Below are 55763 nucleotides of genomic sequence, written 5' to 3'. Positions count from 1 at the left end.
TCGACACCTTCCTGCTGCGCACGCTGTCCGACCGGATCAATGTGGCCGATCGCATGGTCGCGGCGCTGGCGCGCTGAGTGGGCGCGCTTTTTTTTGCGGCGCCAGTCAGTCGTTGAGCACCTGCCTCGTCGGGTCGATCACCGCCAGATGACGAACCCACAAGCCCCCCTTGCAGGGCGCACCAGGTCTGAGGCCTGGCCCTTCGCCAGGCACTGAAAATCCTCAAGACTTCCTGTGTACGGACTCAGCCTCGTAGACGATGTGCAAGACCTGGCCCCGGCTGAGCAGCTTGCGAAGCGCCTTGTCCAGCGACGTCAGGTCCCCTTGATGCAGCCGATGCGGAGGAGTTCACCGTCACGCGGTGCCTGCGCGACGGCGATGTCGATACTGTCCTTGTGGACGTCCAGACCGACAAACAAGATGCTGTTAGATTTGCTCTCCATGGCCCGACTCCTCGCCAACTTGCAACGCCCCGGTAGCCCGTCCGCCGGGTGCCTTGGTGTAGCTCTGCAGGCCCAGTGCCTGCAACCTACGGCATCGCAGGGGTCGGGCCGCCCGGCGTCACGAAGCCATCTTGTTTAAGCCGCACAGCCCCCATGCGCACACTACTCCTGCACTTCGGAGCCATCGTGGCTGTGGCACTGCTCTCGTCAATACCTTCGGCGCTACTGGCGCCAATTCACTTTCCGACGCTCTACCAGAGCCTCTCAGACGCAGTGATCGTATTCCCGATGGTGGTGTTGGTCTCGGCTCTGGTAAGTGCCGTTGGCCTAGTGGTACTCGGAATACCGATACGAGCGCTTCTTCATCGGACTGCAAGGCTCAACTACTGGTCGCTTTCCCTTGCAGGAGCTGCAGTCGGTGGGTTCGCGTTTGCCATTCTCTCCGCAAGTCGGTCCGCGGGTGAGTTCACTACCGCGCTTGTGTTCGGCGCTGGCGTCTCCTTTTGCGTCGCACTCATGTACGCCCATGCCACTGGAGTGCCGAGGTGGCCAACTTCAAAGAACGACAGACGTGAATGATGAAAATGCGGCTTAACCACTCGCTCGATCCGACCCCAGTCAAACATGAACCCGGTTGAATCTCCTGCCGCATTTACGTCATTTGCCGCCGCCCGGGGTGTAAGCATTCCGCTCTGCACTCCTCGTCAAGGCATGGGGTTGATGTTCGATTTTTTCCAATCGGCAAAGCCGATTGGCTGCGGTGGTGCAGACGGCGACATGCTTCTTTTCCAGTGGGGAACATATGACTGGGGGACAGGTCGTCATTTCAGTCTGAACATCACTCGGCAGTTCATCGAGGACGGTATTCAAGATGACGACGCAACCAGCCAGCTGAGCCTGAACTTCCGCTTCGAGCCCACTGCAGAACTAGAAGCGCTTGGCGAAGGAAATCGGTGGTGCGACGGTCCGACGGAGCTCAGCATCCTGAAGGAATTTGCGCTGTCATCAGCGTCGTTCTTGACCGTTGCAGATCGGATCGGTGCCACCGTTGAACTTGCTCACTCGTATGTGTAGACAGCAGCGGCTCAACCTGTCACTGCAGCGGACGGCTTCGCCGCCCGCTGAGCTTTCATGTTAAAGCGCAAACATGGCGACCGACGACACTGACGACGGACCAGGTTGGTGGGTTCCCCATCTGGTCGCGGCCTTTCTCGGCTTTGTGGTCGGTGGATGGCTGTTTGGTCGAGTGGTCCGGCACGGAGACTTGCTGGACTATTGGCTGTTCGCTGCTGTCATATGCGGAGTTGTTTGCGCTGCGGCATCGGTATGGTGCGGGAGTGGTTTTTTGGTCCTTTGTTCGCCGTCTCTTCGGGCACGAATGATGGGGGTCACCGCGCAATGACTGCTGCATCCAAACAGGAAACTCTTGCCTCGCTTGAGACGAAGGTCCACGCCTACTGCGAAGTTTCGCCGGAGGGAAAAACGATGCATGGCCTATCTGAGTACGCTACGCAGCTCCGCCAAGATGCCGATCTAAAGACTCTTCGAGCTGTCGCGCGGGAAGTCGATACATGGCTTCGCGAGACTCACACGGCCGAGCAGCAACTAGCCATTTCAGCGCATCTGCTCGCCCGAGGTGTTCTTGAGACCCATCTGCCTCCGTCTGTGGATCGATTGGTTCAGAACCTCATTCGGCGCGGCAGCATCTCGAGCCAAGCCGAGGCTGTGCTTGTCAAAGAAATCCTCGTCAATTCTTCTCTTGTAGCCAAGTATGCTGGCGAAGTTCAAGCGCTGCAGGCAATGCTGGATCCATGGGATATCAAGGCATGAAGTTCCACTTCGCCACGCAGCGGCCTAACCCCTCCGCTAAAAGCGGGCTCCGCCCACTTGCGTCTGCCCCTTACGTCGAACTGTAGACATCACCAATGCCAGCGCCGCACGGATTTCTCCAAGATCTTTTACCACTTCAGCGCGAGCTTGAAACAAGGGGCTTTCGTTTCGAGCTGGGCTTCTCGCCGAAGTCACCTCTGGATGTTGTGGCGCACTTTGAAAAGCCACAGCTCTTTGTTTGGATCGTCCAGGAAGGCGAGCAGTTTGTGGCTTACGCCGACCGGAAGCGCGAGCCGACCGTGACCATCGGGAGGTTTCAGAACATCATTGACGCGCAGGCCCCGGTAGTTGGCTGGGTAGCGAGTAGCGGTGATGTCTAACACTCCAGCCGAGCGGACCGCCGGCGGCGTCCGCTCAGCGCTCATCGTCATCGCTCTTGTGCTCGTCGGTTTCGGCGCGTATTGGCTATTCCGAGACCGCAGTCCTGCCGAGATAGCGGCAGCCCAAAAGCGACTCAAGGATTTTCGGGAGCGCGGGCGTGAGCCGCGCGTCGCTTCACGAGTCCGTAGGCTCAGGCTGGTGCGCCTCCTCTGCCGCCAGACTGATGCCCAACCTTTTCCCGCTCAGCGCGAACGTTGTGCCTCATGAATGAGTCCGAGTTCATCGAGCGGATCGATTGCCGTTTTCCATACCGTCGTCAAACGGAGTGGCACCGCTTGTCAGCACGCGCAGCGCGGATCTCGGCGAACGCCGCGTTCATGATTGTCCATGAAGCCTGTCGCCCACCTCGATCCGTCGAACTGGAGGCCGATCAAGCCCGCGCAATCGTTCGCCATCTGCGTCGCAGGTTTCGCCATCCACTCTTGCGTGTTCTGGCACCTGCCATTCAAGCTCATATTTCCGGGCGTGAACTGCGGCCGTCAAAAGCGGCCAGCCTCATGCGCAAAGTCGCGACACACGCAGACCAATACAACGCCTTGGCTCTCTGCTACTTTTGTGCGGATGACCGCGCGGGGGTGCTAGATCAAATCTATAACGAGGTGGTTTCAAAGTGGCGCAGGGTCTAGTTGCTCGTCCGCTGAGGCACAACCTGAATCGCCCCGGCTTCTACGGAGGCCCGTTGGTTGAAGTTCGGCGGCGATTTCAGCAATGGGAAGGTCCGCAGAGGAACGCTTACCGTCTATCGCCCTGGCCACGCCCCACCTAGTCCCTCCTCAGCAAGGCAACCGCAAAAGCTCAAAGTTCCCCCGCCCGCTGGCCGCCGTGATCAGCCCCAGCACCCGGGCCGGCTCGTTGCCGCAGTCGATGCCCAGCATGGCCCAGCTGAAGCGCCAGCCCCAGTTGCCGCCCAGCACGCCGGGCACATTCATGCGGTGTTCGCTGCCCAGGCCTAGCACGTCCTGCAGCGGGAATACCGCGATGTTCGCGACCGAGTTGCTGCAGGCGCGGATCATGGCCCAGTGCACATCGTGGTCGCCACAGGGCAGGTAGGAGCCGGCGAAGGCGCGCTCGCGCGGGCCGGCCTGGCCCCACCAGCCGCGCACCGTGTCGTTGTCGTGCGTGCCGGTGTAGGCGACGCTGTCGCGCGGCCACATATGGGGCAGGAACTCGTGGCTGCCGTCGCCGCCGAAGCCGAACTGCAGGATCTTCATGCCGGGGAAGCCGCAGCTCTCGCGCAGTTCGTGCACATCGTCGGTGATGAAGCCCAGGTCCTCGGCGACGATGGGCAGCTTGCCCAGCGATTTCTCGATGGCCTCGAACAAGGCTCGGCCGGGCCCCGTGACCCAGCGGCCCTGCTGCGCATTGGGGCTGGCAGCCGGGATCTCGTAATAGCCGGCGAAGCCGCGAAAATGATCGATGCGGAACACATCGGCCTGGCTCAGCGCGCGCTTGACACGCGCGGTCCACCAGGCGTAGTCCTCGGCCGCCATGCGCTCCCAGCGATACAGCGGATTGCCCCAGCGCTGACCCTCGGCCGACATCGCATCGGGCGGCACGCCGGCCACCACCGTGGTCTGGAACTGCTCGTCCAGATGGTAGAGATCGGGGCGCGACCAGCAGTCGGCGCTGTCGTGCGCGACGAAGATGGGCAGATCGCCCATCAGGTGCACACCGTGCGTATTCGCATAGGCTTTCAGCGCGGCGCTCTGCGTATCGAAGCACCATTGCACGAACTGCCAGAAGGCGAACTCCTCGGCATGGGTCTGGCGCGCCGCCGCCAGCGCGGCCGGCTCGCGCCGGGCCAGCGGTGCCGGCCAGGCCCACCAGGGCTGGCCATTCAGCGGCGAGCGTATCGCCATGAAGAGCGCATAGTCGTCCAGCCAGCTGCGCTCGGCCTCACACCATTGCGCGAAGTCGCGACGGTCGGCGGCGCTGGCGCGGGCGACGAAGCCGGCCGCTGCGGCGCGCAGCTGCTGCTCGCGCCAGGGCAGGACCCGACCGTACTGCAGCTGCAAGGGATCGAAGTCCGGCACATCAGGCTGCGCCAGCCAGCCCTTCTCGATCAGCGGCTCCAGCGCCACCAGCCAGGGGTTGCCGGCAAAGGCCGAGACACCTTGGTAGGGGCTGTCGCCCGGGCCTATCGGCGTGGTCGGCAGCAGCTGCCACAGGCGCTGGCCGGCGCTGGCCAGCCAGTCGACAAAGCGGTAGGCGGCCGGGCCGAAATCGCCGGCGCCGTGCGGGCCGGGCAAGGAGGTCGGGTGCAGCAGCACGCCGGCGATGCGTTGGTTCAGGTCCATTTCTTTTCTCTCACTCTCTCAGACGGCGCGCAGCAGAAGCAGGCTGTGCGCGGGTACGTTCAGGGGCAGGCTCACCGACTGCGAGTTGGGGCTCAGCTCGCCGCTGCTGTCCAGCAGCAGCTGCCAGAGCCCCTGGGCCAGCGTGAAGGGCAGCGGCTGCGGCTCGGGATTGAACACCAGGGCCAGGGCTTGCGCGCGGCCGTCAGGGCAGCGCAGCTGGCAGGCGAAGGCCGCGCTGCCGCCCTCATGCCAGTCATGGACCTGCATCTCGGCGCCACCCGGCGTGTACCAGCTCACGCTCGCGTCTCCCCGGCCACCGGGCGGCGGCACGAACCAGCGGCCATGGTGCAGCAGCGCGTGTTCGCGACGCAGGCGCAAGACCAGGCCCACAAAGGCGGCCAGGTCCGCATCGGCGGCCGCCCAGTCCAGCCAGCCGGTGGCGTTGTCCTGGCAGTAGGCGTTGTTATTGCCGCCCTGGCTGTTGGCGATCTCGTCGCCGGCATTCAGCATCGGCGTGCCCTGGGCCAGCAGCAGGCTGGCCAGCATCGCGCGGCGCACGCGCTCGCGGGTGGCATGTATCGCCGCATCCTCGCACGCCCCCTCGACACCGAAATTGGCGCTGAGTTCGCCGTCGCGGCCGTCGCGGTTGTCTTCGCCATTGGCCTGGTTGTGCTTGGCCGCGTAGCTGACCACGTCATGGAGCGTGTAGCCGTCATGCACCGCGACGAAATTCACCGAGGCGGTGGGCCGGCGCTGGCCATGGTGGAAGAACAGGTCGCTGGAGCCGGTGAAGCGGCGCGCGAACTCGCCGCGGCCCACCCTGCCCCCTTGCAACTCGCTCTGCAGCCAATAGCCGCGCACCGCATCGCGGAACTTGTCATTCCATTCGAGGAAGCGGCCCGGGAAGCGGCCGAGCTGGTAACCGTCGGGTGCGGCATCCCAGGGTTCGGCGATCAGGTGCACCGCGCTCAGCACCGGATCCTGGCGCAGCGCGGTGAAGAAGGCGGCCTGTGGCTCGAAGGCCCCGCGCTCGACGCGGCCCAGCACCGGCGCCAGGTCGAAGCGAAAGCCATCGACGCCCATCTCCTCGACCCAGAAGCGCAGCGAGTCCAGCACGAACTGGGTCACGCGCGGATGCTGCGCATTGAGCGTGTTGCCACAGCCGGTCAGGTTCTCGCTGCGGCTTTGGTCATCGGCCACCAGGCGGTAATAGCTCTTGTTGTCCAGGCCACGGAAGGACAGCGTCGGGCCGAACTCATTGCCCTCGGGCGTGTGGTTGTAGACCACGTCCAGCACCACTTCCAGCCCGGCCTCATGCAGGGCCGCGACCATCGCGCGGAACTCGGCCGCCACCGCGCCGGGATCGTCGCGATGCGCCGCCTGGGCCAGGCGCGGGTCGGGGCAGAAGAAGCCCAGGGTGTTGTAGCCCCAGTAGTTGTGCAGGCCCTTGTCGGCCAGATGCGGTTCGTCGATGGCGTACTGCACCGGCAGCAGGCTCAGCGTGGTGACGCCCAGGGCCTTGAAATGGGCGATGGCGGCCGGATGGGCCAGGCCGGCATACGTGCCTCGCAGCCCGGCCGGGATCTCCGGATGCTGCTTGGAGAAGCCTTTGACATGGACCTCGTACAGCACCGCGTCGGCAAGAGCTATCCTCGGCGCGGACTTGCGAGGCGAGTCCGTGACGGGCGCCGGCACGCGCGCCTTCAGCGCATGCAGCGCGTTGTCCCGCGCATCGAAGGCCCGGGCGCCGTCCGGATGACCCAGCGGATAGCCATGGTGCTCGGCGCGCCAGCCGAACTGGCCGACGATTTCTCGCGCATAGGGATCCAGGAGCAGCTTGTGGGCATTGAAGCGGTGGCCGGCCTCGGGCTCGTAAGGGCCATGCGCGCGCAGGCCATAGACAAGACCTGGCCCCAGGCCCGGCAAAAAGCCGTGGAACACGCCGTCGTGCGGGCCGTGCAGGGCATAGCGGCGCAGCTCGCGCTGGCCGCCGGCATCGAAGAGACACAGTTCGATGCCGCGCGCATGCTCGGAGAACACCGCGATATTGATCCCGCCGTCGCGGGCCAGCGCGCCCAGCGGTTGGTGGCGGCCTTCTTGCAGGGCGGAGGGCAGGTCAGTCATTTCAGTCGGGAACCAGAAAGAGTGTGGCCAGTGGCGGCAGGCTCAGGGAGATGGTGCCATCGGCAGCGGCTGCCAGCGCCAGGCCCAGATTACCGACGTTGCTGCCACCATAGATCTCGGCATCGGTATTGAGCAGCTCGCGCCAGGCCTTGGTCGTCGACGCTGTACCGGCCGGCACCGGCAGGCGGTAGCCCGGGCGCGGCACCGGCGTGAAGTTGCTGACGACGATCACCGCCCTGCCCTGCCCATCCCGGCGCGCCCAGGCCAGCACCGACTGCTCGCGATCCTCGGCCTGCAGCCATTGGAAGCCGCTCGCCTCGCAGTCCAGTCTATGCAGAGCCGGCTCGGCGCGGTACAGGGTATTCAGGTCGCGCACCAGGCGCTGCACGCCGGCATGGCGAGCGTCCTGCAGCAGGGCCCAGGGCAGCTCGGCCTCATGGTTCCATTCGCCCGGCTGGGCGAACTCCTGGCCCATGAAGATCAGCTTCTTGCCCGGGTGGCCCCACATAAAGCCGTAGTAGGCACGCAGATTGGCAAAGCGCTGCCAGTCATCCCCCGGCATCTTGCCCAGCATCGATCCCTTGCCATGCACGACCTCGTCATGCGAGAGCGGCAGCACGAAGTTCTCGCTGAAGCCGTAGACCAGGCCAAACGTCATCTTGTCGTGATGCCAGCGGCGATGGATGGGGTCCTCGCGCATATAGGCCAGCGTGTCGTTCATCCAGCCCATATTCCATTTGTAGTGAAAGCCCAGGCCGCCGACATCCGTGGGCGCGCTGACGCCGGGAAAACTGGTCGACTCCTCGGCCACGCTGATGGCGCCGGGCGCCTCGGTGCTCAAGGTTTCGTTGATGCGCTTGAGCAGCGAGATCGCCTCCAGGTTTTCGCGCCCGCCCTGTACGTTCGGCGTCCATTCGCCGCTGGGCCGCGAGTAGTCGCGGTAGAGCATCGAGGCCACTGCGTCGACGCGCAAGCCGTCGACGCCCCAGCACTCGGCCCAGTACAGCGCGCTGCCAGCCAGGAACTGGCGCACGCCGGGTTTGCCGAAGTCGGGGATCAGCGTGTTCCAGTCGCGATGAAAGCCCTCGCGCGGATCGGCGTACTCATAGAGCGGCGTGCCGTCGAACTGCGCCAGGCCATGGGCATCGGCCGGGAAATGCGCCGGCACCCAGTCCAAGAGCAAGCCCAGGCCGTGGGCATGACAGGCCGCGACAAAGCGCGCAAAGCCCTCGGGCGGACCGAAGCGCGCGCTGGGTGCATACAGGCCCAGGGTCTGGTAGCCCCAGGAGCCGTCAAAAGGAAACTCGGTGATGGGCAGCAGCTCGATGTGCGTGAAGCCCAGATCGGCGGCATAGGCCGGCAGCGTCGCGGCCAGCTCATCCCAGCGGGGAAACTGGCCCGCGCCGCGCCGCCAGGAGGCTGGATGCACCTCGTAGATGGAGATTGCCGCATCGCGCCGGTTGGCGGCCAAACGGGTCGAGGTCGGGGCCAGATTTTGCCGGTCAGGCACCGGCCCGGCCACGATGCTGGCGCTCTCGGGCCGCAGCTGGGCGGCGCGCGCATAGGGATCGGCCTTCAGCGGCAGCAGGCGGCCGTCCGCGCCTTCCAGCTCGTATTTGTAGAAGTCGCCGGGCTTGGCGCCCGGCACAAAGCCGACCCAGACACCGGATTCGGCGTGCAGTTCCAGCGGATGCTGGCGCCCGTCCCAGTGGTTGAAATCGCCGACCACGCTGACACGCCGCGCCTGCGGCGCCCAGACGGCAAAGCGCACGCCGGCCTGGCGCCGGTGCTTCAGCGCGTGGGCGCCCAGCACCCGGTAGGGTCGCGGGTGCTCGCCCCGGGCCAGCAGGGCCAGGTCCGCGGCGGCGAGCAGCGGGGTGGACATCAGCTCAGACTCTTGACGGACCAGACCCGCTCCACATAGTCGGCAATCGTGCGGTCCGACGAGAACCAGCCCATGCCGGCGATGTTCAAGAGCGCCCGCTCGGCCCAGGCCTCGGGCTGCTGGAACAGCGCATCGACCCGGGCCTGGGCGGCCACATAGTCGGCGAAGTCGGCCATCAGCAGATAGCCGTCGCGGCCCAGCAGGTTGTCGACCAGGGCGCGGTAGCGGCTCGCATCGCCGCCGAACTCGCCGCGCGCGATCGCATCGACGACGTTCTTCAGCTGCAGGTTCTGCTCGACATACAGGCGTGGGTCATAGCCCAGCGCCTTGATCTGGGCCACGCCTTCGGTGCGCAGGCCGAAGGTGAACATATTCTCTGTTCCAAAAGCCTCGGCCATCTCGATATTGGCGCCGTCCCAGGTGCCTATGGTCAGCGCGCCATTGAGCGCGAATTTCATATTGCCGGTGCCCGAGGCCTCGGTGCCGGCGGTGGAGATCTGCTCGCTGAGATCGGCCGCCGGGATGATGGTCTCGGCCAGGCTGACGCTGTAATTGGGCAGAAAGACCAGCTTGAGCTTGTCGCCGACGCGCGGGTCGCTGTTGACGACACGGCCGACATCATGGGCCAGCTGGATGATGGACTTGGCCGCGACATAGGCGGAGGCGGCCTTGCCGGCGATCACCACGGTGCGCGGCACCCATGCTGCATCCGGGTTCGCGACGATGGCCTGGTAGCGGCTGATCACATGCAGGATATTGAGCAGCTGGCGCTTGTACTCGTGGATGCGCTTGATCTGCACATCGAAGAGGCTGTCCAGATTGACAGTGATGCCCAGCTCGCGGCGGATCAAGGCCGCCAGCCTGTCCTTGTTGGCCCGTTTGACGGCCATCAGCTCGCGACCCAGGCCCGCATCGGCGGCCAGGGGCTTGAGCTGGGCGAGGTCCGCGAGGTCCTGGCGCCAGGCCGTGCCGATGCGGCCGTCGATCAGGCTTGAGAGCGCCGGGTTGGCCTGCTGCAGCCAGCGGCGCGGCGTCACGCCGTTGGTGACGTTGTGGAAGCGGCCCGGGAAGATCTTCGCGTAGTCGGCAAAGATGGTCTGCACCATCAGCTCGGAATGCAGGGCCGCGACGCCGTTGACCTTGTGCGAGGCCACGATGGCCAGCGCGGCCATGCGCACGCGGCGCTCGCCGCCGGCCCCTTCGTCGATCAGCGAGACGCGGCCCGGCAGGGCCTCGTCGCCCGGGAAGCGCGCCCTGACCTCGGCCAGGAAGCGATGGTTGATCTCGTAGATGATCTCGAGATGGCGCGGCAGCAAGGCCTCGAACATGCGCACACCCCAGGTCTCCAGCGCCTCGGGCATCAAGGTGTGGTTGGTGTAGGAGACCGCCTGGCGCGTGATCGCCCAGGCTTCGTCCCAGCTCAGGCCGTGCTCGTCCAGCAGCAGGCGCATCAGCTCGGCCGGGGCCAGCGCCGGATGGGTGTCGTTCAGATGGACGGCATTGAGCTTGCCCAGACCGCCTAGATCACCGAACTCCCGCAGATGGCGTGCGATCAGGTCCTGCAGCGAGGCACTGACCAGGAAGGCCTCCTGCTTCAGACGCAGGATGCGGCCGGCCTCGGTGCTGTCGTCGGGGTAGAGCACCCAGTTCAGCGCGTCGGCGGCCACGCGGTGCTCGGCCGCGCGGGCATGGTCGCCCTGGCAGAAGGCCGCGAAGTCGATCGGATCGGCGGCCGTCGCATGCCATTGGCGCAAGGTCGAGACGCGCTCGCTGTGGTGGGCCGGCACGATGAAGTCATAGCCTTCGGCGACCAGGCGTTCGGCGGGCAGCCAGCGGCGTGCGCCCCCCTCCTCCACGAGGACCCGGCCGCCGAAGCCCACCGGATAGCGCAACTCGGGACGATGGACTTCCCAGGGGTTGCCGGCGCGCATCCAGTCGTCCGGCGCCTCGACCTGGCGGCCACCCTGGATGGCCTGGGCAAACATGCCGTACTGGTAGCGCAGGCCGTAACCAAAGGACGGCAGGCCCAGCTCGGCGAAGGAATCCAGGAAGCAGGCCGCCAAGCGGCCGAGCCCGCCATTGCCCAGTGCGGCATCGGGCTCGCGCTCCAGCACATCGGGCAAGGCCTGACCCTGGGCCAGGAAGGCCTCGCGCACCGTGTCATCCAGGCCCAGCGCGGCCAGCGCATTGGACAGGGCCCGACCCATCAGGAATTCCATCGACAGATAGTGGACCCGGCGCACCGGCGCGCCGGCGCCGCGCCGGGCATCGGCCGCCTGGGTCGCGGCCCAGCGCTGCGCCAGCAGCTCGCGGCAGGCCTCGGCGGCGGCGCGCAGCAGCGTCTCGGGAGCGGCTCGCTGGCCGGCGCCCTCGATGGATTGGTCGAGCTGGCGCTGGAAGGCGGCAGCGGTCAGGAGGGCGTCTGTCGTCATGGGCGAGGCGGCCGGGCGGTGGCCGAGTTGAGCGCTGGCGGTCATAGGGGTGTTCATCAATGCGGGGCCCGGGGGCCGGGGCAAGAATGCCGCATGAGCAAGAAAAGCAAGGCTCAGCGGCGGCGTTGGCCAAAGTATCGTCTAGCCCTCGCTGTTTGTGTAGTTTGACTACATCGGGAAATCCCGAATTCACGCATAAGCCATTGATTTTACTTGAGTCAATGATTCGAACTGCGGGCAACTTCCGTTGTATGACTACATTTTCACCTGTATATTCTCTACAAATCCAACCCTGAGAGACAAGCCGCGCCCGACCCCCGGGCCCGGCGCGGAGGTGTTCTGTGGCTGATGTATTGCTGTCCGGCGTGGCCAAGGCCTACGGCGAGACCAAGATCCTGCACGGCGTTGACCTGGAGATTCGCGATGGCGAGTTCATGGTCTTCGTCGGCCCCTCGGGCTGCGGCAAGTCCACGCTCTTGCGCACCATCGCCGGCCTGGAGGAGATCACCGGCGGCGAGCTGCGCATCGGCGGGGTGCTGGTCAACGATGTGCCGCCGGCCGAGCGCGGCATCGCGATGGTGTTCCAGAGCTATGCGCTGTACCCGCATATGAATCTGTACGACAACATGGCCTTCGGCCTGAAGCTGGCCAAGGTGCCCAAGCAGGAGATCGACGGCGCGGTGCGCAACGCCGCGAAGATCCTGCACATCGAGCATCTGCTGGACCGCAAGCCCAAAGACCTGAGCGGCGGCCAGCGCCAGCGTGTCGCGATCGGCCGCGCCATCGTGCGCAAGCCCGAGGTCTTTCTGTTCGACGAGCCGCTGTCCAATCTCGATGCCGCGCTGCGTGTGCGCATGCGCTACGAGTTCGCCAAGCTGCACGAGGAGCTGAAGACCACCATGGTCTATGTCACGCATGACCAGGTGGAAGCGATGACGCTGGCGGACCGCATCGTCGTGCTCTCGGCCGGCAGGATCGAGCAGGTCGGCACGCCGCTGGAGCTCTACGAGCATCCGGACAATCTGTTTGTGGCCGGCTTCATCGGCTCGCCGAAGATGAATTTCCTGGCCGCGGAACTGGTCCGGGGAAGCGCTTCCGACGCCGAGGTTCGGCTGGCTGACGGCAGCACGCTGCTGGCCCGCGTCGATGCCTCGCGCGCCAGCCCAGGCGACCAGCTGACGCTGGGTGTCCGACCCGAGCACATCCGCATCGGTGGCGACATCAATCTGCTGCACAGCACCGTCGCCTTCGTCGAGTCGCTGGGCGGCACTACCTTTGCCTACTGCCCCTACCCCGGTCTGGAGGAGCCGCTGACCTGCCAGTTCGAGGGTCGCAACGGCTGCGACCGCCTGCGCAGCGGCGATGCGCTGCAACTGCACCTGCCGCCCGAGGCCCTCTATCTGTTCGACACCCAGGGCCGCGCGCTGCGCCGCCAGGCCGCGCCGGAGCTGTCGGCATGAGAACGACAGCGCTGCTGCTGACGGGCCTGCTGCTGGCGGGCACGGCCCAGGCCCAGGATCACAAGCTGCTGGTCTGGATCAATGGCGACAAGGCTTATAACGGGCTGCAGAAGGTGGGCAACGCCTTCGAGAAGCTGTCGGGGGTCAAGGTGGTGGTCGAACACCCGGTCGACGCTACCGACAAATTCCAGCAGGCGGCCGGCGCCGGCAAGGGGCCGGACATCTTCTGCTGGCCGCATGACCGGGTCGGCGAATGGGCCAAGTCCGGCCTGCTGACGCCGCTGCGCCCGGGCAAGAAGCTCTACGACGAGGTCGAGGAGACGGCCTGGAAGGCCTTTGCCTACAAGGGCCGGCTCTGGGGCTATCCGATCGCAATCGAGACCACCGGGCTGATCTACAACAAGGCCCTGGTGCCCACGCCGCCGACCACCTTCGACGAGCTGATCGCGCTGGACAAGCAACTGAAGGCCCAGGGCAAGCACGCCATCCTGTGGGACTACAACAAGAGCTTCTTCAGCTGGCCGCTGCTGGCCGGCGCCGGCGGCCAGATCTTCGGCCGCGATGCACAGGGCGACTATGATGCGGCCCAGGTGGGCGTCAACAACCCCGGCGCGCTGGCCGGCGCGCGGATGATCGAGCGCCTGCTCAAAGAAGGCCATATGCCCAAGGGCGCGCGCTACGCGGAGATGGAGACCGGCTTCGCCCGCGGCGAGGTCGCGATGATGATCTCCGGCGCCTGGGCCTGGGACAACGCGCGCAAGGCCAAGATCGATTTCGGCGTCGCGCCGATCCCCGGGGTGCTGCCGGGCAAGCCCTCCAAGCCGTTTGTCGGCGTGCTCGGCTGCATGATTGCCGCGCCCAGCAAGCTCAAGGACATCGCCCGCGAGTTCGTCGAGAACCATCTGATGCGGCCCGAGGCGCTGAAGCTGCTGGATGCCGATGTGCCGATCGGCGTGCCGGCCAACAAGGCCTTCTATGCCGAGCTGGCAGCCAACCCCTTGATACGCGCCAGCATGGAGAACGCCCGCCTGGGCGAGCCCATCCCCAACATCCCCGAGGTCGGCCGCTTCTGGACCGCGATGGACGCCGCGCTCGAAGCCATCACCAACGGACTGCAGTCCCCGAAGGACGCGCTCGACGGCGCCTCGGGCCGCATGCTGCTGAACAAGTAAGTCATGAACGCGACCGCCACTCTTCCGTCCGGGGCCTATTCCACCCTGCCTCCGAGCGCACTCGAAAAAGCAGCCCGCCTGCTGCGCTGGCCGCTGACCGGCCTGGCCATGCTGGCCGCGCTCTACACGGTCTTCATGATCCATGCTTCGGGCCAGATGGCCTGGGCCGTGGGCGCGCTGACCCTGTTTTGCGCCGGCTTTTACGTCTATGTCAGCAACGCAGGCTTCGCTTATCGCTATCTCTTCCCCGGCATTGCCGGCATGCTGGTCTTCATCGCCTTCCCGCTGGTCTACACGGCCCAGATCGGCTTCACCAACTACTCCTCGGCCCATCTGCTGAGCGAAGAGCGGGTGCGCGAGTACCTGCTGGACCAGCACGAGCCCGTCCAGGCCCAGGTGCAGCATTTCAGCCTGCATGCGGAAGGCCAGCGCTTCCGGTTGGCCTTGCGAAGCGCCGACGAGGCAGCGCCGCAATGGGTCTCGCCGCCGCTGGCCCTGGGCAAGACCGGCAACGAAGTTGCCATGGAGGCCGGTCAAGACCTGACCCTGGGCCCAGCCCTGCCGCTGCGCGAGTTGATCCGGCACCGCGAGGCCTTGATGCAGCTCAGGCTGACACTGCCCGCCGGCACCGGCCTGGACGCGCTGCACTATCTGGGCCTGCGCGAGTTCGGCCCGATCACGCGGCACTGGCGGGCCAACGCGGACCAGAGCCTGACGCGCACCGCCGATGGCCAGGTCTTCCGCGCCAACCGCGACACCGGCTATTTCGAGAGCGCCAGCGGCGAGCGCCTGCAGCCGGGCTTCAAGGTGCTGGTCGGTTGGCAGAACTACAGCCGCATGGTGGTCGACGCCGAGTTCCGCGGCCCCTTCCTGTCCATCTTCAGCTGGACCGTCGTGTTCTCGCTGGTGACCGTGATCTGCGCCACCGCCATCGGCATGCTGCTGGCCACCGTGCTGAACTGGGAAGACCTGAAGTACCGCGGCACCTACCGCACCCTGCTCTTCCTGCCCTACGCGGTGCCGGGCTTTATCTCCATCCTGGTGTTCAAGGGCTTGTTCAACCAGAACTTCGGCGAGATCAATGCCATCCTCGACGCGCTGCTGGGCGTCAAGCCGGCCTGGTTCGCCGACCCGCTGCTGGCCAAGCTGATGCTGGTGATCGTCAATGTCTGGCTGGGCTATCCCTACATCATGATTCTGTGCTCGGGCCTCTTGAAGGCCATCCCGGCCGATCTCTACGAGGCCTCGGCGATTGCCGGCGCCGGCCCGCTGACCAATTTCTTCAAGATCACCGCGCCGCTGATCATCAAGCCGCTGGCGCCGCTGCTGGTCAGCGCCTTCGCCTTCAACTTCAACAACTTCGTGCTGATCGCGCTGCTGACCGACGGCCGGCCCGACTATCTGTCGACCAAGATCCCGGCCGGCCAGACCGACATCCTGGTCAGCTACACCTACCGCATCGCCTTCAAGGACTCCGGCTCGGACTTCGGCCTGGCTGCCGCGATCTCGACGCTGATCTTCATCCTGGTGGCGGCGATGTCATTGATCAATCTGCGACTGATGAAGAAGGCGAGCTGATATGGCCATCGTTCGAGGCAAACAAGCCCGCTGGCGCGTCTTCGCGGCGCACGCGCTGTTGTGGGTCTTTCTGGCCCTGACCCTGTTTCCGCTGCTGGCCGTGGTCTCGATCTCGCTGCGCCCCGGCAACTTCGCCACCGGCAGCCTGATCCCGAGCGAGATCAGCCTGGAGCACTGGCATCTGGCGCTGGGCATCCCCTACCAGGCCCCCGATGGCAGCGTGGTGCAGCCGCCCTTCCCGGTGCTGACCTGGCTGTGGAACTCGGTCAAGGTCGCGACGCTCTCGGCCTTGCTGATCGTCGCGATCTCGACCACGGCCGCCTATGCCTTCGCGCGCATGAGGTTTCGCTTCCAGTCCAGCATCCTGAACTCGATGCTGCTCTTGCAGATGTTCCCGCCGGTGCTGGCCCTGGTCGCGATCTATGCGATCTTCGAGACCATAGGCGGCTACGTTCCCGGTCTGGGCATCGAGACCCATGCCGGCCTGGTGCTGGCCTATCTGGGCGGCGTCGCCACCCATATCTGGACCATCAAGGGCTATTTCGAGACCATCCCGGTCGAGATCGAGGAATGCGCCAAGGTCGACGGCGCCAGCCACTGGCAGGCCTTCCGCCTGGTGCTGCTGCCGATGGCCGTGCCCATCCTGATGGTGGTCTTCGTGCTGGCGTTCATCGGCACCATCATCGAGTACCCGGTGGCCTCGGTGCTCTTGCGCGAGGAAGGCAATCTGACCCTGGCCGTGGGCTCCAAATACTATCTGCACGACCAGCGCTTTCTATGGGGCGACTTTGCCGCCGCGGCCGTACTGTCCGGCCTGCCTATCACCGCGGTCTTCCTGCTGGCCCAGCGCTGGATCGTCTCCGGGCTGACGGCCGGCGGCGTCAAAGGTTGATGCCCATGCCATGGCGTGAATTCGGCCGCAGCGGCCTGCGGGTCTCGGCCCTGGGCTTTGGCGCGATGCATATCAACGACCATCGCGTCAGCGAGGACGAGGCCGGCCGCCTGCTCAACGAGGTGCTCGACCTGGGCATCAATCTGATCGACACCGCGCGCGGCTACGGCCTGTCCGAGGCCCGCATAGGCCGGCATCTGGCGCATCGGCGCGCGGACTTCGTGCTGTCCACCAAGGTCGGCTACGGCGTCGACGGCGTGCCGGACTGGACCTACGACTGCATCGTCGCCGGCGTCGAGCGCGCGCTGGGCCTGATGCGCTGCGAGGCCATCGACATCGTGCATCTGCATTCCTGCCCGCTGACCGTGCTGCAGCAGGGCGAGGTGATACGCGCGCTCGACGATTGCCGGCGCGCCGGCAAGCTCCGTGTGGCGGCCTATTCGGGCGACAACGCCGAGCTGGATTTCGCGCTGGGCTGCGAAGTTTTCGGCGCCGTGCAGACCTCGATCAGCGTCTGCGACCAGGTCAATCTGGAGCAGCGCCTGCCGCTGGCCCACTCGCGCGGCCTGGGTGTGATCGCCAAGCGCCCGGTGGCCGGCGCGGTCTGGCGCCATGCGCAGCGGCCCGATGATTTTGCCGAGGGCCAGTTGTGGGACCGCTGGCAGGCCATGGGGCTGCCGCAGGCGCTGGGTGAGGGCAGCGACTGGATGAACCTGGCGCTGCGCTTTGCCGCCCACGCGCAGGGCGTCGGCAGCGCCATCGTCGGCACCGGCAAGCTGACCCATTTGAAGCAGAACCTGGCAGCCGTCGCCCAAGGCCCGCTGCCGGCCGAACAGCAGGCCTTGTTGCGCGAGCGCTTTGACCGGCATCAACAGGGCTGGGCCGGCTTGATCTGAGGCGGCCGGGTTTGCACCGCCTCCCAGGCCCCGGGTGCCAGGCCTAGACTGCGGCCATGCTCAATCCCATCGTCTACGCCGTCCCGGTCTTCGTGCTGCTGATGGCGGCTGAGTTCCTGTGGAGCCGCCGCCGCGGCGAGGCCGTCTACCGCGCCGCCGACACGGTCGCCAGCCTCGCGGCCGGCATCAGCAGCCAGCTGGCGGGCGTGTTCACCAAGCTGATGACGGTGGGGCTCTACACCCTGGTCTGGCAGCATGGTGCGCTGCTCGAGTGGCCGCTGGACACCGTCTGGACCTGGCTGCTCGCCCTCTTGCTCTACGACTTCCTCTACTACTGGAACCATAGACTCGGTCATGAGGTCGCGATCCTGTGGGCCGCCCATGTGGTGCACCACAGCAGCGAGGAATACAACCTCAGCACCGCCTTGCGCCAGACCAGCACCGGGTTCTTGTTCAGCTGGATCTTCTATCTGCCGATGGCCCTGCTGGGGGTGCCGCCGCTGATGTTTGTCGTCGTCGGCCTGATCGATCTGCTCTACCAGTTCTGGGTCCATACCCGGCTGGTCGGCAAGCTGGGCTGGTTCGACCGGGTCTTCGTCTCGCCGTCCAACCACCGCGTCCACCACGGCCAGAACGACTACTGCCTGGACCGCAACTACGGCGGCATCCTGATCCTGTGGGACCGGCTGTTCGGCACTTTTGTCGAGGAGCGTGAGGGCGAGCCCATCGTCTACGGCGTGCTGGGGCCGCTGCGCAGCTGGAGCGTCTGGCAGGCCAATACCCGCAACTATGCCGAGCTGTGGCGCGATGCCCGGCTGGCCGACAACTGGCGCGACAAGCTGACCATCTGGTTTCGGCGCCCCGCCTGGCGGCCGGCCGCCGCCGAGCGGCTGGCGCCCAAGCCCAGGCCCGATCTGGCGCGCTTTGTCCGCTATGCACCGCCGCTGCCGCCGGGCCTGCCGCTGTACGGCCTGCTGCAGCTGGCGCTGCTCCTGCTGCTGGGCGTGTACTTCCTGGCGGTGGAGCCGCGCTTGAGCCTGCAGCTGGGCCTGGCCGCCGCGGCAGGTCTGGTGCTGAGCCTGGTGCTGCTGGCCCGGCTGCTGGAAGACCCGGCGGCGGCGGCCGGTGGCGAACGGCTGCGCCTGCTCGCGCTGGCCGGCGTCGCCGGCGCCCAGCTCTGGCAGGGTCAGGTCTTGCTGGCGCCGGGCAGCGCGCTGTGGGCGCTGAGCCTGCTGGCCGCGCTGGCCGGCCTGGCTCTGCTGCCCCGGCTGCTGCGCGCGACAGCAACACAAAAGCCTTCGGCTGGCGATTCAGGCAGCAAGGAGCTCGGGCAGCCGCTCTGACAAGCCCGGCATCAGCCGCCGGCCGTCGGCCAGGCGCTGGTCGTGGCGATAGTCCTGATGTACCTCGATGCGCCAATCGGCGCGCCCGAAGTGCGCCCGCAGGGCCGCAGCGACGCGATCAAAACCATGGGCCTCGTCGGCATTGCTGTCCAGATGCACGACGCCCGGCTCGGGCCGCAGCAGCAGGCCCATCAGCGCGGCGGCCGTGTCGTCCATGAAGGAACAGGCCGGCCGCCAGGCGGCGCTGGCCGCGACCCTGCCTTCGCGGCGCTGCCAGTCGTCAAGCGCCATCAGCATATTGTTGCCGGGGCGCTCGGCATCGATCTGCCAGCCGATGCGTGCCACCGTGGCATCGGCGCAGGCGGCGCGCACCGCGTCCTCGCAGGCCATCTTGTAGCGGCCGTAGTCGTCCTGCGCGGTGCGCGCATCCTGCGGCCCATGCGGACCGTCGGGCTCGTGATGGAACACCATCGCGGTGCTGGTGAAGAGCATGGGCAGGCCTCGTGCGGCCGCATGGGCGGCCAGCCGGCCGGCCCAGTCGGCGCTGCCCATCGCCAGATGGGCGATCGCGTCGAGGCGCTGCGCCGCCAGCCAGGCCGAGGCCGCCGCCGCATCCTCGGGATCGACCTGTTCGCGGTCCCAGCCCAGCAGCTCGTGGCCGGCCTCGCGCAGCTGCCGGGCCAGCACCGGCGCCAGCGTGCCCCTCAATCCGGTGATCAGACAGCGCATGTCGAACTCCAGTAAAAAAGCCCCGGAGAGCGTCCGGGGCCGGAAGGCTTTGACAGCCGATCAGAACTTGTAGTTCGCACCGACCAGATAGGTACGGCCCCACTTCATGTACTCCAACGGACGGTCCTTGCTGGCCGCATAGGTGCGGTAGGCATCGTCGCCCAGGTTGTTGACCTGGAACAGCAGGCCCAGGCCCTTGAACGCGCCCTGGTTGAAGTTGTAGCCCAGCTGCAGGTCGACGATGCTCTCGCCCACCACATAGCGCAGCGTGCGGCTGCCGTTGAAGTTGCCGATCTCGCCGATGAAGTCGGAACGCTTGCGCTGGCTGATGCGGGCCTCGAAACCGTCGCGCTCGTAGTAGGCGGTCAGGTTGTAGACGCGCTTGGACAGGCCCGGCAGGCTGATCGGATCATTGCCCACGCTCTTGACGACATCGGGGTCAATGTCCTTGATACGGATATTGCTGCTGGTGAAGCTGGCGCTGGCGACCAGACCGAAGCCATTGAGCATCGGGCTGACCAGGTTCAGCGGCAGCGAGGCCGACAGCTCCACGCCCTTGAGCTTGCCGCCGCTGCCGTTGAACGGCGCGGTGTAGGTGCCCGTATCCAGAGCCGGCGGGCAGGCCTGGTTGCCGGCGCCGCAGTTGGTCGGCGGCAGGTAGCCGGCGACGAACTTCGAGAAGTCGTAGTTGTCGCGCCCCTGGGTGTAGATATAGCTGCGCAGATCCTTGTAGAAACCGGCGGCCGCGACATAGGCCTTGGAGCCGAAGTATTTCTCGTAGGACACGTCCAGCGCATTGGCACGCCAGGGGTCCAGCTGCGAGTTGCCGCCGCTGGCCCCGGGCTTGCCATTGGCCTTGTCGATGCCGAAGTCCAGCGCCGAGCGCAGCTGGTCGACACGCGGCCGTGCCATCTGGCGGGCCAGCGCGAAACGCAGCGTCTGGTCATTGCCCAGCGAGAAAGCCAGGTTCAGGCTGGGCAGGAAGTCGGTCACGGTCTTGCCCTCGGTGACCGGCTTGACCTGGCTGCCGACCGGTGCGGTGCCGTCGAAGTAATTGGCCGTCGACTGCTGCTCGACGCGCACCATCTGCAGACCGAAGTTGCCGCGCACCGGCAGGCCGAACATCGTGCTGTCGACATTGGCACGGGCAAAGGCGGTCGTGGTCTTCTCCTCCACATCCCAGGCCTTGGCGATCAGATAGCCTTCGGTGTCGGTCGGGTTGAAGGTCATGTAGCGACCGACCGCGCCGGGCACATTCCAGGCCGGGATCATGCCCAGACCGGCAAAGCCGAGATCGACCGGGCGGTATTGCAGATCGGCCGCCACCGTGGTGTCGCCCTGCGCGCCCACATTGATATTGCCCTCGGGCTGGCGCTTCTTCTTGGAGCGGTCGGCGTAGTTCAGGCCCACGTCGATGTCAGCCACCAAGCCCGACAGCATCGTCGGCGCCGGGAAGTTGCCGGTCAGCTTGAAGCCGCTGAGTTCATCCTCGACGCGGGGCACCTTGCCGTAGCCGGAGCCGTAGATCGTGCCGCGCAGGAAGAGCTTGGCCGGGTCCGAGTAGTCCAGCTGCGGCACCATGGTCGAGAAGTTCGAGCTCGCGAAGTTCAGCTTGATCGTGTCGAAGGGCACGCCGCCGACCGGGCTCAGCTGGGCATTGTTCTCCAGGCTCAGCTCGTTGCGCTTGGCCTTCGAGTAGTTGAGGTCGGCCACCACGCTGACGCCGTTGTCGAACTGGAACTTATTGTTCCAGCCCAGCGCCGAGATCTTGTCATCACGCTTGTTGTACATGCCCCGCACCAGCGGGTAGACATTGGTGATGGTGCCGCCGGTATGCGTGCCGTTGCCGTTGACCGTCGCATCGGTCCAGGTGCAGGCCGGGTTGCAGGGGAAGTTGCCGTTGTACTGCAGGTTCAGCTCGAACTGGTTGGCCGTGTCGACCTGCTTGGCCTCGGCAGCGAAGGCGTCGACGACGCTGGTCCAGTGCTTGGACGGGCGGAACTCCACGGTGGCCATCACGCCGTCGCGCGTGGTCTTGCCGGTGCGGCGCAGCGCCTTGATGCCGTCCATCACATAGCTGCCGGCGGCCACACCGGGGCGGCCCTCGACCTTCCAGGGCTCGTACAGGCCGACCTGCTCTTCCTGCACCGGGGTTTCCTGGTGCGCGTAGCCGATGGCCAGGCCTATGGTCTTGTCGGCGAACTGGTCGATATAGCTGGCGCTGAAGCGGTTGCCGGTGGCCTTGGCATTGGCCGCAGCCCCCAGGGAGCTGCGCTGGCCGCGCGCGTTCAGCGCGACCACACGGCTGCCGAAGTTCAACGGCCGCACCGTCTGCATGTCCAGCGTGCCCGACAGGCCCTGGCCGACCAGACCGGCATCGGGCGTCTTGTAGACCGTCACGCCGCTGAGCAGCTCGGAGGGGTACTGGTCGAACTCGACGCTGCGGTTGTCGCCGGTGCTGACCAGCTCGCGGCCATTGAGCAATGTGGTGGCGAAGTCGGGCGACAGGCCGCGCACGCTGATCACCTGGGCACGACCGGCCACGCGCTGGGCTGAGAGGCCCGGCAGGCGGGCGATCGACTCGGCGATGCTGCTGTCGGGCAGCTTGCCGATGTCCTCGGCCGAGACCGATTCGACGATGGAGTCCGAGTTCTTCTTGACCGAGATCGCGGCCTCGATGCCGCGGCGGATGCCGGTCACCGTGACGGTGTCCAAGGTGGTCTGGGCGGCCTGCTGGGCCTGCGCCACCGTGGCCACCATCAGCAGCACGGTGCAGGCACCGGCCACCGGACTGAGTCTCCACAAAGCGCCGGGCGTGGCGCCGGCCTGGTTCACAGCATTCGTCATCTTTGTCTCCTAAACGATGTCATCGACGCAACACAAACGGTGGGCCGGTCCACCCAGGCCTGCCCGGATTCCTGCGCTTTTTTTCTTGTTCCGGAATCTCGCTACAGCCTTGTTTGTACCAAAACTAGATTTTTCACAACACAGCCGAAAACCCTTAATGAAATCAGAATTTTGGCTTTTTCCCTATGAAACAAGCCACCACCAAGACCTCACGGCGGTGTTGTTCCGGGCGCTAAACGCCATTCATGTAGCTCAACTACATTGTAAAAACACAACACCGAAGCCAGACAACAACAACCCGTCAGGCCTGCTCGATCGCCAGCGCCGCCCCACCCAGCGCGGCCAACGTGTCGGTGATCAAGGCGGTCGGAATGCCTTCCAGATAGGAACGGAAGCGCCCCTTGGACTCGAAGCGCTCCCGAAAGCGCGAAGCAAAGAAGCGCTCGCCCAGGCGCGGCACGATGCCGCCGCCGATATAGACACCACCACGCGCCCCCAGGGTCAGCGCCACATTGCCGGCAAAGCTGCCCAGCAGGGCACAGAAGGCATCGAGCGTGCAGGCACTGAGCGCATCGGCGCCGCCCACCCCCGCCTCGACAATCGCCTCGGTGCTTATAGGCACCGACACCGGCTGGCCCAGCACCGCCGCCACCGCCCCATGCAGCACCGGCAAACCGATGCCGGACAGCAAGCGCTCGGCGGACACGTGGGCATGGTCGCGCCGCACCCGCGCCAGCAACTCGCTCTCGAACTCATCGGCCGGTGCCAGCGTCGCGTGCCCCCCCTCGCCCGGCAGCGCCAGCCAGCCCTGCGCGGTCTGCACCACCCCGGCCACACCCAGGCCGGTGCCGGGGCCGATGACGGCCAAGGTGCCGCTGGGCCGCGGCAACACCCCGCCATGCGCGCGCAGCTGCGCCGCGTCCAGGCGCGGCAGCGACAGCGCCAGCGCCTCGAAGTCATTGAGCATCAGCAAGACATCCAGCCCCAGATCCGCCTGCACCGCCGCGCGCGAAAAGCTCCAGTGGCTGTTGGTCAGCTCCACCCGGTCACCGGCCACCGCGGTGGCGACCGCGAACGCGGCCCGCCGCGGCGCCCGGTAGGCCGCACCCAGATCGCGCTGCAGCCCGACCAGATAAGCCCGCGCCGCCTCCGCCGGCCCGGCATGGGCCGGCACCGGCAGCGTGCGCACCTGCGTCACCGCCGAGCCGCCAGCCGCCACCCAACCAAAACGCGCATTGGTGCCGCCGATGTCGGCCACCAAATAGGGCGCCGCCGCCGTCATGAGCACACCCCCGGCACAGCAGGACACAGGGACGGGCGCGACAGGACAGACCACAAGAGGGGCCGCAAGGAATCAGGAAGTTGGCAATGCACGATGGTCTCAGGCTTGCTGGCCACCCTCCACCCGCTTCAAACCAGGAGGAAGGCCGCCGATGCTGTTGGCTCTACTGGAGTGCAAGGTAACAAAACTACATTCACACCACAAGAGCAAGAACCCATAAATCCATACTTCCCTATGAAAATCGAGCAAATCAGCATTCAGACCCACCGATTCATCGTTAAAAGACACTCGAAAATATGTAGCTTAGCTACAAACACACAAGCAGGACCGGTCGTGTCAGCGCCGCAGCGCCGACCCCGCTGTGCGCGCTTTGCCGGGGGTGAGATGGGGGCGGACGGCCCCATAATCGCGCGCACCCGCCCCGTGCATCCGGACACGCCGGCGACCGCCATTCAGCCGTCCTGCCCATCACCTTCTCCCCGCCTATCGCCATGGTTCCCTTCGACAGTCCCCGGCTGATCGCCGACATCGGTGGCACCTATGCCCGCTTCGCGCTGGAAACCGCCCAGGGCCAGTTCGAGCACATCGCCTCGCTGCGCTGCGCCGACCACGCCGACTTCCATGCCGCCGTCAGCGCCTATCTGGTGACCCTGCCGGCGCTGAAGATCGAGCATGCGGGCGTCGCGATCGCCAACCCGGTCGAGGGCGACCTGGTCAGGATGACCAACTACCACTGGCAGTTCTCGATCGAGGAGATGCGCCAGCGCCTGGGGCTGGACACCCTGGTGGTCGTCAACGACTTCACCGCGCTGGCCATGGCCCTGCCGCGCCTGTCCGGCCGCGACCTGCGCCAGATCGGCGGCGGCGAGGCCAATAAGCAGAGCGTCGTCGGCCTGCTCGGCTCGGGCTCGGGCCTGGGGGTCTCGGGCCTGATCCCGGCCGGCGAGGGCTGGGTGGCGCTGGGCACCGAGGGCGGCCACACCAGTTTCTCGCCGCGCAACGAGCGCGAGATCGCGCTCTTGCGCTTCGCCTGGCGAGAGTTCGAGCATGTGTCCTTCGAGCGCCTGCTGTCGGGCCCGGGCCTGGCGCTGATGTACCGCGCGATGGCCGACTATGCCGGCCGCCCGGCCGAGGACCTGCAGGCGCCCGAGATCACGCAGCGGGCGCTGGACGCCAGCGACCCGGTCTGCGTCGAGACGCTGGCGCTGTTCTGCGCGCTGCTGGGCACGGCCGCGGCCAATCTGGCGGTGACGCTGGGCGCCCTGGGCGGCATCTATATCGGCGGCGGCATCGTGCCCCGGCTGGGCGAGTATTTCGACCGCTCGGCCTTCCGCCAGCGCTTCGAGGACAAGGGCCGCTTCTCGGCCTATGTGGCGGCGATCCCGACCTATGTGATCACCGCCGAGCACGCCACCTTCATCGGTGCCTCGGCGATCCTGGACGCCCAGCTGCGCACGCTGAAGACCGCACCGGGCGCGGCCATCCTGAACCAGATCCGGCGCGCGCGCGAGCAGCTCTCGCCGGCCGAGCTGCGCGTGGCCGAGCATGTGCTGGCCCATCCGCGCGATGCGCTGAACGCGCCGATCGCCGAGATCGCCCGTGCCGCCAATGTCAGCCAGCCCACCGTGATCCGCTTCTGCCGCTCGCTGGGCTGCGAGGGCCTGTCCGACTTCAAGCTGCGCCTGGCCTCCGGCCTGACCGGCACCGTGCCGGTGACCCATACCCAGGTCACCCATGACGACTCGATGGTGGAGCTGGGTGCCAAGGTGCTGGGCAATACCGCCTCGGCCATCCTGCAGGTGCGCAGCGCGCTGAACCGCGAGATGATCGACCGCGCGATCGAGCTGCTGCTGCACGCCGACCGCATCGAGTTCTATGCCGTCGGCCACTACGGTGTCGTGGCCCAGGACGCGCAGTTCAAATTCCTGCGCTTCGGCGTGCCGAGCAGCGCCTACACCGACCCGCGCCTGCAGTCGCTGGCCGCCAATGTGCTGGGGCCCCGCGATGTGGCCGTCATCATCAGCGCCAGCGGCAAGCTGCCGGAGCTGGCGGCGGTGGCCGACAAGGCGCGCGAACGCGGCGCCGCTGTGGTCGCGATCACGGCCAGCCAGTCACCACTGGCCCGCAAGGCCGATGCGACGCTGATCGTCGACCATGTCGAGGATGTCTCCACCCATCTGCCCATGGTCAGCCGCATCCTGCATCTGCTGGTCATCGACATCCTGGCCGTCGGCGTCGCGATGCGCCGCAACCCCGAAGGCCTGGGCCAGCTGCCGGGCAAGGCCCGCGAGGAGCTGGACGAGGATGTGCTCAGCAGCACCCCACCCAAGCGCGGCGCCAGCGTGGCCGCGCCGGGTGTCAGCCTGGCGACGCCGCTGGCCCGGCTGACCTCACACAGCCGCTGAGCGGCCGATTCACCCCGGCCTCAGTCGGGCCGCTCGCCGGCAGCCAAGCGGCGCTCGATGTCTTCGATGACCGGCGGCAGCTGGGCCACGCTGTCGATCACATAGTGGGCGCCGCCGGCGCGCAGCTCGGCCGTGGCCCGCTCGCGCAGGCGCTGCTGCTCCTCGGCCGGCAGGGCCAGCCACTGCGCCTCGCTGAGGCCCAGGGTGTTGCCGCTGACGGCCAGGCCCACCACCCAGGCGCCGATCGCGCGGCCCTCCTGCAGGCCCGGCACCGTGTCATCCACCTTCACGACCGCAGCCGGCGGCCAGACCTGCAGGTCCGACAGCGTCCGCACCATCATCAGCGGGCCAGGTCTTGCGCTGTCCATATCGCCGGCGCAGACCAGGTTGTCGGGCACATAGCCCTGGGCCGCGGCCAGCGGCAGCACCACCTCCATGATGGGGCGGTTGTAGCCGGTGGTCGAGCCTATCTTCAGGCCGCGCTCGCGCAGGTCCTGCACCACCTCCAGCGCGCCGGGAATCAGCGCCGCATGGTTGAGCACGCTCTGCGCATTCATCGGCGTGAATTCCTCGTAGAGCGCGTCGCAGTCGGCGTCGGAGAACGATCGGCCATGCTGGCGCAGCCATTCGGCCGCGATGCGCGGCGCCGTGCCCAGCGCATGGATATGGTCCCATTTGGCCAGGCCCATGGGCACCCGGGCCTCGTCAATGCTGATCGCGACGCCGTGGCGGGCGAACAGCTCGACGAAAGCGCCCATCGGCGCGAGGCTGCCATGGTCGATGATGGTGCCGGCCCAGTCGAACACGAGCGCTTGAAGTTGAGTCATCGCAAATCCTTGTATGTTTCTTTGCTCACCAGGCGGCGAACACCTCTTCGGCCAGGCCGAAGGCGGTGCTGGCCCCGGTGCCGCTGGTGACGGTGACCGCGCGGGTGGCGGCGTCGGGTGCCAGCACCAGGCAGGGCTCGCGGCTCGACGAGGGATAGGTGCCGACCCAGCGTTCGGTCACCGTGGCCTCGCTCAGGCGCAGCGCCGCGCGCAGATGGCGCAGGATCAGCGCGTCGACCTCCTCCAGCGCAAAGGGCGGCAGCACCGGCCCGTAGTGGTGCGAGTCGCCCACCACCAGCGAGCCATCGGCGCTTTGCACGACGATCAGATGGATGCCGTGCGCAAGGCTGGCGCCCTCCTCCGCCTGCAGCCGCTCGCGCAGCGCCTGGGCCTCGGGCAGGGCCGCATAGCCCTCGTAGCGCACCAGGCTCAGATCGCCCATCACCGAGCCTTCCAGCCGGAAGCCGGCCTGCGGCCGCACGCGCAGCATCTGCAGCTGGCACAGGCGCAGCTCATGGGGCTGCCACAGCGGTGCGAACAGGCCGTTGAGCTCGGCGCCGCCACAGACGATGACGCGCTCGGCGCGGTAGACGCCGCGCGAGGTCTGCACCTCGGGCGTGGCCACCGACAGCACCGCCTCACCGAAGCGGAACTGCACGCCATGAGTCTCGGCCAGCCAGGCCGCCAGCCGCGGGATCGCGCTGCGCGACTCGACCCGCAGCTCATGCGGGCTGTAGAGCACCGCCTGCAGGTCCTCGGTCCGCAGGCCGGCAAAGCGCGCGGCCGCGGCGGACGGACTCAGCAGCTCGCAGCCCTGGGCCATCTCGGTGGCCATGAAGGCCTCCAGCACCGAGCGCGCCTCGGGCCGCTGCGCCGCCAGCCACAGGCCGCGGTGCACGACATCGATGCCGGCCTGCGGCGCCAGCTCGGCCCAGACCTCGCGCGAGCGCCGCGCCCGCGTCCAGCTGGCACCGGCCTGCTGGCCGGTCACGGTGACGAAACCGAAGTTGCGGATCGACGCGCCTATGCAGGCCGCATCGCGCTCCAGCACCATCACCTTGAGCCCGCGCCGGGCCGCCTCATACGCATGGGCCAGGCCGACGATGCCCGCACCCACCACCAACACATCCACAGTCATTGCTTCTCAGTCTTTCATGCAGCGCGCCAGCGCTGCGTCTTTTGAATCAGCAGCCGCTCCAGGCCCGCCAGCAGGAGGCGGCCGCTCGCGGCGCTGAGGAAGATCAGGCAGGCCATTGCGGCCGCCGGGGCGATATCGCCGGCATCGTCCATCGCCAGCACGGCCACCGAGGCCAGCGTGGTGGCGGGCGAATAGAGGAAGACGACGGCCGAGACCGTGGTCAGCGCGTTCACGAAGAAGTAGCCGGCCACCTGGATCAGGGTCGGCAGCAGCACCGGCAGGTGCACGCGCCACAAGGTCTTCCAGAAGGGCACGCCCAGCGACTCGGCCACCAGCTCGTACTCGCGGTCGAGCTGGCGCAAGGCGGTCAGCTGCGTGATGTGGGCGACCGAGAAGAAATGCGCCACCGTGCACAGCACCAGGATGGCCATGCCGCCGTAGATGAAGTGCAAAGGGTTCCAGGCGGCGTTGAAGAACAGGATATAGCCCAGGCCCAGCGCCAGACCCGGCACCGCCATCGGCAGGCTGGCGACCGCATTGAGCAGGCCGCGTGCGGCGGCAAAGCGGCGCGGCTTCTCGACCAGATAGGCGGACAGAAAGCTCAGGCCCGCGCCCAGCACCGCGGTCGCGCAGGCCAGCTTGATCGAGTTGCCGTAGCTGGCCCAGCCGCCGCCGTCCATCAGGTCGAAGTTGTAATTGGCCAGGGTGGGCTGCAGCTTGTAGGGCCAATAGGTCGCCAGCGAGGCGAACAGCGCCACGCCCATCACCAGCACGAGCGCGCCGGCGATCAGGCCGCAATACAGCAGCAGCGCGCGGTCCAGCGGCTTGCAGGGGCTAGGCCGGTAAGGCACCGCGCGCACGCTCAAGGCGGCCGACTGGCGCGCGCGCAGGCGCTGCTCGACCCAGAAGGCCAGCCCGGCCGGCAAGAGCAGCAGCAAAGCCACGACCGCCCCCATCTGCAGCTGCTGCTGGCCGATCACCTGCTTGTAGATGTCGGTGGCCAGCACCTGGGTGTTGCCGCCGATGACCTTGGGCACGCCGAAATCGGTGATCACCAGCACGAACACCACCACATAGGAGATCAGCAGGCCGTAGCGGCTGGCCGGCAGGGTCACGGTGCGGAAGATGCGCCAGCGGCTCGCGCCCAGGCTGGCGGCGGCCTCGTACAGCCGCGCGTCGCCACTGGCCAGCGCGGTGCACAGGATCAGCAGCGCATGCGGGAAGGTCCACAGCACCGAGCCGGCGATGATGCCGAAAGGCCCATAGGCCGGGCCCAGGCCCAGCACGGCGAGCCAGTCCTTCAGCAGGCCCTGGTTGCCGAACAGATAGATCAGGCTGATGGCCATCAAGAGCGAAGGCGCCAGCAACGGCACCAGCGCGATCGCGCGCAGCAGGCCCCGGCCCGGCATGCAGCTGTGCATCAGTGCGAAGGCATAGCCGTAGGCCAGGGTCACGCAGATCGCGGCGCTGGCGGCCGACAGCCACAGGCTGTTGCCCAGCGAGGCCAGCACATTCGGGCCGCGCGCATAGGCGATGAAATTGGCCAGGCCGACGAAAGCCCCGTCGGCGCCATAGAAACTCAGCAGCAGCAGGGCCGCCACCGGCAGCGCCACCGCCACGGCCAGCACGATCAGCGCCAGGCCCAGCAGGCCGCCGAGCGCGCGGGCCTCGCCCTGCTGCGCGACCGCCTTCGGCAGCAGCAGGGGCTCTGACAATACAACGCTCATTGGGAATCCTCCGTGCTGCGCACTACGGAATTCGCCTTGGGAACGGCCCGGCGGCTCATGCCGCCACCCGCATCGACAGCGGCGTGTCCAGCGCACTGACCGCCTCGGGCGGCAGCTCCACCCACAGCGGGCCCTCGTTCAACCAGGCCGGCAGCTGGGCATCGCCCTCGGTGGCCAGCTGCAGCTCCAGCTGCGCATCCAGCGCCTCGCAGCGCAGGCGCAGCAGGCTGCAATGGCCCAGGAACATGGCCTCGACCAGGCTGACCGGCAGGCGGTTGGTCCCGGCCTGGCCATGCAGTCGCAGGCACTCGGGCCGCAGGCCCAAGAGCACCGGGCTGCCGGTCTTGTAGCGGGCGAAGCTGGTGCTGGCGCAGGCCAGCTCGGCCGTGCCGACACGGGCCCGGCCGGCACCGGTCACCAGGCCCGGCAGCAGATTCATCTTGCCGACAAAGCCGGCCACGAAGGGCGTGGCCGGCGCCGCATAGAGCTGCTGCGGGCTGCCCTGCTGCTCGATCTGGCCCTGGTGCATCACGACGACGCGGTCGGCCATCGACAGCGCCTCGTCCTGGTCATGCGTGACCATGATGGTGGTGATGCCCAGGCGCTGCTGCAGGCGCCGGATCTCGGCGCGCAGGCCCTGGCGCACCTGGGCATCCAGGGCCGACAGCGGCTCGTCCAGCAGCAGCAGCGGCGGCCGCGGCGCCAGCGCGCGCGCCAGCGCGACCCGCTGCTGCTGGCCGCCGCTGAGCTGGGCCGGGAATTTGTTCGCCTTGTCGGCCAGGCCCACCAGCTCCAGCAGCTCGGCAACGCGGGCCGCGCGCTCGCCGCGCGTGGCCTGCTGCAGGCCATAGGCGACGTTGTCGGCCAAGCTCAGATTGGGAAACAAGGCGTAGGACTGGAACACCACGCCGAAGCGCCGCTGCGCGGCCGGCCAAGCCGTGATGTCCTGGCCGTTCAGCACAATGCTGCCGCTGTCCGCCGCCTCGATGCCGCAGATCAGGCGCAGCAAGGTGGTCTTGCCGCAGCCCGAGGGGCCGAGCAGGCTGATGAACTCGCCGGCGGCGACATCCAGGGCTATGCCGCGCAGCACCGGCTGCGTGCCATAGCGTTTGTTCAGGTGGCGCAGCGACAGCATGGCGGTTCCTACTTACTTCTTCTCGGCCTTGGCCTCGTAGCGGCGCGCCCACTCCGTCAGGATGCGCTCGCGGTTGGCGGCGGCCCAGCCGAAATCGTTCTTGGCCAGCAGCTGCTCCAGATTGGCCGGCACATGCTCCATCTTCTGCTGCGCCTCGGGCAGGGCCAGGATCGCGAAGTTCGCGCCATAGAGCTCGTTGGCCTTGCGGGTCACGGCCCAGTCGGCCAGGGCCTTGGCGGCCTCGGGCTTCTTGCTGGTCTTCAGGATGGCGGTGGCCTCCAGATCCCAGCCCAGGCCCTCCTTCGGGAACACGATGTCGATCGGCGCGCCGTCCTTCTTGGTCTTGTTGGCGCGGTACTCGAAGGACAGGCCCACCGGGAACTCGCCGGCGCCGGCCTGGCGGCAGGGCTTGGAGCCGCTGTGGGTGTAGACGCCGATGTTCTGGTGCAGCGCGTCCATGAAGGCCCAGCCCTTGTCCTCGCCCATCATCTGCAGCCAGGCAGACACCATCAGATAGCCGGTGCCGCTGGAGGCGGGGTGCGGCATCGTCACCGTGCCCTTGTAGGCCGGCTGGGTCAGGTCGGCCCAGGAAGCCGGCTTGGGCAGCTTGCGCTTGTCGGCCTCGACGGTGTTGAAGCAGACGGCCGAGGACCACAGGTCCATGCCCACCCAGGTCGGCTGGGCGCGCGGGTCGCGCATATTGGCGCGCACCTTCTCCAGGCCCTTGGGCGCATAGCCTTGCAGCATGCCTTCCTTGTCCAGCAGCATCAGCGAGGTGGCGGCCAGGCCCCAGATCACATCGGCCTGCGGATTGGCCTTCTCGGCCAGCAGGCGGGCGGTGACGATGCCGGTGCTGTCGCGCACGAACTTCAGCTCGATCGCCGGGTGGTCCTGCTCGAAGGCCTGCTTGTAGGCCTTGATCTGGTCGGCCTCCAGCGCCGAGTACACCAGCAGCTCGGTCTTGCCCTGGGCCTGGGCCACGCCGGCGGCCAGCAGGGTCGACAAGGCGGCCAGGCTCAGCAGGCCGGCACGACGGGTGAGGGAGTTTTTCATAGCGTTCCTGGGGTGCGAGGAAGGAGTGGGGGAAGCAATGGAGCGCACTCTAGATTTCAAATATGTAAAGAACATGTCATACGAGCCAAGCGCGGCAAAGCCCGCATTGGCGGATTTGCGTCGCGGCTCTGACGCGGGTTCGACATCAATTCGTCATCAAGGGCGACTACCCTCGCCCGTCCATGCTCACCGCCCAACTGAAGGCCTTTTTCACCGTCGCCCGGCTCGGCAGCGTCACGCTGGCCAGCCGACAGCTGGGCATCAGCCAACCCACGGTCACGACCCAGATCCGCGCGCTCGAGGAGCACTACGGGTTGGAGCTGTTCCGCCGCAACTCCGGCCGCCTGACCATCAGCGATGCCGGCGTCGAGCTGCTGCCCATGGTCGAAGGCCTGCTGCAGCAGGAGAGCCAGATCGAGTTCGCGCTGCGCAACCAGGCCGAGTTGCGCCAGGGCAGCCTGCGCATCGGCGCCACCGCGCCCTACTACATGCTGGACCTGGTGCAGCGCTTCCAGAGCCGCTACCCGGGCATCGAGCTGAGCCTGCACATCGGCAACTCGCGCCAGATGGTGGATGCGCTGCGCGAGTACCGCGTCGATCTGGCGGCCTCCTCCCATCCGGTGCGCGACGCCCGCCTGCTGTGCTGGAAGCTCGGCGAAGATCCGCTGGTGCTGGTGCTGCGCAGCGACCATGCGCTGGCGCGCCAGACCGAGGTCAGCGCGCAAGACCTGGCCCCCTGCCGGCTGCTGCTGCGCGAGGGCGGCTCGATGACACGCCAGCTCGGCGAGGAGATGCTGCAGCTGGCCGGCGTGCGGCCGGCCCAGGTGATGGAGATCGGCAGCCGCGAGGCGCTGCGCGAGGCCATCGTGCGCGGCATGGGTGTCAGCCTGGTGGCCCGCCACGAGGTGCCCCACCATCCCGAGCTGCGCGTGCTGCCGCTGCGCGGCGAAGCGCCCATGGTGGCCGAGTACCTCTATGTGCTGAAGGAACGCCGCCAGATGCGGCTGATCGAGGCCTTTTTGTCGACCGCCGATCTGCCGCCGCGGCTGTGAGGCCGCGCACCACAGCGGGGCGAGCCGCGCCGCCCCCAGGGTAATGGAGCATGCCGCAGGCCCGCAGCGCTCACTAGCATGGTGCATCGCCACCCCGGAGCACCTGATGACTGTTGTACATGCCGATCTGCGGGCCCTGCCCGGTGTGCTGGATCGCAAGGCGCTGATGCAGGCGCTGGAGTCCTCGGCCCAGGCCTCGCGGGCCTCGGGCCATTCGCTGGCCGTGCTGACCCTGGATATCGATCACTTCAAGAGCTACCAGGATGAGCAGGGCCAGGCCAGCGCCGAACAGGTGCTGACCCAGCTGGCCATGCTCTTGCAGCAGCTGCAGCCCGCCGGCGCCGGCCTGGCCTATCTGGGCGCCGACGAGTTCGTGCTGATACTGCCCGACACCGACATCGCCGCCGCCGCCGCGCTGGCCGAGAAGCTGCGCGAGCGCATCGCCAGCGCGCTGGGCCAGCTGGGCGGCCAGCCGCCGCTGAGCGCCACCATCGGCGTGGCCGCCAGCCCGCCCAAGCAGGACTGGAACGCCAGCACCCTGCTGGCGCTGGCCGATTCGCGCATGACCTTCGCGAAGCGGCGCCTGCTGCCGCATCACAACCTAGTCTGGGCCGGCACCATTCCCTCGGACTGGTGCCTGCGCCTGGAAGTGGAACCGGGGGTCTGGCCCAGCCTTTGAAGCGTGCGAGCTGTGGACAGTGGCACTCGCCGGCTTGCCTAGAATCAAGCCGCGATGCGTCCCCTGCCCCTGATCATCATCCTGCTGGTTCTGAACCATGTCGCCTTCAACGGCAGCCGCATCGCGGTGGCGCTGTTCGCGATCAAGCAGGGCGCGTCGACGCTGACGGTCGGCACGCTGATGGCCATGTATGCGCTGCTGCCGGCGCTGACCTCGGTGGCGGCCGGGCGCTGGATCGACCGTTCGGGCATCACCCGGCCGATGCTGATCGGCACCATAGGCGTGGGCCTGGGCACCTTGCTGCCCTTTCTCGTGCCCCAGCTCGCCACGCTCTATCTGACCAGCGTGCTGGTGGGCCTGTCCTTCATGCTGCTCAATGTCTCGGTCTACCACGCGGTGGGCGAGATGAGCGCGCCCGAGGAACGCACGGTCAACTTCAGCTATGTGGCGCTGGGCTTCTCGACCTCGACCTTTGTCGCACCGATGCTGACCGGCATCTCGATCGACGCGCTGGGCTATCGCGCCTGCTTCCTGATCCTGGCGCTGTTCACGGTGCTGCCGCTGCTGGCCCTGTGGGGCCGGCTGCTGCCCGAGATCACGCTGCGCGAGAAGCATGACCTGAGCCCGCCCGGGCCGGTGTTCGATCTGCTGCGCGAGCCGGAGCTGCGCCGCCTCTTCATCGCGATGGCCATCCTGACCGTGGGCTGGGACATCTACAACTTCGCGATCCCCGTCTACGGCGCGCAGATCGGCCTGACGCCCTCGCAGATCGGCATCGTGATGGGCGCCTTCGCGGCCGCCACCTTCGCGGTGCGCCTGGCCATGCCCTTCATCGTCAACCGCGTCCAGCCCTGGCCGCTGCTGGTGGCCTCGCTGCTGGTGGCCGGCCTGGCCTATCTGGCCGTGCCCTTCACCGACAGCGTCGGCGTGCTGATGGCCATCACCTTTCTGCTGGGTCTGGGCCTGGGCGCGCCGCAACCGATGGTGCTGACCCTGCTGCACCAATCGGCGCCCGAGGGCCGGGCCGCCGAGGCCCTGGGCCTGCGCACCACGCTGATCAACACCAGCCAGACCGTGATGCCCCTGGTGTTCGGCGCGATGGGCGCGGCGCTGGGCATTGCGCCGCTGTTCTGGGGCATGGCGGCGGCGATGCTGGGCGGCAGCCTGTTCTCGCGCCGCAAGCACTGAGTCCCGCCCTCTTCCCCCGCAGGTGGGGCAGACGCCTGCCTGGCGCTGGTGGATACTCTCGGCGCGGGCACGGTGCCCGTTCGTTATGGGGAGCACGACCATGGGCCTGATGGATTTCATCAAGAAGCAGTTCATCGACATCCTGCAATGGACCGAGGATGACGAAACCACGCTGGCCTGGCGCTTTCCGATGGCCGAGATGGAAATCCAGTACGGCGCCTCGCTGACGGTGCGCGAGTCGCAGATGGCCGTCTTCGTCAACGAGGGCAAGGTGGCCGATGTGTTCGGCCCCGGCATGTACAAGCTCAGCACCCAGACCCTGCCGGTGCTGACCTATCTGAAGAACTGGGACAAGCTGTTCGAGTCGCCGTTCAAGAGCGATGTCTATTTCTTCAGCACCCGCCAGCGCATCGACCGGCGCTGGGGCACGACCCAGCCGGTCACGATACGCGACAAGGACTTCGGCGCGGTGCGGCTGCGCGCCTTCGGCAACTATGCCTACCGCATCGCCGATCCCAAGCTGTTCCACACCGAGATCTCGGGCACGCGCGAGCGCTACACGGTCGAGGACCTGGACGGCCAGCTGCGCGGCCTGATGCTGCAGCACATCAGCGATGCGGTGGCGCAAAGCGGCATCCCCTTCCTGGACCTGGCGGCCAACCAGATCGAGTTCGCCAAGGCCTTGATGGAGGCCACCGCGCCCTCGTTCAGCGCGCTGGGCCTGAAGCTGGAGAGCGTGACCCTGCAGAACGTCTCCCTGCCCGAGGAGCTGCAGAAGATCCTGGACCAGAAGATAGGCATGGGCATGATAGGCCAGAACATGGGCCAATTCATGCAGTACCAGGCCGCGCAATCGCTGCCCAAGATGGCCGAGGGCGCCGCCTCGGGTGGCGGCGGCGGTGTGGCCGGCGACGCGATGGGTCTGGGGGCAGGTCTTGCGATGGGCCAGGTGCTGGCCCAGCAGCTGAGCCAGGGCCTGGCCGGTGCCGGTGCGCCGGCAGCAGCAGCAGCAGCAGCAGCAAGCGCCCCCGTGCAGAGCGCCGACGAGATCATGGCCCTGCTGGAAAAGCTCGGCGATCTGAAGGCCAAGGGCATCTTGACCGACGAAGAGTTCGCCGCGAAGAAGGCCGAGCTGCTGAAGAAGCTCGGCTGAATTGGCCTCTTCAGGCACACCCCAACGCCGCTGGCAGGCGGCCTGCCCCAATTGCGGCGCGCCGGTCGAGTTCGCCAGCGCCGCCTCGGCCAGCGCGGTCTGCGGCTTTTGCCGCAGCACCCTGCTCCGCGAGGGCGAGAGCCTGCGCAAGATCGGCGCGAGCGCCGAGCTGTTCGACGACCATTCGCCGCTGCAGCTGGGGGCGGCCGGCCGTTATGCCGGCGCCGCCTTCAGCCTCGTCGGCCGGCTTCAGCTGAGCTATGCCGAGGGCAGCTGGAACGAGTGGCATGCGCTGTTCGACAACCAGCGCAGCGCTTGGCTGTCCGAAGACAACGGCAGCTATGTACTGGGCTTCGAGGCACCGCCGCCCGAGGGCCTGCCGCAGGCCCATGAGCTGGTGCTGGGCGCGCAAGTGCTGCTGGCTGGCCAGGCCTGGACCGTCGGTGCGCTGACCCTGGCGCGCCAGGCCGCTGCCCAGGGCGAGCTGCCGCATGCGCCACTGGCCGATGCGCAGCGCCAGTTCCTGGTGGCCGAGCTGCGTAACAGCGCCGATGAGGTGGCCAGCCTGGAGTTCAGCGGGCCGCCCGATGCGCCACCGAGCTGGTCGCTGGGCCGGCCGGTGCGGCTGGCCGAATTGGCGATGAGCGGGCTGCGCGAGGACGCGCAGGGCGAGGCCATCAGCAGCAAGACCCTCATCGGCAAGACCTGCGAATGCCCCAGCTGCGGCGCCGCGCTGGCGCCCAAGCTCGACAGCAGCCAGAGCATCGTCTGCTCGCAATGCCACGCGGTGGTCGACATCTCCAAGGGCCTGGGGCAAGACCTGGCCCACTATGCCCAGCAGGCCAACACACTGGAGCCGCTGATCCCGCTGGGCCGCAGCGGCACGCTGGCGCTTGCCGCCGGCGGCCCGGCGCTGCCCTGGCAGGTGGTCGGCTATCTGGAGCGCTGCGACCTGCCCGCGGCGGACAGCGAGGACGAGCAGAGCTTCTGGCGCGAATACCTGCTCTACAACCGCAGCGAGGGCTTTGCCTTTCTGGTCGACACCAACGAGGGCTGGAGCCTGGTGCGGCCGCTGACCGGCGCGCCCAAGGGCAGCGGCAGCAACACGGTCGAGTGGCAGGGCCGGCGCTTCAAGGCCTTGTACGAGGGCGAGTCCTATGCGGCCCAGATCAGCTATGTGCTGGGCGAGTTCTACTGGCAGCTGCGGCGCGGCGAGCGCGCCCAGGTCACCGATTACGAGTGGAGGGGCGAAGGCCGGGTCGAGCTGCTGTCGCGCGAGCAGACCGGCAGCAAGGGAAGCACCCAGGAGATCAGCTGGAGCCATGGCCGCAAGCTCGATGCCGCCGAGGTCGCCCGTGCCTTCAAGCTGGCGATCAGCACCGCCGCGTTGACCCGCGACGCGGCGCCCACCAGCGGCCACGGCCTGGTGTTCAAGATCCTGCTGACCCTGTTCATCCTCTTCATCCTGGTGATGCTGATGCGCGGCTGCAGCCAGGACGATTGCCAGAGCTACAAGCAGAGCTTTGGCGAGGCCAGCAACGAATACCGCGAATGCCAGCGCCGTGCCAGCAGCGGCAGCGGCGTGCGCCTGGGCACCGGCGGCGGATCCTACGGCGGCTACAGCGGCGGGGGCGGCCACAAATAGGCCGGCAAGACCTTCCCCCGCCCACCACTTACCAGTCAATGAAACGACAAGGAGAACGGCAATGACGGAACTCGAATGGCTCAAACCGGCGGTGCTGCTGGGCTCGGTGCTCTACGCGGTGATCGGCGTGCTGGTGTTCTGGGTCAGCTTTGTCATCGTCGACAAGCTGACCCCCTACAAGCTCTGGGAAGAAATCGTCGAACACAAGAACCTCGCCCTCGCCATCGTGATCGGCGCCAAGTGCATCGCGATCGGGATGATTGTGGCGGCGGCGATCAAGGGGTGAGGATGGCAGGAAGATGGATCGCTCGGCTCGCTCGTTTGCGGCGAAAACGACCGGTCTTGAGGTCGCACGTTGATCCTTCTGCTTTGCCAAGCCACGCCGATTGGCCCGACTTGATTGATTAGCCCGGGGACAAGTACGACGGAAAACTGGTCTGGTTTGGTGGCAAGCAGGTCACCTCCAACATCAGCGAGTCCTAGCAAACCAATGCACCAGCGGTGTTACCCAGAAATGGCACCAAACGCTCACTTGAATAACGGAGTCACAAATCGGCAACGTAAGGCCTTGAGCTCTAAGTTGCCCCGTCACATTCAAGACCTGCCCTCTGGACCTGCCTGGACCAACGACAGAAGTACCGCATGTCATCGTTTCTCAAGCCTTCCTGCCCTCATTGCAATCAAGTTGTGGCAATTTTTAGCAAGGGCTGGCAGGACCAGCGTGCATCTACGAAGAAGACCTGCCCTTCATGCCATGCCGCTGTGAAATTGACTTTCGCCGGCAAGGCTTTTGGCGCTTGGTTTCTTCCAATTTTGGTGCTGACATTCGTGGCGTTCTACCTAGGGGCGGATCAAGTCGGAGCCTGCTTGTTTGCGTCGGCATTCATTGCTCCCTTGCTGGCGAGTCTTCAGCTTGAGAAAGATGCGGCCTGACAAGGCAGTATCACTTGGCCAAAGTAGTGCGCAGCGCGCCAGTGAGTCAGGTGCCCTCCATTGCAAATCGCAGCCAATCTCGACAGCCCATGCAAATCGCTGCCGCCCTTGTGATCTACGCCCTGGCCCTGGCAGCGCTGGCGCTGATCAACCGGCGTGAGTTCAGACGCCGCTCGGCCAAGGGCCAGCGCTATGCGGCCCTGCCCATCGGCTACAAGCTCGCCTGCTGGCTGGGTGTTGTTCCGCTGCTGGTCGCGGCCGTGCTGCTGCACCCGGCCCTGCTGATTCCGGCCTGGCTTGGCTTTGCCTTGCTGGAGATGGCCTGCGTGCGCTGGTACAAAAAGGCCGGCCTGCTCTAGCACCAGCCCCTCACAGCCAGCTGCTGATCTGCGCCAGCGGCTTCTTGATGCCGCCATGTACCGGCACCTCGCAGCCCGGCTTCGGATGGCCGACCACCAGCAGGATGACAGGCTTCTCGGACTCGGGCCGGTCGCAGAGCTTGCTCAAGAAACCCATCGGGCTGGGCGTGTGGGTCAGCGTGACCAGGCCGGCCTCGTGCAGGGCGGCGATCAGGAAGCCGGTGGCGATGCCCACCGACTCGGGCACGTAGTAGTGGCTGAAGCGCTCGCCCTGTGCGTCGATGCCGTACTTCTGCACAAAGATTGCGATCAGCAGCGGGGCCTCGTCCAGAAAGGGCTTGTTGGCATCGGTGCCCAGCGGCGCCAGCGCGCGCAGCCACTCCTCGGGCGCACGGCCGTTGTAGAACGTGCGCTCCTCTTCTTCGGCGGCTTCGCGGATCTGCGATTTGCGCTGGGGATCGGTGATGACGACGAAATGCCAGGGCTGCTGGTTCGCGCCGGAGGGCGCCGTGCCGGCGGCCAGCAGGCACTGCTCAATCACGGCCCGGTCGACCGGCCGTCTATCGAAGTCGCGCACGGTGCGGCGGCGCAGCAGGTTCTCGTAGCTGGCGCGAGCGCGCTCCAGCATGGTGTGGGCGGGCAGTTCGCGGTAGCCCGTCAAGGGCTCCATGACCGGGGCAGGCATTGTGTGCATGGCGGTGCGGCTGGAAGGAATATGCGGTGGGGCGAGCATAGCGAGAGCGGCTCGTTCGTCAATCGGGGCATATTGCCGACCAGCGGCGTGGCAAGATGCCCCACCGTCTGAAGCCCAGGAGCATCAAACCATGGAACTCGGTGCCTTCTCCATCAGTCTCGCGGTCAAGAACATCGAGGCCTCGCGCGCCTTCTACGAGAAGCTGGGCTTCAAGACCTGGGGCGGCGACGCGGCCCAGAACTGGCTGATCCTGAAGAACGGCGAGCATGTGATCGGCCTGTTCCAGGGCATGTTCGAGCGCAATATGCTGACCTTCAACCCCGGCTGGACCCAGCACGCCGACCCGCTACCGAGCTTCAGCGATGTGCGCGAGCTGCAGCGCCAGCTGAAGGCCCAGGGCCTGGTGCTGCAGAGCGAGGCCGACGAGGCCGGCAGCGGCCCGGCCAGCTTTGTCGTGATCGACCCGGACGGCAATCCGGTGCTGGTGGATCAGCATGTCTGAGGCCGGCCTTGTTCGCACTGCGCATCACCGGGCGGGGGCGGCGGCCCTAGCAACGCGCTGCTGACGTATAAGCCGCGTGTTTCCCATGCAGCTGCGACCCGCAATGAGCCCTCTCCCCCCCGATATCCGTCTGAGCTGCCATTGCGGCAGCATCGAGCTGACACTGAGCGGCAGCCCAGCGGCACGCGCCTACTGTCATTGCGGCGCCTGCCGCGACTTCTATGGCCTGCCGGTGCTGGCCGCCACGGCTTGGCCACCCGAGGCCGTCAGCGTCACGCGGGGCGCGCCGGCCCTGGGTGAGTACAAGCACCCGGAGCGGCAGATGCGGCGCTTCTTCTGCCAGGCCTGTGGCGAGACCCTGTTCGGCAGCAACCGGCTGGACATGCGCGTGATCCGCAACAGCCTGCTCGCCCGCGCCCATGGCGGCGAGCTGCCAGCGGCGCTGCGGCCGCAGTTCCATCTGTTCTATGCCTCTCGCGAACTCGATGTCGACGACGCGCTCCCCAAGTATCTGGAAGGCTGGGACGGCCCGCTGTTCACCGGCGGCAGCGCAGCGCAAGCGGCCTGACGCGCGGATCGATGCTGCCCCGCCGGCCCCTCCTGGCCTTATTCTGCCTCGCGCTGAGCGGCCTGCCTGCCCATGCCGCCCACGCCGCCGAGAGCCGCTGCTATGGCACGGTCGCGAAGGGCCGCCTCGAAGGCGGCGTCAAGCTGCCCACCGGCGGTGCCAATTTCTCGGCCTATAGCGAACTGGCGGCCGCAGCGGGCCGGACCTATGTGCATGCGAAGGTGGCCGACGTGATCGTCGCCTCCTATGCGGCGCTGCAGGCCCGCACACCCGGCGTCCATTACGTCTACGGGGAGACCGGCTGGGCCGCCGGCGGCTCGTTCAAGCCGCACCGCACCCACCAGAACGGCCTGTCGGTCGACTTCTTCGTGCCGGTGCGCGATGCCCAGGGCCGCTCGGTGCCCCTGCCCACCGCCGCGCTGACACGCTTCGGCTACGACCTGGAGTTCGACGCCGAGGCCCGGCATGGCGAGCACCGCATCGATTTCCCGGCCCTGGCCGAGCATCTGTACACGCTGCACCGTGCCGCCCGGGCGCAGGGCGTGGGCATCGCCCGGGTGATCCTCGACACCACCTACCTGCCGGCCCTGTTCGCGACGCCGCGCGGTCCCTATCTGCGCCAGCATCTGCCCTTCATGAAGAGCAAGCCCTGGGTGCGCCATGACGAGCACTATCACGTCGATTTCGCGCTCGCCTGCCGGCCGGGCTGAATCGCTGGACACGCCACGCGGATCAAGGTCACAAGCTGTAAATCGGCGCAGAATCGGGGCTGCGCCACGCCTACACTGCGCGCTCACCTGAGGTCCAACACCATGAAGACATCGATGCGCCGCCTGATCGCTTCCACGCTGATCGTTTCCTGCTCGCTGATGAGCCTGTCCGCGCAGGCCGTCATCGTGCCGACCGAGGCCTTGCTGCCAGCCGAAGCGGCCGCCGGCACCGCGCTGTCGGCCGAAGCCGCGCGCGCCCGCGTCGGCGACTTCCTGGCCCGCGACGATGTGCGCCAGGCGCTGATGGGCCAGGGCGTCGATGCCGAGGCCGCCCAGGCCCGCGTCGCCGCGCTGTCGGACACCGAGGTTGCCGAACTGGCCGGCCGCATCGACAGCGCCCCGGCCGGCGGCGAGGTGCTGGGCCTGCTGTTCACCGTCTTCGTGATCCTGCTGGTGACCGACATCCTGGGCCTGACCAAGGTCTTCCCCTTCACCCGTTCGGTCCGATGATCCGGGGCCTCGGCCCACGCCCATCCAGCCCCGCTCTCGCGGGGTTTTGTTTTCTTGCAGCCCTGTTGCTGCTGCTGGGCGGCTGCGCGACGCCGCCCCAGGCTCAGCGCCTGAGCCAGCAGTGGCCCGCCAGTCTGCCGCCCCAGGCCCTGCTGAGCGAGCAGCCCTTCTTCGCGCAGGAGGACTATGAATGCGGCCCGGCCGCGCTGGCCATGCTGCTGCAGGCCGCCGGCGTGCCGGCCACGCCCGAGCAGCTGCTGCCCCAGGTCTATCTGCCCGGCCGCCAGGGTTCGCTGCAGCAGGAACTGCTGGCCGCCAGCCGGCGCCACGGCCTGCTCAGCGTCCGGCTGGCGCCGAGCCTGGAAACCCTGCTGCAGGAGGTGGCCGCCGGCCATCCGGTGCTGGTGTTCCAGAACCTCTCGCTGCCCGTCTATCCGGTCTGGCATTACGCGGTGCTGATCGGCTTCGACCGCGAACGCGGCCTGCTGACCCTGCACTCGGGCCGCACGGCCAGGCTGCAGATGTCGATCGCGACCTTCGAGCGCACCTGGGCCCGCGGCGGCCATTGGGCCATGCTGGCCCTGCCACCGGCCCGGCTGCCGGCCACCGCCCAGGCCGAGACCACGGCCGGCGCGATCGCGGCGCTGGAGCGCGTCGATCCCCGTGCCGCCGCCCAGGCCTACGCCGGTGCACTGCAGCGCTGGCCCACGCAGCCGGCCCTGCTGCTGGGCGCCGGCAACAGCGCCTATGCCGGCGGCGATCTGGCGGGTGCGGCCTCGGCCTATAACCACGCAGTGCAGGTCCGGCCCGAGCTGGCCGATGCCTGGAACAATCTGGCCCAGGTGCTGCTGGAGCAGGGGCAGCATGAGCAGGCCCGCCAGGCGGTGGCACGGGCGGTGCAGCTGGGTGGCGCGCGCCTGCCGCTGTATCTGGAGCTGCAGCGCAAGCTAGGCCCGGCCGAGCCCGGAACCCGCATAGACTGAGCGCCGCTGCAATCGGCAGCCCTTCTCCGCTGCGCCCTCCATGCCTCTTACCGAACCGGCGCAAGCCGGCAACGCCGCCACGACCCGCATCTCGGTCGCCGAGCTGCTGCTGCTGGCCAGTGTCTTCGTCGTCGCCGCCTGCGGCCTGGTCTATGAGCTGGCGGCCGGCGCGCTGGCCAGCTATCTGCTGGGCGACTCGGTGCTGCAGTTCTCCACCATCATCGGCACCTATCTGTTCGCGATGGGCGTGGGCTCCTGGCTGAGCCGCTATGTCGAGCGCCAGCTGGTCGCGCAGTTCCTGAAGATCGAGCTGCTGGTGGGCGTGATCGGCGGGCTGATGCCGGCCGGGCTCTTCATCGTCCACAGCCTGCTGCCGCCGGCCGAGCTGGCCGCCTTCCGCACCCTGCTCTATGCGCTGGTGCTGCTGGTCGGAGCCCTGGTGGGGCTGGAGATCCCGCTGGTGATGCGCATCCTGAAGGACCAGTTCAGCCAGCGCTATGCGCTGCGCGACCTGGTCTCCCAGGTGCTGACCTTCGACTATCTGGGCGCGCTGCTGGTGGCCCTGGCCTTCCCGCTGGTGCTGGTGCCCCAGCTCGGGCTGATACGCACCGGCATCGCCTTCGGCCTGCTCAATGTGGCCGTGGCCGTGTGGGCGCTGTGGCTGTTTCGCGCCCAGCTGCGTGCGTTCAAGGCCCATGCGCTGGCCTGCGCGCTGGCGGTGCTGCTGCTGGTGGCCGCCCTGCTGGGCGCCGAGGGCCTGACCACCTGGGCCGAGGAGCGCTTCTACGGCGAGCACATCGTGCTGAAGGAGAGCAGCGACTACCAGCGCATCGTCGTGACCCAGGGCAATGCCGGCACCCGGCTGTTCCTGAACGGCAATCTGCAGTTCCACTCGCGCGACGAGTACCGCTACCACGAGGCCCTGGTGCATCCGGCGATGGCCGGCCACGGCGCGCCGAAGCGCGTGCTGGTGCTGGGCGGCGGCGACGGCATGGCGGTGCGCGAGGTGCTGCGCTACCCCTCGGTCGAGGCGGTCACCCTGGTCGAGCTCGACCCGCATATGACGCGGCTGTTCTCGACCCTGCCGCTGCTGCGCCGGCTCAATGGCGATGCGCTACAAAGCCCCAAGCTGAGCATCGTCAACACCGATGCCTTCGGCTGGCTGGAGCAGTCGCGCGAGCGCTTCGACGTCATCATCATCGACTTCCCCGACCCCAGCAATTTCGCGCTGGGCAAGCTCTACACCAGCAGCTTCTACCAGCTGGTGGACCAGCATCTGGCGGCCTCGGGCTATGCGGTGGTGCAGACCAGCTCGCCGCTGGTCGCGCGGCGCAGCTTCTGGACCGTAGCCAGCACCATAGAGTCGGCAGGCCTGGCCATCACGCCCTATCACGCCCATGTGCCCAGCTTCGGCGAATGGGGTTTCATCCTGGCCGGGCGACGGCCCTGGACCCCGCCGCGCGCGCTGCCCGAGGGCCTGCGCTTTCTCAGCGTCGAGGGGCTGCCCGCGCTGACCCAGTTCCCGCCCGATATGGCGCGGGTGCCGACCGAGGTCAACCGCCTGTCCAACCAGATCCTGGTGCATGAGTTCGAGCAGGAATGGGGACGGGTCCATTGACGATGCAGCGTCGTGAACTGATGCTGGCCGCCGGGCTCGCGGGCACGGCCTTGCTGGCCGGCTGTCGGGCCGATCCGGCACCGCTGCAAGGCGGCTGGGTCGGCGCGACGCCGGCACGGGGCCACCGGCTGCGCGAAGCCTTGCCCAGCCCTGGCCAGGGTGCACTGCGCAAGACCTCGGTGCTGGTGGTCGGCGCCGGGGTGTCGGGTCTTGCCTGCGCCCGCGCCCTGGTCAACAGCGGTATCGACGATGTGGCCCTGCTGGAGCTGGAGGACGGCGCCGGCGGCAACAGCCGCGGCCACCGCATGGCCGGCATGGCCTGCCCGCTGGGCGCCCATTACCTGCCGCTGCCAGGCCCCGAGGCCCCCGAGGTGGCCGAGCTGCTGCACGAGCTGGGCCTGGCCCGGCACACGCTGGGCCGCACCGTCTACGACGAACGCCATCTCTGCCACAGCCCGCAGGAGCGCCTGTTCTTCGAGGGCCAGTGGCACGAGGGCCTGCTGCCCCCGGCCGGCGATGCGGCCACCTTGGACCAGTACCGGCGCTTTGGCCGCCTGGTCGACAAGGCGCGGCGCGAGCTGGGCTTTGCGATGCCCAGCAGCCGCGCGCGCTGGACGGCCGGCCATGTGGCGCTGGACGGCCAGACCTTCGCGGCCTGGCTCGATGCCCAGGGTCTGAACGCCGCGCGCCTGCGATGGTATCTGGACTATTGCTGCCGCGACGACTATGGCGCACCCAGCGCCGAGGTCTCGGCCTGGGCCGGCCTGCACTACTTCGCCAGCCGCCATGGTTTTCATGCCCCCGGCGACGAAACCGGCGAGCGCGAGGCGGTGCTGACCTGGCCCGAGGGCAACGCCTGGCTGACCGAGCGCATGGCCAGCACGCTGGGGTCGCAGCGTCTGATGGCCGGCCGCACGGTGCTGCGTATCCGCCCGGAGCGGCACGGCATCGAGCTGCTGGCCTGGAACGAGGCCGCCGATGCACCGGAGCGCTGGCAGGCCGGCCATGTGGTGCTGGCCGTCCCGCTCTTCATCGCCCACCGCCTGCTGAGCAGCGCCCCGCCCGCGCTGCAGGCCGCCGCCGCCCGCCAGCAACACGCCCCCTGGCTGGTGGCCAATCTGCAGCTCAAAGGCCCGCTGCTGGACCGCCTCGGTGTGGGCCCGGCCTGGGACAGCGTGGTCTATGGCAGCCAGGCGCTGGGCTATGTCGATGCGATGCACCAGCAGACCCGCCCTCACCCCGGCCCCACCGTCTTGAGCGCCTACTGGGCCCTGCCGCGCGCTCAGCGCGGCGCGCTCTTGCAGGACGACTGGCAGGGCTGGGCCCGGCGCGTGATCGCCGAGCTGCAGACCACCCATCCCGACCTGGGCGAGCAGCTGCTGCGCGTCGACCTGGCGCGCTGGGGCCATGCGATGAGCATCCCGCTGCCCGGTGTGCGCGGCGACCCGGCGCTGGCGGCACTGCGCAAGCCGCAGACCGGCCGGCTGCATTTCGCGCACAGCGATCTGGCGGGCTATTCGGTGTTCGAGGAGGCGTACACGCAGGGCGTGGTCGCGGCACAGCGGCTGGCGCGCACCCTATAGCTCGGCACCGCGCTGCAAGGACTGGCGCAGCACCTCGCGCGGCGCAAAGGCACCGACCAGTTCCGCCATCAGTGTCTCGGCCTTGGCGCTGTTGTCGCGCCCCAGATTGCAGACATAGACATCCAGCGTGACCCCACTCAGCTCGGGCCAGGTGTGGATGGCCAGATGCGACTCGGCCAGCAACACGACGCCGGTGATGCCGCTCTGCGCCTGCCCCGGCACGGGCGTGAAGCGATGGAACAGCTCGGCCACCGCGCCCAGGCCGGCGGCGGCCACGGCCGCGATGCACAGCGCGCGCAAGGCCTCGCAGTCCTGCATCAGCGGCTGGCCGGCGGCGCAGCCGCGCAGGTCGGCGGTGAGATGCAGACCGTTCAAGCGAACTCAGCCACCGGTGACCGGCGGGAAGAAGGCCACCTCGGCGCCGTCGGGGATCAGCGCATCTTCCTGGGCCAGCTGCTGGTTCAGCGCGCAGCGCAGCGACCTGCCGCGCGCCAGCGCCGCGGCGTGCGGCTCGCCGCACGCCAGCAGCTGGTCGCGCAAACGACCCAGGGTCAGGTCTTGCGTCCAGGCCACGGTTTCGACCGGGCCCAGAGCCTCGCGCAGCGAGGCGAAGTAGCGCACCGTGATGCTCATGACAACAATTCCGAGAACGGGATGAAGGCCGCCATATCGCCGGCCGTGATCGCCTGGCCGGACGGGTTGTCCAGCAGGCCGTCGCCCCAGACGACCGAGGTCAGCACGCCCGAGCTCTGGTTGGGGAACAACTCCAACCCGCCGGCCGCATTCAGGCGCACGCGCAAAAACTCCTGGCGCCGGTCGGGCCGGGGCCAGTCGAAATCGGCGCGCAGCTGGTAGCGCTGCGGCGCCAGCACGGTGGCGCCCTGCAGGCGCAGGATCACCGGCCGCACCAGCAGCAAGAAGGTCACGAAGCTGGACACCGGATTGCCGGGCAGGCCGAGAAACCAGGCGTCCTGGACACGGCCAAAGGCCAGCGGCTTGCCGGGCTTGATCGCGATCTGCCACAGGTCCAGCGAGCCCTCGGCCTGCACGGCCGGGCGCAGATGGTCTTCCTCGCCGACCGAGACGCCGCCCGAGGTGATGATCAGATCGGACCGGCCCGCGGCCTCGCGCAGCGCGGCGCGCGTCGCATCCAAGTTGTCGGGCACGATGCCGAGATCGATGACCTCGCAGCCCAGGCCTTGCAGCAGGCCGCGCAGGGTGAAACGGTTGCTGTTGTAGATCGCGCCGGGTTTCAGCGGCTCACCGGGCATCACCAACTCGTCGCCGGTCGAGAACAGCGCGACGCGCGGTCGGCGCGCCACCGTCAGCGCGGCCGCGCCGACCGAGGCCGCCAGGCCCAGCGCCGCTGCGTCGAGCCGGTGGCCGGCGGCCAGCACCGTGCTGCCCTGCTGCACATCCTCGCCACGGCGGCGTATCCATTGACCGGCACGGACTTCAGCGTTGACACGCACCGCACCCAGACCTTCACCGGCCACAGCCTCGCACTGCTCCTGCATCACCACCGCATCGGCGCCCAGCGGGATCTGCGCACCGGTGAAGATGCGCGCGGCCGTACCGGGCTGATGGACCGCGCCCACCACGCCGGCCGGCACCCGCTGCGCAACCGGCAGCACCGTGCCAGGTCTTGCCACATCGGCGGCGTGCAGCGCATAGCCGTCCATGCTGGTGTTGTCGGCCGGCGGCACGTCCAGGGCCGAGACCACATCGGCGGCCAGCACGCGGCCCAGGGCCTCGGCGGTCGGCAGCGTGTCGACCGCCGCCAGCGGCTCGACCGCGCTCAGCAGGCGCTGCAGCGCCTCGGCCAGGCTTTGCAGCGCAGGACGCATGGCCTCAGACATGGGCTTGGATGAAGGCTTTGACGGCCTCTGTATTGACCGGCATCACCGTGACGCGCTTGGGCAAGGCCTCGATATTCTCGAGACCGGCGGGGCGCGGCGGCTCGAGGTCCAGCGCCTCGCGGATGGTGGCAGCGAACTTGGCCGGCAGCGCGGTTTCCAGCACCAGCATCGTGATGCCGGGCTGGCGCTGTTCGAGCGCCACCTTCAGGCCGTCGGCCGTGTGGGTGTCGATCAGCTGGCCGTAGCGCTGGTGGCACAGGCGAATCGTCGACAGACGGTCGGCGTGTCGGCTGGAGCCGGAGACGAAACCGAAGTCGGCGATATGCGCCTTCTCCTGGGCGTCGAGTTCAAAACCACCGGCGCCGAACAGCGCCTTGACCCGGGCGCCATCGCGGCCCAGCAGGTCGAACACGAAACGCTCGAAATTGCTGGCCTTGGAGATGTCCATCGAGGGGCTGGAGGTCTCGTGCGTCTGGTCCGTGCCACGGGGGCGATAACTCCCGGTGCGGAAGAACTCGTCCAGCACATCGTTCTCGTTGGTCGCCACCACCAGCTGCGCGATCGGCAGGCCCATCATGCGCGCCACATGGCCGGCACAGACATTGCCGAAATTCCCCGAGGGCACGGTGAAGCTGACTTTCTGCTCGTTGCTCGTCGTGGCCTGGAGATAGCCGGCGAAGTAGTAGACGACCTGGGCCAGCAGGCGCGCCCAGTTGATCGAATTGACCGTGCCGATCTTGTACTTGCGCTTGAAGTCCAGATCGTTGGAGACCGCCTTGACGATGTCCTGGCAGTCGTCGAACACGCCTTCGACGGCGATGTTGTGGATGTTGGCGTCCTGCAGGCTGAACATCTGGGCCTGCTGGAAGGGGCTCATGCGGCCATGGGGCGAGAGCATGAAGACATTGACGCCGGCCTTGCCGCGCATCGCGTACTCGGCCGCGCTGCCGGTATCGCCGGAGGTGGCGCCCAGGATGTTCAGTGTCTCGCCGCGACGGCCCAACTCGTACTCGAAGAGCTGGCCCAGCAGCTGCATCGCCATGTCCTTGAAGGCCAGGGTCGGCCCGTTGGACAAGGCCTGCAGCGCCAGACCCGGCTCCAAGGTCTTCAGCGGCGTGATCTGCGGTGTGCCGAACACGGCCTCGGTATAGGTGCGGCGCGTGATCGCGCGCAGGTCCTCGGCCGGGATGTCGTCGATGTACAGCGACAGGATCTCGAAGGCCAGGTCGGCATAGGCCAGACCGCGCCACTTCGTCAGCGTCGCACCATCCACCTTGGGATACTGCAGGGGCAGATAGAGCCCGCCATCGGGCGCCAGGCCTTCGAGCAGGATCTCGCAGAAAGCGCGTTCGGTCTTGTCGCCACGGGTGCTGATGTACTTCATCAGGCCAGTTCCTCTTTGCGGATGCGCACGATGGGCGCCAGCACGGTGCTCAGCGCCTGCATCTGCGCCAGCGCCTTGTTCATGCGACCCTCGACGGTGTCGTGGGTCAGGATGATCAGATCGGTCTGCTTCTCGCCCTCGGCCGATTCACGCTGCAGCACCGCATCGATCGAGATGTCGTTCTCGGCCAGGATGGTGGTGATGCTGGACAGCACGCCGGCCTGGTCGGCCACACACAGGCGCAGATAGAAGGCGGTCTGCACCTCGTCCATGACCAGGATCGGCGTGTCGTTCATCGCATCGGGGCGGAAGGCCAGATGCGGCACGCGGTGCTCGGGGTCGGCGGTGTGCAGCCGGGTGATATCCACCAGATCGGCGATCACGGCCGAGGCAGTCGGCTCGGAGCCGGCGCCCTTGCCGTAGTACAGCGTGGTACCGACGGCATCGCCCTGCACCACCACCGCATTCATCGCGCCCTCGACATTGGCGATCAGGCGATTCGTCGGGATCAGCGTCGGATGCACACGCAGCTCGATGCCGTTGTCACGACGGCGGGTGATGCCCAAGAGCTTGATGCGATAGCCCAGCTGTTCGGCGTACTTGATGTCGGCGGCCTGCAGCTTGGTGATGCCCTCGACATGGGCCTTGTCGAACTGCACCGGGATGCCGAAGGCGATGGCCGACATGATGGTGGCCTTGTGCGCGGCGTCCACGCCCTCGATGTCGAAGGTCGGGTCGGCCTCGGCATAGCCCAGGCGCTGCGCCTCCTTCAACACCACGCCGAAGTCCAGGCCCTTGGAGCGCATCTCCGACAGAATGAAATTGGTCGTGCCGTTGATGATGCCGGCGATCCACTCGATGCGGTTCGCGGTCAGGCCTTCGCGCAGCGCCTTGATGATGGGGATGCCGCCGGCCACGGCCGCCTCGAAGGCGACGATCACGCCCTTGGCGTGCGCAGCGGCAAAAATCTCGGTGCCATGCACGGCCAGCAAGGCCTTGTTGGCGGTGACCACATGCTTGCCGGCAGCGATCGCCTCCAGCACCAGGGCCTTGGCCACGCCGTAGCCGCCGATCAGCTCGATGACGATATCGATCTCGGGGTTGGCGATGACCTTGCGCGCATCGTCGACCACCTCGACGCCGTCGCCGACGATGCTCTTGGCGCGTGTCACATCCAGGTCGGCCACCATGGCAATCTCGATGCCACGGCCGGCGCGGCCGCGAATCTCTTCCTGGTTGCGGCGCAACACATTGAAGGTGCCGCTGCCCACGGTGCCAATGCCCAAGAGGCCGACTTTGATCGCTTTCATCTGGTATCTCAATTCTGGATTAGGTTCGTTCAACGCCCGGCACGCTTGCGGTAATGCGCCAGGAAACGCTCGATGCGGCCCACCGCTTCCTTCAGATCGTCGGAATTGGGCAGGAACACGAGGCGGAAGTGATCGGGGGCTGTCCAGTTGAAGCCCGTCCCTTGCACGATCAGCACCTTTTCCTCGGCCAGCAGCTCGTAGGCGAACTGCTGGTCGTCCTCGATCGGATAGATCTTGGGGTCCAGGCGGGGGAACATATACAGCGCCGCTTTCGGCTTGACCACGCTGACGCCAGGAATCTGGCTCAGCAGCTCGTAGGCGAGATCGCGCTGGCGGCACAGCCGGCCGCTCGGCGCCACCAGGTCCTTGATGCTCTGGTAGCCGCCCAGAGCCGTCTGGATCGCCAGCTGGCCTGGGGTGTTGGCGCACAAGCGCATCGAGGCCAGCATGTTCAGGCCGGTGATGTAGTCCTTGGCATGGCGCTTCTCGCCCGACACCACCATCCAGCCGGCGCGGTAGCCGCAGGCCCGGTAGTTCTTCGACAGGCCGTTGAAGGTCAGGCACAGCACATCGTCGGCCAGCGAGGCGATGCTGGTGTGGACGGCGCCGTCATACAGCGTCTTGTCGTAGATCTCGTCGGCCATGATGATCAGCTGGTGCTGACGGGCCACTTCGACAATCTCCCGCAGCAGACTCTCCGGGTAGAGCGCGCCGGTCGGGTTGTTCGGGTTGATGACGACGATGGCCTTGGTGTTGGGCGTGATCTTGGCCTTGATGTCGGCGATGTCGGGGAACCAGTCGCTACTCTCGTCGCAGATGTAGTGCACCGGATTGCCGCCCGACAGCGCCACTGCGGCGGTATAGAGCGGGTAGTCGGGCGCCGGCAGCAGCACCTCGTCGCCGTTGTCCAGCAAGGCGTTCAGCGCCATCACGATCAGTTCGGAGGCGCCGTTGCCCAGATAGACATCGTCGACCGTGACACCGTGGATCTGCTTTTCCTGGCAGTAGTGCACCACCGACTTGCGCGGCGCGAACAAGCCCTTGGAATCGGTGTAGCCGGCCGCCGCGGGCAGGTTGCGTATCATGTCCTGGACGATTTCGTCCGGCGGTTCCAGGCCGAAGGCGGCGATATTGCCGATGTTCAGCTTGATGATCTTCTGGCCCTCTTCCTCCATCTGGCGCGCCTTGTCGAGCACGGGTCCGCGGATGTCGTAGCAGACATTGGCCAGCTTGCTGGACTTGGCGATGGGCTTCAAGACGGGACTCCTGGGGGCGTGGGGCTGCAAACGTAGAATTTAAACACAGGGTTTGCACCCGCCCCGGCCGACAGCGCCCGCACAACAGCATGAAGTTCCAACTTGACGAGCCGCAAGGCGGCAACAGCATCTCCCGCCACGACGGCCAGAACGTCTGGGTCAACGGCCAGCAGCACGGCGAGAGCCTGCTGGTGCCCTGGCGCGGCGAGGTGAAGGCCTGGGGTTTGGCACGCTTCGAGGATCTGAGCGAAGCGCATTTCGAGCAGATCCTGGCGCTCAAGCCCGAGCTGGTGATCTTCGGCAGCGGTGCCAGGATCCGTTTCGCCCGCCCGGCGCTCTACCGCAGCCTGATCGCCGCGCGCATCGGCGTCGAAACCATGGATCTGGCCGCGGCGTGCCGCACTTACAACGTGCTGGCCAGTGAAAGTCGCACGGTCCTGGCCGCCTTGTTGATAGAACGCCCCTGAGAGGCGGCCAAACCCGCTATGCTGGCAATCCCCCTCAGTGGCGACAAGAGGGCTTGCGGTTCAACGTATAATTGGCGGCTATGCCCACCCGGGCACACATCTTTACAGAACGCCACATGACGCCAGCGCTCAACAAACCTCTCCCGGACATTGAAGCTCTTGCCACCGGCGGCGTGAAGTTCACACCGCAAGCCTTTCTCGGTCAAGCCGTGGTGCTGTACTTCTACCCGAAGGACAACACGCCGGGCTGCACCACCGAAGCGATGCAGTTCCGTGACCGCCACAAGGACTTCGTCAAGGCCGGCGCCGTGGTGCTGGGCGTGTCGCGCGACAATATGGTGTCGCACGACAAGTTCAAGCAGAACCTGGAACTGCCCTTCGAGCTGATCGCCGACACCGAAGAGAAGCTCTGCCATATGTTCGGCGTGGTCAAGAACAAGATCATGTACGGCAAGAAGGTCAAGGGCATCGAGCGCTCCACCTTCCTGATCGACGCCGCCGGCGTGCTGCGTGCCGAGTGGCGCGGCATCAAGGTCGCCGGCCATGTCGACGAGGTACTGAAGGCCGTCAAGTCCTTCAAGAAAGAAGCCGCCTGAGCCTTTCGCCGAGCTCTGCAGTATCCACGCGAAGCCGGCCCGGAGAGTCTTTCGGGCCGGCTTTGTTGCATCTTTGCCGCGCTGCAGCACCTGCCTCGGCCGTCATGAGGCTTTGTGCATAATGGCTTCCATGCCCGGTAGCCACGCAGCCAGATCCCCCCAAAGCCGCACAGCAGCCTGTGCGGCTTTTTGCTTTTTCGGCCCGGACATCTATCTTTTGCCTTTGACCTCCAGACCGTAAACGCGGCCTGCTCCACACCTCATGCCACTGCCCAAGCCTCCGACCAAACGCGCCAGCCTCCTTGAGCCCTCCGCCTTTGCCTCCACGCTGGCGGTCAGCAAAACACCCCAAGCGATTCCAAGCCGCGCCGCGGCGATAGAGGTAGCGGCCGCGCCCAGCGTCGTGGCATCCCCGACCAAGGCGCCGAGCAGGGCGCCGACCAAGTCTGCGGCCAGGAAGCAGGCGCCGGCCGCTGCGCCGAGCCCGCAGCCCAGCCTGGCCCTGGTCACGCCCAGCCCGGCACCGGCCCCTCAAAAAGCCGCCAAGCCCAAGGCCGCCGCCAAGCCGCGTATCGCCGGCCCGGCCAAGCTCTTCGTGCTGGACACCAATGTGCTGATGCACGACCCGATGTGCCTGTTCCGCTTCGAGGAGCACGACATCTATCTGCCGATGATCACGCTCGAAGAGCTGGACGGTCACAAGAAGGGCATGACCGAGGTGGCCCGCAATGTGCGCCAGGTCAGCCGCGACCTCGATGCGCTGGCCGCCAGCCTGCAGAGCAGCACGCTGGAAGAAATGGCCCTGGGCCTGCCGCTGGACCACACCGGCCATCGCGAGGCCGGCGGCAAGCTGTTCTTCCAGACCGGGCTGATCGACACGCCGCTGCCGCAAGGCCTGCCGCAGGGCAAGGCGGACAATCAGATCCTCGGCGTGGTGCAGGCGCTGCAGCGCCAGCAGCCCGGCCGCGAGGTGGTGCTGGTGTCCAAGGACATCAATATGCGCATCAAGGCCCGCGCGCTGGGCCTGCCCGCCGAGGACTATCGCAACGACAAGACGCTGGAAGACTCGGACCTGCTCTACACCGGCGTGCAGGCGCTGCCGGCTGACTTCTGGGACCGCCACGGCAAGACCATGGAGAGCTGGCAGCAAGGCGGCATCACCTACTACCGCATCAGCGGTCCGCTGGTGCCCTCGCTGCTGATCAACGAGTTCATCTACCTGGAAGCCCCCGGCGCCGCGCCGCTCTATGCCAAGGTCACCGAGATCACCGGCAAGAGCGCCGTGCTGCGCACCCTGAAGGACTACGGCCATCAGAAGAATTCGGTCTGGGGCGTGACCGCGCGCAACCGCGAACAGAACTTCGCGCTGAATCTCTTGATGGACCCGGACTGCGACTTCATCACGCTGACCGGCACCGCCGGCACCGGCAAGACCCTGATGACACTGGCCGCCGGACTGCAGCAGGTGCTGGACGAGCGCCGCTACTCCGAGATCATCGTGACCCGCGTGACCGTGCCGGTCGGCGAGGACATCGGCTTCCTGCCCGGCAACGAGGAAGAGAAGATGGGCCCGTGGATGGGTGCGCTGGATGACAATCTGGAGGTGCTGGCGCGCGGCGACAGCAGCTCCGGCGAGTGGGGCCGTGCCGCCACCAATGATCTGGTGCGCAGCAAGATCAAGATCAAGAGCCTGAACTTCATGCGCGGCCGCACCTTCCTGAACAAGTTCGTCATCATTGACGAGGCGCAAAACCTGACCCCCAAGCAGATGAAGACCCTGATCACCCGTGCCGGCCCCGGCACCAAGATCGTCTGCCTGGGCAATCTGGCCCAGATCGACACGCCTTATCTGACCGAGGGCAGCTCGGGCCTGACCTTTGCCGTCGACCGCTTCAAGGGCTGGGGCCACAGCGGCCACATCACGCTGGCGCGCGGCGAACGCTCGCGTCTGGCCGATTTCGCTTCCGAGGTCCTGTGACGCTTTATGTTTCGGATCTGGACGGCACGCTGCTGAACCCGCAGGCCGAGCTGTCCGCGTTCACCCGCGCCGGCCTGGTCCGGTTGCTGGACGAGGGCCTGTCCTTCACGGTGGCCAGCGCCCGCCATGTCTCGTCGATCGCCCGCATCCTCGGTGACCTGCCGCTGCGCCTGCCGGTGATCTCGGCCAACGGCGCCTATATCAGCGAGATGAGCAGCGGCCAGCACGAGCTGGTCCATGCGATGGACCCGGCCCTGGCCCAGGCCATCTTCGCGCTGATGCGCAGGCGCGGCTTCATGCCTTTTGCGGCCACCTACGGGCCGCGCGGCGACCGCCTGTTCTGGCAGTCGGTGCACAACGAAGCCCAGCTGGACTTCGTCGAGCAGCGCCAGCACAACGGCGACCCGCGGCTGCGCCACACCGACAATATCGGTGCCGAGCTGGTCGACCCGGTGGTGACGATGATTCTGATCGAGCGCGAGGCGCCGATGCGGGCGCTGATGACCGAGATCCAGGCCCTGGCCGGTGACGCGATCGACATCCATCTGGCCGACGATCTCTACCGGCCCGGCTGGCCCTGGCTGACCCTGCATGACCGGCGCGCCACCAAGGACCAGGCGATCAAGACCCTGGCCCAGCGCTACAGCCTGCACGAGCGCGAGATCGTCGTGTTCGGCGACCAGGTCAACGACATCACCATGCTGCGCGCCGCACATCGTGGCATCGCGGTCGAGAACGCGATCGCCGAGGTCAAGCAGGAGGCCCATGCGGTGATAGGCCCCCATCACGAGGACAGCGTG

General features: G+C 67.2%; 51 protein-coding genes (2 of these 51 only partly in view). 30 read left to right on the top strand and 21 right to left on the bottom strand.

Translation table 11 applies throughout. From position 1 onward, the window contains the following. Positions 1 to 77, top strand: partial view of a SulP family inorganic anion transporter gene (locus tag ABGI63_RS19365; protein ID WP_349744052.1) — the 3' end only. It extends 2149 nt beyond the left edge of the window; only the last 77 of its 2226 coding nucleotides appear in the window; the start codon falls outside the window, past its left edge; it ends in the stop codon at positions 75 to 77. A gap of 237 nt (positions 78 to 314) precedes the next feature. Here the strand turns inward: ABGI63_RS19365 and ABGI63_RS19360 are convergent, their stop codons facing one another. Next, positions 315 to 443, bottom strand: coding sequence for a hypothetical protein (locus ABGI63_RS19360; protein WP_349744051.1), 129 nt, complete (start codon positions 441 to 443; stop codon positions 315 to 317). 624 nt (positions 444 to 1067) lie between these two features. On the opposite strand from ABGI63_RS19360, the gene ABGI63_RS19355 reads away from it, so the two are divergent. Together ABGI63_RS19355 and ABGI63_RS19350 are read left to right on the top strand one after the other, a co-directional pair. Continuing rightward, positions 1068 to 1517 (top strand): hypothetical protein, encoded by a 450-nt coding sequence (locus ABGI63_RS19355; protein ID WP_349744050.1) that lies wholly within the window; start codon positions 1068 to 1070, stop codon positions 1515 to 1517. Between the two features lie 324 nt (positions 1518 to 1841). Next, entirely contained in the window at positions 1842 to 2273 is a 432-nt protein-coding gene (locus tag ABGI63_RS19350) for a hypothetical protein (RefSeq protein ID WP_349744049.1), read from the top strand. Positions 2274 to 2464: 191 nt separating this feature from the next. On the opposite strand, the gene ABGI63_RS19345 is transcribed toward ABGI63_RS19350, so the two are convergent. Beyond that, positions 2465 to 2698 (bottom strand): hypothetical protein, encoded by a 234-nt coding sequence (locus ABGI63_RS19345; RefSeq protein WP_349744047.1) that lies wholly within the window; start codon positions 2696 to 2698, stop codon positions 2465 to 2467. Positions 2699 to 2917: 219 nt separating this feature from the next. On the opposite strand from ABGI63_RS19345, the gene ABGI63_RS19340 reads away from it, so the two are divergent. Beyond that, positions 2918 to 3340: a hypothetical protein gene (locus ABGI63_RS19340; protein ID WP_349744046.1), complete on the top strand. Its 423-nt coding sequence runs from the start codon at positions 2918 to 2920 to the stop codon at positions 3338 to 3340. Positions 3341 to 3487: 147 nt separating this feature from the next. Here ABGI63_RS19340 and malQ read toward each other — a convergent pair whose 3' ends face one another. The 4 genes from malQ to ABGI63_RS19320 are packed head-to-tail and all read right to left on the bottom strand — an operon-like array spanning position 3488 to position 11452. Beyond that, entirely contained in the window at positions 3488 to 5011 is a 1524-nt protein-coding gene (gene malQ / locus ABGI63_RS19335; RefSeq protein ID WP_349744044.1) for a 4-alpha-glucanotransferase, read from the bottom strand. Between the two features lie 18 nt (positions 5012 to 5029). Next, positions 5030 to 7135: a glycogen debranching protein GlgX gene (glgX, locus tag ABGI63_RS19330; protein ID WP_349744043.1), complete on the bottom strand. Its 2106-nt coding sequence runs from the start codon at positions 7133 to 7135 to the stop codon at positions 5030 to 5032. 1 nt (position 7136) lies between these two features. Beyond that, positions 7137 to 9020: a 1,4-alpha-glucan branching protein GlgB gene (glgB, locus tag ABGI63_RS19325; RefSeq protein ID WP_349744041.1), complete on the bottom strand. Its 1884-nt coding sequence runs from the start codon at positions 9018 to 9020 to the stop codon at positions 7137 to 7139. Then, complete coding sequence (locus ABGI63_RS19320) at positions 9020 to 11452, bottom strand: glycogen/starch/alpha-glucan phosphorylase (protein ID WP_349744039.1); 2433 nt, start codon at positions 11450 to 11452, stop codon at positions 9020 to 9022. The genes glgB and ABGI63_RS19320 overlap by 1 nt, the downstream gene beginning before the upstream one ends. Positions 11453 to 11793: 341 nt before the next feature. On the opposite strand from ABGI63_RS19320, the gene ABGI63_RS19315 reads away from it, so the two are divergent. The 6 genes from ABGI63_RS19315 to ABGI63_RS19290 are packed head-to-tail and all read left to right on the top strand — an operon-like array spanning position 11794 to position 18793. Continuing rightward, a complete protein-coding gene (locus ABGI63_RS19315) occupies positions 11794 to 12912 on the top strand; it encodes an ABC transporter ATP-binding protein (protein WP_349744038.1) in 1119 nt (372 codons plus the stop codon). Continuing rightward, entirely contained in the window at positions 12909 to 14084 is a 1176-nt protein-coding gene (gene malE, locus ABGI63_RS19310; RefSeq protein ID WP_349744037.1) for a maltose/maltodextrin ABC transporter substrate-binding protein MalE, read from the top strand. The genes ABGI63_RS19315 and malE overlap by 4 nt, the downstream gene beginning before the upstream one ends. A gap of 3 nt (positions 14085 to 14087) precedes the next feature. Continuing rightward, complete coding sequence (gene malF / locus ABGI63_RS19305; protein ID WP_349744035.1) at positions 14088 to 15662, top strand: maltose ABC transporter permease MalF; 1575 nt, start codon at positions 14088 to 14090, stop codon at positions 15660 to 15662. 1 nt (position 15663) lies between these two features. Continuing rightward, positions 15664 to 16554, top strand: a complete 891-nt coding sequence (gene malG, locus ABGI63_RS19300; RefSeq protein WP_349744033.1) for a maltose ABC transporter permease MalG — start codon at positions 15664 to 15666, stop codon at positions 16552 to 16554. Positions 16555 to 16559: 5 nt separating this feature from the next. After that, the gene (locus ABGI63_RS19295) at positions 16560 to 17450 is read left to right on the top strand and encodes an aldo/keto reductase (protein WP_349744031.1); all 891 of its coding nucleotides are present in this window, start codon (positions 16560 to 16562) and stop codon (positions 17448 to 17450) included. Between the two features lie 56 nt (positions 17451 to 17506). Further along, positions 17507 to 18793 carry a sterol desaturase family protein gene (locus ABGI63_RS19290; RefSeq protein WP_349744029.1) on the top strand — a complete coding sequence of 429 codons (1287 nt, stop codon included), beginning with the start codon at positions 17507 to 17509 and terminating at the stop codon, positions 18791 to 18793. On the opposite strand, the gene ABGI63_RS19285 is transcribed toward ABGI63_RS19290, so the two are convergent. From ABGI63_RS19285 to glk, 3 genes are all read right to left on the bottom strand, one after another. Further along, positions 18761 to 19522, bottom strand: coding sequence for a sugar nucleotide-binding protein (locus ABGI63_RS19285; protein WP_349744027.1), 762 nt, complete (start codon positions 19520 to 19522; stop codon positions 18761 to 18763). The two genes, ABGI63_RS19290 and ABGI63_RS19285, sit on opposite strands and share 33 nt — an antisense overlap. 60 nt (positions 19523 to 19582) lie before the next feature. Beyond that, positions 19583 to 22369 carry a TonB-dependent receptor gene (locus tag ABGI63_RS19280; protein ID WP_349744025.1) on the bottom strand — a complete coding sequence of 929 codons (2787 nt, stop codon included), beginning with the start codon at positions 22367 to 22369 and terminating at the stop codon, positions 19583 to 19585. Between the two features lie 301 nt (positions 22370 to 22670). Then, positions 22671 to 23651 (bottom strand): glucokinase, encoded by a 981-nt coding sequence (glk, locus tag ABGI63_RS19275; protein WP_349744023.1) that lies wholly within the window; start codon positions 23649 to 23651, stop codon positions 22671 to 22673. A gap of 491 nt (positions 23652 to 24142) precedes the next feature. Here glk and ABGI63_RS19270 point away from each other — a divergent pair, with 491 nt between their 5' ends. Beyond that, positions 24143 to 26056: a glucokinase gene (locus ABGI63_RS19270; RefSeq protein ID WP_349744021.1), complete on the top strand. Its 1914-nt coding sequence runs from the start codon at positions 24143 to 24145 to the stop codon at positions 26054 to 26056. A 20-nt stretch (positions 26057 to 26076) separates the two neighbouring features. Here the strand turns inward: ABGI63_RS19270 and phnX are convergent, their stop codons facing one another. The 5 genes from phnX to ABGI63_RS19245 are packed head-to-tail and all read right to left on the bottom strand — an operon-like array spanning position 26077 to position 31936. Further along, positions 26077 to 26883, bottom strand: a complete 807-nt coding sequence (phnX, locus tag ABGI63_RS19265; protein ID WP_349744020.1) for a phosphonoacetaldehyde hydrolase — start codon at positions 26881 to 26883, stop codon at positions 26077 to 26079. Positions 26884 to 26908: 25 nt separating this feature from the next. After that, on the bottom strand, positions 26909 to 28021 hold the full coding sequence (locus ABGI63_RS19260) for a TIGR03364 family FAD-dependent oxidoreductase (protein ID WP_349744018.1): 1113 nt from the start codon (positions 28019 to 28021) through the stop codon (positions 26909 to 26911). Between the two features lie 14 nt (positions 28022 to 28035). Beyond that, the gene (locus ABGI63_RS19255; protein WP_349744017.1) at positions 28036 to 29748 is read right to left on the bottom strand and encodes a putative 2-aminoethylphosphonate ABC transporter permease subunit; all 1713 of its coding nucleotides are present in this window, start codon (positions 29746 to 29748) and stop codon (positions 28036 to 28038) included. 55 nt (positions 29749 to 29803) lie between these two features. Further along, positions 29804 to 30883, bottom strand: a complete 1080-nt coding sequence (locus tag ABGI63_RS19250) for an ABC transporter ATP-binding protein (protein WP_349744016.1) — start codon at positions 30881 to 30883, stop codon at positions 29804 to 29806. A gap of 12 nt (positions 30884 to 30895) precedes the next feature. Next, positions 30896 to 31936: a putative 2-aminoethylphosphonate ABC transporter substrate-binding protein gene (locus ABGI63_RS19245; RefSeq protein ID WP_349744015.1), complete on the bottom strand. Its 1041-nt coding sequence runs from the start codon at positions 31934 to 31936 to the stop codon at positions 30896 to 30898. Positions 31937 to 32118: 182 nt separating this feature from the next. On the opposite strand from ABGI63_RS19245, the gene ABGI63_RS19240 reads away from it, so the two are divergent. The 8 genes from ABGI63_RS19240 (at position 32119) to ABGI63_RS19205 (ending at position 38945) form a co-directional block, all read left to right on the top strand. Continuing rightward, positions 32119 to 32988: a LysR substrate-binding domain-containing protein gene (locus ABGI63_RS19240; protein ID WP_349744014.1), complete on the top strand. Its 870-nt coding sequence runs from the start codon at positions 32119 to 32121 to the stop codon at positions 32986 to 32988. Positions 32989 to 33094: 106 nt separating this feature from the next. Next, entirely contained in the window at positions 33095 to 33667 is a 573-nt protein-coding gene (locus tag ABGI63_RS19235; protein WP_349744013.1) for a GGDEF domain-containing protein, read from the top strand. Between the two features lie 54 nt (positions 33668 to 33721). Beyond that, entirely contained in the window at positions 33722 to 34855 is a 1134-nt protein-coding gene (locus ABGI63_RS19230; protein WP_349744011.1) for an MFS transporter, read from the top strand. Between the two features lie 100 nt (positions 34856 to 34955). After that, complete coding sequence (locus ABGI63_RS19225) at positions 34956 to 36008, top strand: SPFH domain-containing protein (protein WP_349744010.1); 1053 nt, start codon at positions 34956 to 34958, stop codon at positions 36006 to 36008. A 1-nt stretch (position 36009) separates the two neighbouring features. After that, positions 36010 to 37653 (top strand): DUF4178 domain-containing protein, encoded by a 1644-nt coding sequence (locus ABGI63_RS19220; RefSeq protein ID WP_349744008.1) that lies wholly within the window; start codon positions 36010 to 36012, stop codon positions 37651 to 37653. A 61-nt stretch (positions 37654 to 37714) separates the two neighbouring features. Beyond that, the gene (locus ABGI63_RS19215) at positions 37715 to 37939 is read left to right on the top strand and encodes a DUF350 domain-containing protein (RefSeq protein WP_349744006.1); all 225 of its coding nucleotides are present in this window, start codon (positions 37715 to 37717) and stop codon (positions 37937 to 37939) included. A gap of 356 nt (positions 37940 to 38295) precedes the next feature. After that, the gene (locus ABGI63_RS19210; protein WP_349744005.1) at positions 38296 to 38586 is read left to right on the top strand and encodes a hypothetical protein; all 291 of its coding nucleotides are present in this window, start codon (positions 38296 to 38298) and stop codon (positions 38584 to 38586) included. 89 nt (positions 38587 to 38675) lie between these two features. Continuing rightward, positions 38676 to 38945 (top strand): hypothetical protein, encoded by a 270-nt coding sequence (locus ABGI63_RS19205; RefSeq protein WP_349744003.1) that lies wholly within the window; start codon positions 38676 to 38678, stop codon positions 38943 to 38945. Positions 38946 to 38955: 10 nt separating this feature from the next. Here ABGI63_RS19205 and ABGI63_RS19200 read toward each other — a convergent pair whose 3' ends face one another. Then, positions 38956 to 39615 (bottom strand): nitroreductase family protein, encoded by a 660-nt coding sequence (locus tag ABGI63_RS19200; RefSeq protein WP_349744001.1) that lies wholly within the window; start codon positions 39613 to 39615, stop codon positions 38956 to 38958. 154 nt (positions 39616 to 39769) lie between these two features. Between ABGI63_RS19200 and ABGI63_RS19195 the strand changes: the two genes are divergently transcribed. From ABGI63_RS19195 to ABGI63_RS19165, 7 genes are all read left to right on the top strand, one after another. Then, on the top strand, positions 39770 to 40141 hold the full coding sequence (locus ABGI63_RS19195; RefSeq protein WP_137942315.1) for a VOC family protein: 372 nt from the start codon (positions 39770 to 39772) through the stop codon (positions 40139 to 40141). Between the two features lie 103 nt (positions 40142 to 40244). Then, on the top strand, positions 40245 to 40709 hold the full coding sequence (locus tag ABGI63_RS19190) for a GFA family protein (RefSeq protein ID WP_349743998.1): 465 nt from the start codon (positions 40245 to 40247) through the stop codon (positions 40707 to 40709). Between the two features lie 11 nt (positions 40710 to 40720). Beyond that, on the top strand, positions 40721 to 41419 hold the full coding sequence (locus ABGI63_RS19185; protein WP_349743997.1) for a penicillin-insensitive murein endopeptidase: 699 nt from the start codon (positions 40721 to 40723) through the stop codon (positions 41417 to 41419). A gap of 102 nt (positions 41420 to 41521) precedes the next feature. Beyond that, entirely contained in the window at positions 41522 to 41929 is a 408-nt protein-coding gene (locus ABGI63_RS19180; protein WP_349743996.1) for a PA2779 family protein, read from the top strand. A gap of 65 nt (positions 41930 to 41994) precedes the next feature. Beyond that, positions 41995 to 42912: a PA2778 family cysteine peptidase gene (locus tag ABGI63_RS19175; protein ID WP_349743994.1), complete on the top strand. Its 918-nt coding sequence runs from the start codon at positions 41995 to 41997 to the stop codon at positions 42910 to 42912. A 40-nt stretch (positions 42913 to 42952) separates the two neighbouring features. After that, complete coding sequence (locus tag ABGI63_RS19170; protein WP_349743992.1) at positions 42953 to 44530, top strand: polyamine aminopropyltransferase; 1578 nt, start codon at positions 42953 to 42955, stop codon at positions 44528 to 44530. A gap of 2 nt (positions 44531 to 44532) precedes the next feature. Next, on the top strand, positions 44533 to 46113 hold the full coding sequence (locus tag ABGI63_RS19165) for a flavin monoamine oxidase family protein (protein ID WP_349743991.1): 1581 nt from the start codon (positions 44533 to 44535) through the stop codon (positions 46111 to 46113). Here the strand turns inward: ABGI63_RS19165 and speD are convergent. Genes speD through ABGI63_RS19135 form a run of 6 tightly spaced genes read right to left on the bottom strand, consistent with a single transcriptional unit; the run spans position 46108 to position 51922 of the window. Beyond that, a complete protein-coding gene (gene speD, locus ABGI63_RS19160) occupies positions 46108 to 46488 on the bottom strand; it encodes an adenosylmethionine decarboxylase (protein ID WP_349743990.1) in 381 nt (126 codons plus the stop codon). The genes ABGI63_RS19165 and speD overlap by 6 nt on opposite strands. 6 nt (positions 46489 to 46494) lie before the next feature. Continuing rightward, on the bottom strand, positions 46495 to 46746 hold the full coding sequence (locus ABGI63_RS19155) for a MoaD/ThiS family protein (RefSeq protein ID WP_349743989.1): 252 nt from the start codon (positions 46744 to 46746) through the stop codon (positions 46495 to 46497). Beyond that, positions 46743 to 47972, bottom strand: coding sequence for a molybdopterin molybdotransferase MoeA (locus ABGI63_RS19150; protein WP_349743988.1), 1230 nt, complete (start codon positions 47970 to 47972; stop codon positions 46743 to 46745). Before ABGI63_RS19150 ends, ABGI63_RS19155 begins: the two co-directional genes overlap by 4 nt. Further along, positions 47965 to 49356 carry a threonine synthase gene (gene thrC / locus ABGI63_RS19145; protein WP_349743987.1) on the bottom strand — a complete coding sequence of 464 codons (1392 nt, stop codon included), beginning with the start codon at positions 49354 to 49356 and terminating at the stop codon, positions 47965 to 47967. Before thrC ends, ABGI63_RS19150 begins: the two co-directional genes overlap by 8 nt. Then, entirely contained in the window at positions 49356 to 50666 is a 1311-nt protein-coding gene (locus ABGI63_RS19140) for a homoserine dehydrogenase (RefSeq protein WP_349743986.1), read from the bottom strand. Before ABGI63_RS19140 ends, thrC begins: the two co-directional genes overlap by 1 nt. A 29-nt stretch (positions 50667 to 50695) precedes the next feature. Continuing rightward, entirely contained in the window at positions 50696 to 51922 is a 1227-nt protein-coding gene (locus ABGI63_RS19135; RefSeq protein WP_137942301.1) for a pyridoxal phosphate-dependent aminotransferase, read from the bottom strand. A gap of 89 nt (positions 51923 to 52011) precedes the next feature. On the opposite strand from ABGI63_RS19135, the gene ABGI63_RS19130 reads away from it, so the two are divergent. From ABGI63_RS19130 to ABGI63_RS19115, 4 genes are all read left to right on the top strand, one after another. Further along, positions 52012 to 52389 (top strand): Mth938-like domain-containing protein, encoded by a 378-nt coding sequence (locus ABGI63_RS19130; protein ID WP_349743985.1) that lies wholly within the window; start codon positions 52012 to 52014, stop codon positions 52387 to 52389. A gap of 116 nt (positions 52390 to 52505) precedes the next feature. After that, a complete protein-coding gene (locus ABGI63_RS19125; protein ID WP_137942299.1) occupies positions 52506 to 52985 on the top strand; it encodes a peroxiredoxin in 480 nt (159 codons plus the stop codon). 262 nt (positions 52986 to 53247) lie between these two features. Then, on the top strand, positions 53248 to 54963 hold the full coding sequence (locus ABGI63_RS19120; protein WP_349743983.1) for a PhoH family protein: 1716 nt from the start codon (positions 53248 to 53250) through the stop codon (positions 54961 to 54963). Beyond that, positions 54960 to 55763: the 5' portion of an HAD family hydrolase gene (locus ABGI63_RS19115; protein WP_349743982.1), read on the top strand. 39 nt of this gene lie beyond the right edge of the window; only the first 804 of its 843 coding nucleotides appear in the window; its start codon is at positions 54960 to 54962; the stop codon falls past the right edge of the window. The genes ABGI63_RS19120 and ABGI63_RS19115 overlap by 4 nt, the downstream gene beginning before the upstream one ends.

It is taken from the genome of Roseateles cavernae (genome assembly GCF_040187885.1).
GTDB classification, from domain to species: domain Bacteria; phylum Pseudomonadota; class Gammaproteobacteria; order Burkholderiales; family Burkholderiaceae_C; genus Roseateles_E; species Roseateles_E cavernae.
This window is presented reverse-complemented; position numbering and strand designations above follow the sequence as displayed.

What these genes read in the sequence shown, in the direction of transcription:
- malG (WP_349744033.1), top strand. Translation starts at nt 15,664, where the DNA reads ATGGCCATCGTTCGAGGCAAACAAGCCCGCTGGCGCGTCTTCGCGGCG.
- ABGI63_RS19195 (WP_137942315.1), top strand. Translation starts at nt 39,770, where the DNA reads ATGGAACTCGGTGCCTTCTCCATCAGTCTCGCGGTCAAGAACATCGAG.
- ABGI63_RS19165 (WP_349743991.1), top strand. Translation starts at nt 44,533, where the DNA reads ATGCAGCGTCGTGAACTGATGCTGGCCGCCGGGCTCGCGGGCACGGCC.
- ABGI63_RS19250 (WP_349744016.1), bottom strand. Translation starts at nt 30,883, where the DNA reads ATGCTGTCGCTGCGCCACCTGAACAAACGCTATGGCACGCAGCCGGTG.
- ABGI63_RS19185 (WP_349743997.1), top strand. Translation starts at nt 40,721, where the DNA reads ATGCTGCCCCGCCGGCCCCTCCTGGCCTTATTCTGCCTCGCGCTGAGC.
- ABGI63_RS19190 (WP_349743998.1), top strand. Translation starts at nt 40,245, where the DNA reads ATGAGCCCTCTCCCCCCCGATATCCGTCTGAGCTGCCATTGCGGCAGC.
- glgX (WP_349744043.1), bottom strand. Translation starts at nt 7,135, where the DNA reads ATGACTGACCTGCCCTCCGCCCTGCAAGAAGGCCGCCACCAACCGCTG.
- ABGI63_RS19260 (WP_349744018.1), bottom strand. Translation starts at nt 28,021, where the DNA reads ATGACTGTGGATGTGTTGGTGGTGGGTGCGGGCATCGTCGGCCTGGCC.
- ABGI63_RS19170 (WP_349743992.1), top strand. Translation starts at nt 42,953, where the DNA reads ATGCCTCTTACCGAACCGGCGCAAGCCGGCAACGCCGCCACGACCCGC.
- ABGI63_RS19130 (WP_349743985.1), top strand. Translation starts at nt 52,012, where the DNA reads ATGAAGTTCCAACTTGACGAGCCGCAAGGCGGCAACAGCATCTCCCGC.
- ABGI63_RS19345 (WP_349744047.1), bottom strand. Translation starts at nt 2,698, where the DNA reads ATGAGCGCTGAGCGGACGCCGCCGGCGGTCCGCTCGGCTGGAGTGTTA.
- ABGI63_RS19295 (WP_349744031.1), top strand. Translation starts at nt 16,560, where the DNA reads ATGCCATGGCGTGAATTCGGCCGCAGCGGCCTGCGGGTCTCGGCCCTG.
- ABGI63_RS19245 (WP_349744015.1), bottom strand. Translation starts at nt 31,936, where the DNA reads ATGAAAAACTCCCTCACCCGTCGTGCCGGCCTGCTGAGCCTGGCCGCC.
- ABGI63_RS19180 (WP_349743996.1), top strand. Translation starts at nt 41,522, where the DNA reads ATGAAGACATCGATGCGCCGCCTGATCGCTTCCACGCTGATCGTTTCC.
- ABGI63_RS19230 (WP_349744011.1), top strand. Translation starts at nt 33,722, where the DNA reads ATGCGTCCCCTGCCCCTGATCATCATCCTGCTGGTTCTGAACCATGTC.
- phnX (WP_349744020.1), bottom strand. Translation starts at nt 26,883, where the DNA reads ATGACTCAACTTCAAGCGCTCGTGTTCGACTGGGCCGGCACCATCATC.
- ABGI63_RS19210 (WP_349744005.1), top strand. Translation starts at nt 38,296, where the DNA reads ATGTCATCGTTTCTCAAGCCTTCCTGCCCTCATTGCAATCAAGTTGTG.
- ABGI63_RS19340 (WP_349744046.1), top strand. Translation starts at nt 2,918, where the DNA reads ATGAATGAGTCCGAGTTCATCGAGCGGATCGATTGCCGTTTTCCATAC.
- ABGI63_RS19215 (WP_349744006.1), top strand. Translation starts at nt 37,715, where the DNA reads ATGACGGAACTCGAATGGCTCAAACCGGCGGTGCTGCTGGGCTCGGTG.
- ABGI63_RS19120 (WP_349743983.1), top strand. Translation starts at nt 53,248, where the DNA reads ATGCCACTGCCCAAGCCTCCGACCAAACGCGCCAGCCTCCTTGAGCCC.
- malQ (WP_349744044.1), bottom strand. Translation starts at nt 5,011, where the DNA reads ATGGACCTGAACCAACGCATCGCCGGCGTGCTGCTGCACCCGACCTCC.
- ABGI63_RS19320 (WP_349744039.1), bottom strand. Translation starts at nt 11,452, where the DNA reads ATGACGACAGACGCCCTCCTGACCGCTGCCGCCTTCCAGCGCCAGCTC.
- ABGI63_RS19225 (WP_349744010.1), top strand. Translation starts at nt 34,956, where the DNA reads ATGGGCCTGATGGATTTCATCAAGAAGCAGTTCATCGACATCCTGCAA.
- glk (WP_349744023.1), bottom strand. Translation starts at nt 23,651, where the DNA reads ATGACGGCGGCGGCGCCCTATTTGGTGGCCGACATCGGCGGCACCAAT.
- ABGI63_RS19285 (WP_349744027.1), bottom strand. Translation starts at nt 19,522, where the DNA reads ATGCGCTGTCTGATCACCGGATTGAGGGGCACGCTGGCGCCGGTGCTG.
- ABGI63_RS19360 (WP_349744051.1), bottom strand. Translation starts at nt 443, where the DNA reads ATGGAGAGCAAATCTAACAGCATCTTGTTTGTCGGTCTGGACGTCCAC.
- ABGI63_RS19355 (WP_349744050.1), top strand. Translation starts at nt 1,068, where the DNA reads ATGAACCCGGTTGAATCTCCTGCCGCATTTACGTCATTTGCCGCCGCC.
- ABGI63_RS19200 (WP_349744001.1), bottom strand. Translation starts at nt 39,615, where the DNA reads ATGGAGCCCTTGACGGGCTACCGCGAACTGCCCGCCCACACCATGCTG.
- ABGI63_RS19155 (WP_349743989.1), bottom strand. Translation starts at nt 46,746, where the DNA reads ATGAGCATCACGGTGCGCTACTTCGCCTCGCTGCGCGAGGCTCTGGGC.
- ABGI63_RS19290 (WP_349744029.1), top strand. Translation starts at nt 17,507, where the DNA reads ATGCTCAATCCCATCGTCTACGCCGTCCCGGTCTTCGTGCTGCTGATG.
- malE (WP_349744037.1), top strand. Translation starts at nt 12,909, where the DNA reads ATGAGAACGACAGCGCTGCTGCTGACGGGCCTGCTGCTGGCGGGCACG.
- glgB (WP_349744041.1), bottom strand. Translation starts at nt 9,020, where the DNA reads ATGTCCACCCCGCTGCTCGCCGCCGCGGACCTGGCCCTGCTGGCCCGG.
- ABGI63_RS19140 (WP_349743986.1), bottom strand. Translation starts at nt 50,666, where the DNA reads ATGAAAGCGATCAAAGTCGGCCTCTTGGGCATTGGCACCGTGGGCAGC.
- ABGI63_RS19280 (WP_349744025.1), bottom strand. Translation starts at nt 22,369, where the DNA reads ATGACGAATGCTGTGAACCAGGCCGGCGCCACGCCCGGCGCTTTGTGG.
- malF (WP_349744035.1), top strand. Translation starts at nt 14,088, where the DNA reads ATGAACGCGACCGCCACTCTTCCGTCCGGGGCCTATTCCACCCTGCCT.
- ABGI63_RS19235 (WP_349744013.1), top strand. Translation starts at nt 33,095, where the DNA reads ATGACTGTTGTACATGCCGATCTGCGGGCCCTGCCCGGTGTGCTGGAT.
- ABGI63_RS19150 (WP_349743988.1), bottom strand. Translation starts at nt 47,972, where the DNA reads ATGTCTGAGGCCATGCGTCCTGCGCTGCAAAGCCTGGCCGAGGCGCTG.
- ABGI63_RS19205 (WP_349744003.1), top strand. Translation starts at nt 38,676, where the DNA reads ATGCAAATCGCTGCCGCCCTTGTGATCTACGCCCTGGCCCTGGCAGCG.
- thrC (WP_349743987.1), bottom strand. Translation starts at nt 49,356, where the DNA reads ATGAAGTACATCAGCACCCGTGGCGACAAGACCGAACGCGCTTTCTGC.
- ABGI63_RS19270 (WP_349744021.1), top strand. Translation starts at nt 24,143, where the DNA reads ATGGTTCCCTTCGACAGTCCCCGGCTGATCGCCGACATCGGTGGCACC.
- ABGI63_RS19240 (WP_349744014.1), top strand. Translation starts at nt 32,119, where the DNA reads ATGCTCACCGCCCAACTGAAGGCCTTTTTCACCGTCGCCCGGCTCGGC.
- ABGI63_RS19125 (WP_137942299.1), top strand. Translation starts at nt 52,506, where the DNA reads ATGACGCCAGCGCTCAACAAACCTCTCCCGGACATTGAAGCTCTTGCC.
- ABGI63_RS19350 (WP_349744049.1), top strand. Translation starts at nt 1,842, where the DNA reads ATGACTGCTGCATCCAAACAGGAAACTCTTGCCTCGCTTGAGACGAAG.
- ABGI63_RS19255 (WP_349744017.1), bottom strand. Translation starts at nt 29,748, where the DNA reads ATGAGCGTTGTATTGTCAGAGCCCCTGCTGCTGCCGAAGGCGGTCGCG.